Source organism: Acinetobacter sp. ANC 3781, from assembly GCF_004331285.1.
In the GTDB taxonomy this organism is placed as follows: Bacteria; Pseudomonadota; Gammaproteobacteria; order Pseudomonadales; family Moraxellaceae; genus Acinetobacter.
Genome location: NZ_SJOH01000003.1, coordinates 1 through 57671 on the forward strand (window position 1 = coordinate 1; position 57671 = coordinate 57671).

A 57671-nucleotide genomic window follows, 5' to 3' on the forward strand; every position below is an offset into this window, starting at 1 on the left:
CCTAAGCATTACTCACCCGTCCGCCGCTAGGTAATGTAGCAAGCTACATTTCCCCGCTCGACTTGCATGTGTTAAGCCTGCCGCCAGCGTTCAATCTGAGCCATGATCAAACTCTTCAGTTTAATATTGCTTAGTGCCTTAAAGGGCACCAATCTTGGCTCATCAATTTTCTGACAAATATTTCTCAAATAAACTTCGAGTAATTCTTACCATCAATCAATGAAAATAATTTCGATCAATCAACCAGTAAAAATCCACACAAGTTGTTCTTCATAATCTCTTAATGATCTATCTTGCTCTTCGTCAGAGACAAGTTTCAACGCAATAAAATAAACAACTTAACCAAATCAGCTCAGTTCGTTTGCTGTATCGCGTCGGGATGCTGCGTATTCTATACAGTTTCTCGAGGGGTGCAACCCCTATTTATCAAAATAACTTAAAAATAGAACCGACTGTTTATTTTTTAAACCAAAATGCAGTTTTTCTCACTTTTTAAATCTTTTTCTACCCATTCTCATCTAAAAAGGAGTAATTTCTAGCTCACAACTGTAGCTCTAAAAAGAAAAACTAGCATTAAGCTAGCTTTTCTTTTAAATGAATGAACCTATGCATTAGTTCGCTTGTTCAGCCAACCACCTCATAAATCTTTGACGTTCGGCTTTATTTGCATTTTTCCAAAGCTGAATCAGTTGTTGATCTGCTGTATTGCTAGAATTTAAATTAGCTAGTGAGGCAGCACCTGAAACAACTGCTGCCTGTGTATAAACTGGAGCTGGCTGATTGACTGGTGTTGATTTCTTTTGAGTTAAATCTGCGGCTTTTGCAAAGATACCCTTTCCTAACCAAGGTTTTTGTTCTGTATTTGCACCACTTTGTTGAACCAGCATTTGTTTATTTTTATTGAATAAAGCCACCACAGGTTGTTCAGCATATTTTTTTGCAGCTTCAAAACTGGTTGGTGCATTTACTAAATCTAATCGGTAATTTTCACCATCTGTTAAAAACGGCGTTTTTAAAGTCACCACACCCGACTTAACAATATCGTGTTCACCGTTTAAATGCTCAAAATACTGGGTGTAACGCACACTGATACTACTCTCGCCAGTATCGACTTTATATTGATTATTGTCCGAACGAAATAATCCTGTATTAACTTCCTGATCATTTACCGCAAGAATTTTAATTTCTTCAGGTGCTGTAATCGTGACTGCTGAAAATGCAGTACCACTGATTATCAATACAGCCGCAGCAAAAGTTAATCTAAAAGCCATTCTGCTTTCTCTTCTTTGATTGTTAAAATTCAGTTGCACTATGCAATGTATAAATGACGATTTTATGACAAAACTATTTTCAATATCCCGTATCTTCAAGACTTTGTTGAGATAAGCTTTTCAATTTCACAGATATGAAGTTAAGATTTTTTGTGGCATAAAAAAGAGCGTTCAATAACGCTCTTTTTGCCTTTAAGTAAAGAAATGCTTAGTTAAATGTCTTAAAGCGTAGCTTATCATCCATAAAGGTTTTCTCTCCGGCAGGTGCCTCAATTGAACCAAACACCAGCTGAGCACGTAATTTCCAGTTCTTAGGAATATCAAAAGTTTGGGCAACTTCTTCATCAATTACAGGATGATAGTGCTGTAATGAAGCCCCTATATGGTGTTCTGCCAATGCTGTCCATACCGCAAACTGTGCAATACCGGTGGAATGCTCTGACCATGCGGGGAAATGATCTGCATATAGTGCAAACTGCTCTTGCAACGACTTCACTACATCTTGATCTTCATAAAATAAAACGGTGCCATAACCTGCTGCAAAACTATTAATTTTTGTATCAGTTTTTTCAAAGGCGTCTTCTGGCACCATTTTACGGAGTGTTTCACGCACGATATTCCAAAACTTGGTATGTGATTCTCCATAAAGGGTAACAATACGTGAGGTTTGCGAATTAAAAGCAGATGGACTATTGCGTACCGCATCTTTAATAATTTCTTCGATTTTATCTTGTGCCAATGGAATATTTTTACCGATTGAGTAAATGCTGCGGCGTTGTTTCATTTGATCTAGAAATGACATGATTTAATTCCCTCTGATTTTTGTTAAACATTATTAGGATGAGTTTATCTTATGTTAATTCCATAATGAGTACATGACTAAAAAAGTGACATTGTGTTTTATTTATAGAACAATTTTATGAAATATTTCTGAATTTTATGCTGATGTAAAAAATATAAAAGCACCGATAGTAGGTGCTTTATTTGCTTATAGTATCGATTAGACCAGTATTCTAAATCGTTCGCCATCTTGTGGATGATGTTTAAAGTCAGCTTCCTGTTCAATTGAACCAAAAACCAGTTGTGCTCGAAGCAACCACGATGCGTCTATATTAAAATAGTCTGCAACTGCTGAATCTATACTCGGATTATAGTGCTGCAGGCAAGCTCCAATCCCCGAATCAGCCAAGGCCGTCCATACTGCATATTGCGCCATACCTGAAGTCTGTTCTGACCAAACTGGAAAATCACCCGCATTGAACGGGATTTTCTTTTGTAGTCGCTGAATGGTTTGCTGATCTTCATAAAAAAGTACCGTACCAAAACCTGCGGCACACTGCTCTATCTTCAATTCTGTACCGGCAAAAACATGCACTGCAACCAATTTGCGTTGTACTTCTTTAACAATGTCCCAAAACTTTTCATGAGACTCACCAAATAGCACCATAATTCGTGAACTTTGAGAATTTAAGGCCGATGGACAACTTCGTACCGCTTCCTGAATCAGTTCTGCCAAATAGGCTTGACTATAATGAACCTTCTTCCCAAGCACATAGATGCTGCGACGTTTTTTCAAATGATCAACAAAAGTTAATTGCTCTATTTCTTCAGCAGCTCTTTTTTTAAGCTTAAAATCTTTGGTGATATCTGACTTCAGGACATGCCCAATTTTTTCTAACAATGCCACAGCAGTACTCCCCAATAATACGAATGTCCAAGTTTTTAATATCTGTTGATGCTAATCGTTTCCAGAAGACTTCTTTGAATAATTTATTTTTAGATGTTGTTTTTTAAATCAAACAATTAGCTTAAAAACAACAAACTCCGCACTTGGCGGAGTTTATGTGAAACATCAAGCATTTTACTTTTCTGTTTCAAATAATGCTGCAACAAACGATTTTGCCGAGAATGGACGTAAATCGTCGATTTTTTCACCTACACCAATAAAACGAATCGGCACATGGGTACGACTGGCAATATTAAACAGCACACCACCCTTAGCCGTACCATCAAGTTTAGTAATGGTAAGTCCGGTTAGGCCAACAGCCTCATCAAACATTTCGACTTGACTAATCGCATTTTGACCTGTGCCGGCATCAACCACCAACATGATTTCATGCGGTGCAGTTGCATCAATTTTTTGCATTACGCGTTTAACTTTGGTGAGTTCTTGCATCAAGTGGCTTTTATTATGTAGACGCCCTGCAGTATCAGCAATAAGTACATCGATACCTTTAGCACGTGCACTTTCAAAGGCATCAAAAATGACCGAAGCACTATCTGCACCATGACCTTGCGATACCACTGCAATATTATTACGCTCACCCCAAATTTGAAGCTGTTCTGTCGCTGCAGCACGGAAAGTATCACCCGCTGCCAACATGACTTTCTTGCCTTCACCTTGTAATCGTTTTGCCAGTTTACCAATGGTCGTGGTTTTGCCAACACCATTGACACCCACCACTAAAATAACGAACGGCGCTTTATTTGGATCAATGTGTAAAGGCTTGACACGTGGAGCCAGAATCGCCACTAATTCTTCTTGCAAAGCTTTATACAATGAATGTGAATAGATCAAATCACCACGCGTAGTACGCTCGGTTAAATTCGCAATAATAGTTTTAGTCGCGTCAACACCGATATCTGCAACCAGTAGTTGCTCTTCCACTTCCTCTAATAATTCATCATCGATTTCTTTACCACCGATCAGAATATTCACCATGCCATCGGCAAGGTTTTTACGAGTTTTGGTTAAGCCGACTTTCATGCGGCTAAAAAAGCCACTCTTAGATGCATCATCTTGCTCAGTTTCTGTGGCTACAGGCGCAGAAACAGTTGTTTGTTCTTGTTTTGGAGTTTCAACAATAGGTACATTTACCGCAGGTAAATTCGGTAAAGTGACATCGTCATCCCCGATATCAGCATCAATCAAAAATTTATTTTGCCCATTAGATTGCTGTTGCATGCCGAATCCTTGAAAAGCATTGCGTTGAAAAACAAGGATTCTAGCATAGATTTCCTTTGCAATCCCCAGTAGACGTACAACACACCAAAAACGAACAACTTGACCTTGCTTTCAAAGCATAATTTCTTAAAAATAATCATAAATACAATTAATCACTTTGGTAAATCTTGTGCTGAAAAGTTATTACTCAATTTTCCCAAAGCGGTCTTTTCTAAAAAAACATATTTTATCCCTAAGCTTAGTTCTGCTTTCACTACAAAGTGGATGGCTTCATGCCGAGACCCGCAGTGAATTAGCGCGTACCACCTTTGAAACTACGCTTAAAAATGGCTTAAAAGTGATTATTCGTGAAGATCATCGCTCCCCCATGGTCATGACGCAAATTTGGTACGGCGTGGGAAGCAGCGATGAATCAGGGAATTTATTGGGAATTTCCCATGTTCTAGAACACATGATGTTTAAAGGAACCAATAAAGTTCCGAATGACGAGTTTACCCGTTTAAGTCGCATTTATGGTGGAAGCGTAAATGCCTCAACCTTTACCAATTACACCAACTATTATCAGCTTTATCCAAAAACCTATTTACCGATGGCTTTAGAGCTGGAAGCGGATCGTATGAGCAACCTGCTGTTACGGCAGCAAGACTATGATCCGGAAATTAAAGTAGTCATGGAAGAACGGCGCTTACGTACAGATGACAATCCCAGATCTCTCGCTTTCGAACGCTTCAAATGGATTGCTTATCCAACCAGTCATTACCGACAACCTGTCATTGGCTATATGAAGAATCTTCAAAATATTCAGCTTGAGGATGTGAAAAAATGGTATCGCGACTGGTATACCCCCAATAATGCAATATTGATTATTGTCGGTGATGTGGATTCTGAAAGCACTTTATTACAAGTACAAAAGTATTTTGGCGACATCCCGGGCAGAAAAATACCGCCAAGAAATGACGTATTGGAATTTGACCGAGTGGGTTATCGTCATATGGAACTCAGCCTACCAGTACAAGTACCGAATTTATATATGGCATGGAATGTCCGTTCACTGGTAACCGCCAAAAATCCGCAAGATGCTTATGCGCTGACGATTATTAAAAACCTGTTAGATAGTGGTATTTCCTCTCGACTGCAAGACCGATTGGTCCGCGACAAGAAAATTTTGACCGCAATCAGCGTTTCTTACGATCCTTATAGTCGCGGAGACAGCTTACTCAGTATTTCCGCATTGCCTGTGGAGGGTGTAAGTTTGCAAGAGGCTGAAAAAGCCATTCAAAGTGAAATTGATTTATTAAAGACTGAACTCATCAAACCCGAAGAAGTTGAACGGGTGACGGCTAGATTCGTGGCTAATCTAATCTACAGCCAAGACGATATTGCCGGACAAACCAAAATGATTGGCAACTTAGAAATCAATGGTTTAAGTTTTCGCTTAATGGATGAGCTTCCAAAGCATTTTGAAACCGTAAGCCCTCAAGATATTCAACGCGTGGCGAATATTTATTTTACCCGCGACAATCTCAGCACTTTATATCTTTCTCCCGAAAATAATGCACAATAACGGAATTTTACATGTTAAAGCTACACCCTATCGTTTTACTCGGCTCAATTATCTGTGCCCAATCAACAATTGCCGAGGTCAATTTAAATAACATGAACGATGATAATCCGAATTATTTAACCTCGATTCCCCTATTACAAAGCTTAAAAATTAATAATAAACAACTTCAATTTAATGCGCCTTACGTTCATGAACTAAAAAATCGCTATAAAGTTCGTAGCTTGTTTGTAGAGTCGAAAGCTTTACCTATAGTCGATATTCAGCTGACCTTTAATGCGGGTGCTGCACGGGATGAAGAGATCGCTCCAGGTTTGTATGGAGTTGCCAATATGGCAGCAAAGCTGATTGATGAAGGCACAGAAAAATATACTGCTAACGAAATTGCCAATGCTTTTGAACAAGTCGGTGCCCAATTTAGTGCCCAAGCTTATCGGGATATGTTCGTTATAAAACTAAGGGTGCTCTCAGATCCGAAAAAACTTGAGCCGGCATTAGGCATGATGATGGAAATTTTAAATCATTCCACTTTTAAAAAATCGAGTATTAATTTGGTGTTAAGTAATACTCAAGTTGGTCAAAAGCAGATTCAGGAAAGTCCGAGCCGGATGATGAATGTTCAGTTTTATCGTGCTTTGTATGGGAAACATCCCTACGCAGAACCGATTACCGGCACACAACGCAGCATCAGTAAAATCACTCCAGTACAACTGAAACAATTTAGTGATCAATTTCTGGTGGCACAAAATCTGAATATCGCCATTACCGGTCAGCTCAGCGCCAAAGAAGCCTTACAACTTTCTGAACGCATTGCAGGAAACCTAAAACAGGGGCAAAAAGCCAAGCCGCTGGCTCAACCACTCGACAAATCAAATTTTGATATTCGCCACCTTAATTTTAATTCTAGTCAAGCGCATGTGATTATGGGGCATTTGGGCACCACACGATTTGATCCAGATCGTTTAGCTTTAGAAGTTGCCAATCAAATGTTGGGTGGGAGCGGATTCAATTCCGTACTGATGAAAGAACTGCGGGTGAAACGTGGATACACTTATGGAGCTTATAGCTCATTTTCATTTAGCCAGGTTCCGGGCACTTTTAGTTTAAGTTACTCAACACGACAAGACCAACTACTCGACAGCATACAAGTTGCTCATCAAGCTTTGGTCAATTTTGTAAAGCAACCGATTGATCAAAAACAGCTGGAAGAAACCAAAGCAGGCATGTTACGAGCTTTTCCGAATAATTATAGTAGTAATGCCAATATTAATGCTCAGTTAGGCTCAATAGGTTTTTATAATCAGGCAGCTAGTTATCTAAATGATTATCCAAAATTATTAGAGAAAATTACCGCCCAAGATATCCAAGATGCAATCCGTAAGCATCTGCACCCCGAACGCTTGACCATCATTGTAGTCAATGAAAAACTCGATAAAGCAGCTCTGGAAGTAGCCCTTAATCAAAATCTGCTTCCAGATGTACCTAAGCTTTCAGCGCCTTCAATCGAACAGATTCCTAAAACAATTATTGTTCCGCCTGCAAAGGAGGTAATTGATGCGCCCGTTTCATTTCCAACTGATACGCCTGCATCAATTTAAAGTATTGAGCATAAGGAACCTGAGGCTGCTGCATCAGGTACAAAGCCATTTCTTGGGTATCAGGATAATTGGCTTGAGATGAAAGTTTCACAATATTTTCAAATTTTGAAACTGAAATTGGTCGGTGCAGGGCAACTAAAGCCAGCGTTAAAATAATGGCAATAATGGTAACAATGAGTACGTTATAAACATTTTCCAGCTTTATTTCAGATTTTAATTGAACAATTTTTTGTATAGCAATATGCATAACCTACCTCGAACTCAAGGTAGTGTAGGATGCGCTAAAAATAAGTACAAGCAGATTTGCTCAATTTCAAAGCACTTGTAGCAGAAATTGAGCAATCGTCAATTACTTATCCTATTACGTTTCTGATCACGGCAAAGTAAAGTACTAACGCAATAATCCCTAACACAAGCGCAATGGCAAAAACTCCGACCCCTCTTTCCGAATCAACTGGATGCAGTTCATCGTCATCCGCGACACGCTTTAACTCGCCATTATAAACATCATAAAATTCTTCACGCTGCTGAGGACTTAACTGGCGAGTAAAGTCGTAAACTCTTTTACGCTGAGCTAAACAAAAATCGCCTAAATGAATCTCCTGGTGAAAAACTGCTTCATCTAAATTTTTACGATGTTGATGAGCGAGTTCAACAATTTGAGTAGCTGTTGGAGGCAAATCAAAATTCAAACCATCTAATGTTTTTGTCATGTTATTCTCCTTATAGTTACGATTTTCCGTATATCCATATTAATAAAAAATCATTTTGTACATTGTTTAATCATGTAAACTTGAATTAACAGGAATGACCCACATATATTGTTTGACAATTAAGATGGATTGTAATATTACTTTAACAATAGCTAGTTAAATTAGTATCAAGACGAACTTAAAAGTCTTAGCTTTAGCAATCATAATTACAATAAGGAGTTTAATATGATTCAACAACTCTCTCACCAAGACTTAGAACATGCATATGCAGATGCAGTAAATACTATTCAATCACAAATGAATTTTGCAGATGCGGTTAAAAAATTGGAAGATGTCGCTCGTGCTGGGCATGGTAAAGCAGCATTGTTTCTGGCAGAACTTTATTATCAAGGTTTCCGTGTAGAACGAGACTCGCTAAAAGCCCAATATTGGCAGAATTTAGCCACTATGCAAGCTTAATAAAACGTCACCAAGGGGGCGTTTTTTAATGCCTATTGTTTTTAAATATATATTTCCTTACATAGTTTCTCAAAGCTTACACTGAACTTTAATCTAAATTTCCTACAATAGCACCTGAAGTCACTAGATGCTTTTGGTATGAATCGAATTAAATCTTTACACCCTGTTCCTAAAGACTTGTTTTTTAAAATCACAATTTTAAAGTCAATGATGTACTGTGGTGTACTCTGGGGTTTATATCACCAACAAGGTTGGGCAATGATGTCTGACCATGAAGACTATATTTTTCCATTTTGGCTGAACAGTGTTCAAGCACATAAGTATGCTGAATTACATTGGCCAGACTATACGCCGCGTAAAATCACCTCTCATGATTTTCAAGAATCATTGCTGCCGACATTAACGCGTTTAAAAGTCACTCCTGCATTATGTAATTCTTCAAGTCGAAAATTTAAATTGACCACTCAACAAATGCGTCATTTCTTTTTCTCTGAATCTTTGCAACCTGCTTAGGCAGTCGTGCAAACTGTTAGAGCGAAATAGAGAAAAATATAAAATTAAGTTTCTGACTTGAAAAGTATTTGCATTTTTCTCATTTCGCGCTAAGTTTAATGTCAAATAACAAACAATAAAGGATGACAGTAAATGACCAATGTAGCACAAGTTATTCAGGACAAAATTGAACAAACCATTTTTACGATCAGTCCGGAAGCAACTGTACTTGAAGCAATTTCACTTATGGCAGATAAAGGCATTGGTGCAGTTGTGGTCACTGACCAAGATAAAGTAGTCGGCATTCTTTCCGAGCGTGATTACACACGTAAGGTTATGTTGATGGAACGAACCTCTAAAGAAACTTCAGTCAGTGAAATTATGACTGCAAAAGTATTAACAGTTACCAAATCAACCAGTGTTGAAGATTGCTTGGGCCTCATGACAGATCGCCATTTACGTCATCTTCCTGTGGTTGAAAATGACAAACTTGTTGGCTTGATTTCTATTGGAGACCTGGTTAAAGCCGTCATGGATGATCAGCGTAAATTGATTGACCAGCTTCAACAATATATTGCCAGTTAATCTTTTAAAACTAATGAATGCCCATAAAAAAACCTCTCATTACGAGAGGTTTTTTATAACTCAATATACAGATTAAATTCTCTCTCAAAGGGAGAAGAAAATATCAACTAGTTTAAACCCAATTTTTCTGCAACATAATCTGAGTCTTTATCCCCACGACCGGATAAGTTCACGACAATTTTCACATCTTTGGTCATTTTTGGTGCTTCACGTATCGCCCATACCACCGCGTGTGAACTTTCTAGAGCAGGAACAATACCTTCTAAACATGACAATATCATAAAGGCATCCAGACATTCTTGATCTGTTGTAGTTGAGTATTCCACGCGTCCCAAGTCTTTCAAGAAGCTGTGCTGTGGACCTACACCCGGCTAATCCAGACCAGAAGCAATTGAATGGACCGGCAATGGCTCACCTTGTTCATCTTCAAGGAAATAACAGGCCATACCATGCAATTGACTCGGTTTGCCCAAAGTTAAAGTGGCTGAATGCATAGAAGTGTCCAGACCATGCCCTGCCGGCTCATTGAGTTTTATTATGCTTAACGAGCTAAATATTTTGTCATATCTTCCACGCCTTTCAAGGTCATTGGATACATATGGTTCTCAAAAATCTGCTTAACTTGACCAATGGTATGGGTGTAATGCCAATAACGGTCTTCTTCAGGATTGAGCCATGCGGTCTTTTCAAAATGTTGACGTAAGCGCTGCAACCAGACATTGCCCGCTTCATCGTTCATATATTCAACCGAACCACCGACCGAGCTTAGCTCATAAGGTGCCATACTGGCATCGCCCACCACAATGACCCGATAGTCCCGGCCATAGGTATTAAATAAATCCCAGGTGTTCATGCGTGTGTTAGTTCGGCGGATATTGTCCTTCCACACATAATCGTACAGACAATTATGGAAATAAAAATACTCTAAAGTCTTAAATTCTGTTTTGGCTGCGCTGAACAGTTTTTCACATTGCGCAATGTGTGAATCCATTGATCCGCCAACATCGAACAACATCAGAACTTTAATACGGTTACGTCGTTCTGGAACCAGTTGTACGTCTAAAATACCCTGCTTGGCCGTTTCACGAATGGTGCTATTAATATCTAGTTCTTCAGCAGCACCCTGACGGGCAAACTTACGTAAACGACGGAGTGCCATTTGCATTTGACGTGTACCTAAAATCTGTTCGTCATCGAGATTTTGGTATTTACGCTGTTCCCAGACTTTAACAGCAGAGCGTTTACGTCCCGGGCCGCCAATACGTACACCTTCAGGATGATCACCATAGGCACCGAATGGCGATATACCACCAGTACCAATCATCTTGTTGCCCCCCTGGTGCTTCTTGTGCTGTTCACGAAGACGCTCTTCCAGCATTTTCATCAGCTCTTCAAGGGAACCGGCTTTTTTCAGCTCTTCGCGTTGTTCTGGGGTGAGATGTTTTTCCAGCAGTTCCAGGTCGAACCAGTCTTTCGGCAGTTTATGGACTTGATTGAGCAAATCATCCAGATCAAACGTCGAGATGCCATCAAAGTAATCTTTCATGGCACGGTCAAACTTGTCAAAGAAACGCTCATCTTTGACCATGATGGTTTTTGCCAGTTGATAGAATTCGTCCTGATCTGCAAAAACCAGACCTGAAGCAACTGCTTCATTCAGATCAATCAGTTCACGTGTTGAAACGGGTACGCCGTAACGTCGCAAAGTATAAAACAATCGCACAAACATGCGTGTTTCTCCCTTAACGGCGTGACATAAAGGCTAAACGTTCAAGCAATTGCACATCTTGCTCGTTTTTAATCAGCGCACCATAAAGTGGTGGAATCGCTTTCGATTTATCATGATTACGCAGAACATCTTCAGGCATGTCATCTGCCATCAACAAGCTTAACCAGTCAATCAGTTCAGACGTTGACGGCGGTTTCTTTAATCCCGGAATTTGGCGCAGCTTGAAGAATACTTGCAATGCTTCATTAACTAAAGCCGTAGAGACTTGCGGAAAATGCACATCAATAATTTCACGCATGGTCGCTTCATCAGGAAATTCAATATAATGGAAGAAACAACGGCGCAAGAATGCATCCGGCAACTCCTTCTCATTGTTTGAAGTAATAATTACGATTGGACGTTGTGTCGCGGTAATCGTTTCCCCTGTTTCATAAACAAAGAACGACATTTTATCCAGTTCATGCAATAAATCGTTTGGAAACTCGATGTCTGCCTTGTCAATTTCATCAATTAACAATACACAGCGCTCTTCACTGGTGAATGCTTCCCACAATTTTCCAGGTTTAATATAGTTTTTAATATCATAAACACGATCATCGCCCAGTTGGCTATCACGCAAGCGTGAGACTGCATCGTATTCATATAATCCTTGCTGGGCTTTGGTGGTGGATTTAATGTGCCAGGTAAGCAATTTTAAACCCAAACTTTCAGCGACCTGTTCTGCAAGTAAAGTTTTACCTGTGCCCGGCTCACCTTTAACCAAAAGCGGTTTTTGCAGTGCGCGTGCAGCTTTTACAGCAAGTTTTAAACTATCAGTCGCAATGTACTGAGCTGTACCAGAAAATTGTTGAGTATCCACAGACATAATTTAACCTTATTGTTTTACTTAAAGCGGTGAACTATTTTTGTTGACTACAAATTTTGCTTTGTTGGCGGTGTATCTTGACCATAAATAGCCAACCACCAGACCCAGTCCCACAACAAATAAGATAAGGGAAGCATTTGACCAGACCAAAGCAGTTTCTTTGGTTAAAACGCCAAATAACAGCCCAAAAATTGCCGGGGCGATGGAAGCATTATTCCCTTCAGACACCGTAGGCGTAAGTAAAATCGCAAATCCAACGATCCATGTGATTCCACCCAAAGGTTGAGGTAAACGTTTTGCAATCGCATACCAAGCCCAAAGAATAATAATACTTCCCAATACATAAACCGTGACAGCGATGCTGTCTTCAGGAATTGAATCTAGTAGTGAAAGAAAACTATTCATCGTGCAACTCCTGAATCGACTTTAGGCACCACGTAACCCTTCTGGGGCAGCTTGATTAGGATTGATCAGACCTTCTGGCGGCACTTGAATAAAAAAGCCTTTGGTTTTAATTGAATCAATCACATGCAACACATTTACACGTGCCAATTTACGGTTCTCAGAGAGCTCTAAATCCATCACAAAGGTCGCACGACCGAATGCAACACGCATCGGTTCAGGCAATACCTCAAGCGGACTTGCTGCTTCAGCTTCGTTTTCAGTTGGCTCAGGACGGGCAATGTAAAGATACATTTCATCTTTTTTGCTAGATTTGAAAATTGAACAATGCATAGTTGAAACAGTACTCATAAAACTTGGCTTAAGCATACAGCAAAAAAAAGACCGATACATTAGTGATTATTAACGCATCAGTCTTGATTTTGTATAAACGATAATTCTTTAATCAATCTGTTTGAAAATTATTCTGTCACCTTCATTTGGGTAGATAGATATTGCTCGTCAGCATGCAGAACATCAATTAATGGCTTGGTTAACAGATCATAACGCCAACCCAAAAGATAGGCAGGCAAATCCTGTTCGTCATTATGAAAAACGACATGTTGATACAGTGCATTCAGCCATTTTTTACGCATCAGTACTTCTTTCGGTACGGTGGTTTCTTCTACTACAGTTTCAATGACTTTATCGACCTTTTCACCAATATCTTTGGATGAATGACGAATTGGACGTGCCATGCGAAGTGGCCATTCCGCCTGCTCAGGCAAGAATTTCAATAAATCCAGAATGGTCTTCCCGTGATCACGCACAATATTCTGACGAATATCTTTAATTCCTGATAACTGAAAATGATTACGTGGATTCTTTTCCACCAAATCAATCATGGTTGAATTCTTCAAAATAAAGCTACGCGGATAATTTAACGCTTTGACCATCTGTTCACGCCACACCGCCAGTTGCTGTAACTGCATCAGTTGACGGCGTGAGTGTCGATAATTGCCTACATCATGGTAAAGCAAATCTAATGGGGTTTCTTGCCCAATTTCATGGGTCAGATGACGGCAATCTTCGAGTGCAAACTCAAGTAAATTTTTCTCAGTTAATTTATGCTGAATTTTATTGGATAAATTCATTAAATAAAGTACATCATTGGCGGCATACGTCAACTGCTCCGGACTAAGCGGGCGCGCTAGCCAATCAGATCGCGTCTGATCTTTGTCAATATCGACATCAAGCATTTGTTTCAACGCATTTTGATAACTGACTTGAAGTCCATGCCCAAGAAAAGACAAGCCCACTTGGGTATCAAAAACATTGCTTAGGCTTTTTTGCTGTGCATAGTGGTAAATTAAATCAATATCTTCACTACAGGCATGGAAGACATTTTGCTGTGCTTGAAATAATTTTTCCCAAAATGCAGACAAATCCAAACTTGTCCCATCGAGCAAAAAGATTTGACCTGCAACATTAATTTGAAATACCCCTAATTTAGGCCACAGGGTATCGACTTTGATAAATTCTGTGTCTAATCCATAAATGGAGGTCTGACTCATCAAATGTAAAATATTTTCTAAGTCTTTTTGTTGCTGAATGAAGTGAAACATATTACCGAGTCTAAAAGCAGATTCTTTTAAAAAGTATATTAACCGATATATAACATTTAGATATAACAAAATTTGCGTTTATAAAATATATTGCTTTAATTTAGGTGTTTCTTTTAAATAACAATCTTTTTTTATATGTTTTTTATATAAGTTTAGATTTCAATCAAGCAAACGTGACTAAAGTCTCGGTTTACTCCTTAAATGATAAAATAAGCACCTAAGTACTTATTTCATCCGCATACGATTATGGACCGCCTGACTTAAGGTATGGCTATCTACATATTCAAGCTCACCCCCTTGCGGAACACCTTGAGCAATCCGGGTCATTTGTACAGGCAAATGTTTGGTGGCTTCTACCAAATAATGCGCAGTCGCCTGACCTTCCACGGTTGCATTGGTTGCCAGTATCACTTCAGAAACATTGCCTTTGCTCAAGCGCTGAATTAAATACGGAATTCCAATTTCTTCCGGACCGATCCCATCCAGCGGCGACAAATGCCCACCCAGTACATGGTACTTACCACGAAAACTGCCGCTTTGCTCAATCGCCATGACATCTGCAGGCGATTCCACTACACATAACAGCTGATCATCGCGCTCATTGGACAAGCAAATATCACAGACTTCATTTTCAGTCAGTGAATGACAAATGCTACATTCATGAATATAAGTGGTTGCTTCGTTTAACGCATGTGCCAAGCCGACTGCACCTTCCCTATTTTTCATGATGAGGTGCAATGCCATGCGCTGAGCCGATTTCGGCCCAACACTTGGCAAAATGCGTAATGCTTGTACCAGCTGATCAAATCGATCACTAAACACTAAATGTATTCCTTAGAATAAGCCAGCAAGGCCAGGTGGCAAGCCCATACCCGAGTTAGCCGCTTTCATGCGTTCTTCAGAAACCGCTTCAGCCTGACGTGCAGCATCATTCATTGCAGCCGCAATCAGGTCTTCAATCATATCTGCATCATCTTGCAAAAGCTCAGGACTGATTTCGATACGTTTTACCACGTTACGGCAAGTCATGGTGACTTTCACCAAACCGCCGCCTGATTCAGCATGAACTTCAGTTTGAGCAAGCTCTTCTTTAGCCTTTTTCACATTGTTTTCAACATCTTTCTGCATGCGCTGTGCTTGCTGCATCAACATATTAATGTTCATAAAATTCTCCGAACAATCAATTTCTAAATTAATATCTATAAAAAATTAGATTAAATCTAAACCACGACTAATGTCGCGAATAATATCATCAATATCTTCTAAACCAACAGATACGCGAATTAAACCCTCACGAATACCGGCAGCTTCTTTCGCTTCTGCTGAGAGTTTACCGTGAGTTGTGGTGGCTGGGTGAGTAATTGTCGATTTCGCATCACCTAAATTACCGGTAATCGAAATAAACTGGGTGTTGTCGATAACTTTCCAAGCCCCTTCACGACCACCTTTTACTTCAAACGAAACAATACCGCTAAAACCTGTTTGCTGTTTGGCTGCAAGATCATGACCAACATGTGAAGGTAAACCGGCATAATACACTTTTTCAACTTTTTCGTGGTTATTCAAGAATTCAGCCAGTTTTTGTGCATTTGCAGAATGTTCACGCATACGTAAACGTAAAGTTTCCAAGCCTTTCAAGAACACCCAAGCATTAAATGGACTCATTGATGGACCGGTGGTACGCACATAACCAAATACTTCTTCAAGCAGCTGATGATTACCCACCACAGCACCGCCAAGTGCACGACCTTGACCATCGAGATATTTAGTCGCTGAATAAACCACCAAGTCCGCACCAAATTTAATCGGTTGTTGCAATACTGGCGTACAGAAGCTGTTATCAATTGCAAGTAATGCACCATTCGCATGGGCAATATCTGCCAAGGCTTGAACATCGGCAACTTCAGCAAGCGGGTTGGATGGAGATTCGACAAACAATAATTTAGTTTCAGGTTTGATGGCATTTTTCCATGCTTGCAAATCTGTCAAATCAACAAAATCAACACTTACACCAAATTTAACCACATATTTTTCGAACAAAGATACAGTCGAACCAAATACTGCACGTGAACAGATCACATGATCGCCCATTTTCAAATATGACATTGCAACAGCCATAATTGCTGCCATACCCGAACTGGTTGCTACAGCACGTTCAGCACCTTCCAAGGCAGCTAAACGTTTTTCGAACATCGCTACAGTCGGATTGGTAAAACGCGAATAAATATTTCCCGGTTCCTGACCTGAAAATTTAGCGGCTGCTTCTGCTGCATCTTCATATACAAATGAAGAGGTCAGGAAAATTGGCTCGCCGTGCTCACCTTCAAAACTACGTGTATGACCTGTACGAATGGCTAAAGTATCTAATTGGTATTCAATGTCGTCTTGTTGGCTCATCTTCTCTACCTAGTCCTGGACTGCCGTTGCTAATAATTGCCAACATTTTGAGCGCCTATAGCATTTAAGGTCAAGGTATAATGCATAAATATCGCCTACACTTCGATCAATCCACCTAATGTTAGTAACCTCAGCAATGATTCAAGTTAAAAATAGAATTGCCAAACATAAAAGCAAACTCAAAAATCTGTCAACAAGTTTGTTCAATTCAAAATCGCTGGTTTTATCGCAAACTACACCCTATGAAATCATTGCAGAATATAAACACACTCGCCTACGTTATTACGCTTCACCAGATAAACAATATAAAGAACCGTTAGTCTTTGTGGCCCCGCTTGCAATTAACATGGCAATTTATGACTTATACCCTTATCGCTCATTGGTAAAGCACTTTCAGCATAGTGGTTTTGATGTCTATTTAATCGAATGGGGTCAATATAACTATAAAGATCGCTCACTCAATTTTATGTCATTTATTGACGATGCCATTCCTCATTGCATTACACAAATTCGTCAGCATTCTAGCAGCGATGAAATTTCCCTGCATGGCTGGAGTATGGCGGGTGTATTTGTGATGCTGTATACCGCATTACAACAACCAAATTTTGTCAAAAACCTGATTGTACTGGGTAGTCCGGTGGACAGTTATGCTTCCGGCCGTATTGGTAAACTATTTCAAAAGACCAATCAACTCATTGCTAAAAACAAAGTGCTACAAAACAAGATCTATTCTGAAACTTTACCCAAATCTCTGCTCCATACTCCGGGATTCCTGAATGCTTTCGGTTTTAAAATTATTGATCCTATAGGATGGGTACAAAGCCAAAAGCAGTTTTTAGCGAACCTTGATAACCCGCAAGCTTTATACGAACATGCCACTATGGGACATTTCCTGAACCGTATGATGGATTATCCTGGCGGGATCAATCAGGATATGATTTTTAATGTCTGGCTACAAAATCCGCTAAAAAATGGCGTTATACAATTGCAAGATAAGAATATCGAATTAAACAATATTGAGTGCTCCGTACTGGTGGGTGCGGGTCGTAGCGACCAAATCGTATCTGTAGAGGCGGTTAAGCCTTTAATTGAATTGACAAATAGCCAGGATGTCACGTTTACTCTTATTCCGGGTGGTCATTTAGGGTTGATGTCGAGTCAATCTAGTGCCAATGAATTCTGGCCATTTATGACCAACTGGCTAAAACACAGATCAAGTAAAATATAAAGGACATATCATGATTCAGTCAGTTGCATTTATCGGCTTAGGTGCTATGGGTTACCGTATGGCAGCACATTTACCTCAACATTTCGACACGGTCTATGTATGGAATCGTAATTTCGAAAAAGCCAACCAGCATGCAACTGAATTTGGCACTCAGGCTGTTGAACTTGAACAGGCAGTTCAGGCAGACATCATTTTTTCCTGCTTACCGACCAGCAATGAAGTGGAAGAACTTATTGCAACGGTACAGATTAAATCCGGTGCTGTATGGGTAGATTGCACCAGTGGTGTTCCTGAATCTGCAAAAAATCTGGCAAAGCTGCTTAAAACACAAAATGTCGATTTCCTTGATGCACCAGTCAGTGGTCAGACCATTGGTGCAGAAAATGCGACCTTAACGGTAATGATTGGCGGAGAAGCGAGTGCTTTCGAACAAGCTCTGCCTGCAATACAGGCCTTTGGTAAACTGATCAAACATGTCGGTGGCCCGGGTGCAGGATTTGCGGTTAAAGCCGTTAACAATATGTTATTGGCTGTAAATCTATGTTCAGTGGCAGAAGGTTTTACTGCGCTCAAAGCACATGGTGTAAACTTGAATGAAGCACTGGATTGTATTAATGCATCCAGTGGTAAAAGCGGTGTAACCAAAACTGTTTTACCACAGCGTATTTTAAATCGTAGTTTCCCTCTAACCTTTGCCCTACCATTGCTAGCCAAAGATACCGGTATTGCTTTAGACTTGATTCGTGAGGCTAAACTTTCTGCACCCGTGATTGCGCTTACTCAAAGCTTAATTCAAGCATCTAGTGATTTAGCAGAAAAAGACAGTGACTTTTCAAGCGCTGTAAAAATGTATGAATCATGGAGTAAAATTACACTTGAGTAATAACTCGCCATTGAATAATGATAACGAAACCTAATATTGTGATTATGTGTTATACACAATGTTCTTACAGAGGAAACTCTCATGACTAAGTTAAGTATTGCAATTTTTGCCAGTGTTGCAACTTTTATTGGGGCTAATGCTTTTGCAGCTACGCCAGAGCAAGAATGTCAAAAATTAAAGAATGACCATGATGTCATTTATGCATCTAAAGGTTTTTGCTTCAAAGACCCTGACGCCAAGGCGAAGTTTGGCAATGATAATTGCTATACAACTAAACCAAAATTTTCAGATAAAGAGCAACAACGACTTGACGCCATTAAAGATCGTCAGAAAGAATTGAACTGTAAATAATTACAGTACCCAATCACTTTCAAGGATTAGCCATGCTTTACGATGATCAAAATATTTTTGCACGAATTATCCGCAACGAAATTCCTGCAATTAAAGTGTATGAAGATGATCAAGTCCTCGCCTTTATGGACATCATGCCACAAGCTGAAGGTCATACATTGGTGATTCCTAAAACACCAGCGATCACATTGCTTGACCTTCCTCCTGAAGCGGCAGCTTATACTATTCAAATTGTGCAAAAGGTTGCACAAGCGATGGAAAGAGCCCTTGAGGTCAAAGGTATTGTACTGATGCAACTTTCAGGTGCCTCCGCAGGTCAAACTGTTCCACATGTACATTTCCACCTTATTCCAAGCTCGGTTCATGAATTAGGGAAACATGCTTTACATATGGGTGATCAAGAAAAAATCCACGCATTGGCTGAAAGAATTAAAGCTGCGCTTTGATTTAAAATGAATTCAAAAAAATGGAGCCTTGGCTCCATTTTTTTTATAAATACAGAATAAAAAACAAATATTTAGTTTAAAGATCAACTTAAATACGTCATCAAACTGTCATTTATCATTCACTTTTTTGTCACAAAGATTACAGATACTGCATAGCAAGTTGGTGAGCTTCTGTAACTTTTTGTACTCAAGCAAACTAAAAAGAAGTGTTAAGTAAGGCAAATGCCATTTAGAACCGTGTTTTGGAGAAATCTCAATGAAAAAATTGCTTCTCGCTGCTGTAGTAGCGGCTATGGGGACGAGTGCAGCACAAGCGGCACCAACTTTGTACGGTAAAGTGAATGTTAGTGTTGACAGTTATGATGATGGAAAAGATGACAAAATAGAACTTAACTCAAATGCTTCCCGTATTGGTGTTAAGGGTGAAGAGAAACTGACTGATAAACTCGCTGCTGTTTACCAAGCAGAATGGGAAATTGATGTCGATGGTGGAGATGATGTATTTAAAAAACGTAATATTTTCGCCGGTTTAAAATGGGCTGATATCGGTACTTTAAAAGCAGGTATTATGGATACCCCATTTAAAGACGCTGCTGGCGGCTATCGTGATGTATTTAATGACTATGCACACGCTGACATTAAAGAAATGATGTACGGCGAAGAGCGTGTAGAAAATGTTATTGGCATTGAAACCGATCCAAAACTGATGGGTGGATTAGTTTTCGCTCTTCAAGCGCAACAAGGTGAGTCCACCAGTGATACTGTAAACTATACAGATGGTGCTCGTGATAGCGTTGGTGATGGACTTTCTACTTCACTTTCATATGCCAATAAAGATTTAGGCTTTGAAGGTGTTATTGCAGGAAACTTCAAATCCATAGGTGACTTTGCTGCTGTCGGCATCTCAAATGCTCCTGCTGATGCAATCCGTATTGGTGGCTCTTTCGACCTAGGTAAAATTGGTGCGACTGGTTTATATTTAGGTGCAATGTGGCAAACTGCAGAAATCTCTGATTACTTAGGTACTGAAACCTACAAGAATGTAGAAGAAAAAGCTTGGTTAGTTTCGGCAACGTATAAGCTTGCAAATACCCCTTGGTCTTTTAAAGCTCAATATCAAAAAGCTGACACTGACTGGACTGTAGCTACAGGGACTGGCGATACTTCGGCAAAACAATGGGGTATTGGTGCAGATTACAAACTAAACAGCCAAACCAAATTATTTGCGAATGCAGTACAACGCGAGTGGGACAATAAGCGCACAAACGTTGGAGCTGCTGCAGCAATTCCAAATGCTGATGAAAATGTTTACGGCTTAGGTATGGAAATTAAATTCTAAGTTCACAACAGTTAATATGAGACTGCCTAAGGGCGGTCTTTTTTTATCTGAACTCAATATTCAGGACAGTTTTTATAAAGAGTCTCTTTAACTTTCACACCGCCTTATTCTATTTTTTTAAATACTCAAATTTTAATTAAAATACAACCCAATCTCATTTAATAAATATTATCCCGCGATAAAACAAAGTATTTTAGTCAACTTTAAAATATAAAAATACAACTGTTTTAGTCAACTTTAAATATAATATATGAGTATTTTAGTCGGGATTAAAAATATTAATACTAAGTGTTTTAGTCAACTTTAAAATAGTCAAATATTAGTTTATTTTTTAATAAACCATATTATTAACTTATTGTTTTAATTAATATAAATAATATATTTTTATTTTAAGTGTTTATTCTATTTATTTTTAGTTACTTTTTGTTTAATAATATAATTATATTTTAAAAATAGGCTTATTTGCATGAGCTTAATACCCAAAGATTTTAATCAAAGATTAGTTAGAGAGATTACAATCATATTAATAATTAAGATTGCTCTTTTGCTGCTGATTAAAAATATCTGGTTCGACGCGCCCACTATTCCCAAAAATTTTGACTCTCAAGTTGCCGAGCGTATTGCCGGCAGTCCTTCCCAAATCAAGGAGACACGTTGATGATTTCTGAAAGCGTGGTCGATCTTTCGCGGTTCCAATTTGCAATGACCGCGTTGTATCACTTTATATTTGTACCTCTTACTCTTGGGCTGGCTTTTATTCTTGCCATTATGGAAACCACTTATGTGATTTCCGGTAAGGAAATTTATAAAGACATGACCAAATTCTGGGGAAAACTTTTTGGTATTAATTTTGCCTTAGGGGTAACTACAGGCTTAACCATGGAGTTCCAGTTTGGTACAAACTGGGCGTACTATTCGCATTATGTCGGTGACATTTTCGGTGCGCCACTGGCTATTGAAGGATTAATGGCATTTTTCTTGGAATCGACCTTTATTGGTCTTTTCTTCTTCGGCTGGGATCGACTTTCCAAAGCTCAGCATTTAGGCGTGACCTGGCTGGTTGCACTCGGTTCCAACATGTCGGCACTGTGGATTTTAGTTGCCAATGGCTGGATGCAAAACCCTGTCGGTGCAGCGTTTAACTTTGAAACCATGCGGATGGAGTTGGTGGATTTCGGCGCGCTGATTTTCAACCCGGTGGCTCAGGTTAAATTTGTCCACACTGTATCTTCAGGTTATGTGACTGGTGCAGTTTTCGTTCTGGCAATTTCCAGCTATTACTTGCTCAAAAAACGTGATCTGCCCTTTGCACGCCGTTCTTTCGCGATTGCTGCAATCTTTGGTTTAGCCTCTACATTATCGGTTATTTTACTGGGCGATGAATCAGGTTATGAGCTGGGTGATGTACAAAAAACCAAATTAGCTGCAATTGAAGCAGAATGGGAAACTCACCCAGCTCCCGCTCCATTTACATTGTTTGGTATTCCAAATCAGGAAGAACAACGCACTGACTACGCTATTCGCATTCCATATGTGATGGGTATTATTGCGACGCGTTCCCTTGATAAAGAAGTGACTGGTTTGAAAGACTTGATGGTTCAACATGAGCTTCGTATCCGCAATGGTATGAATGCGTATGCCGAACTTGAAAAACTTCGTGCAGGCGATCGCTCTCCAGCACTTATGGCGTCTTTCCAAGAAAATCAGAAAGACCTGGGTTATGGCTTGCTTCTTAAAAAATACACACCAAATGTAGTGGATGCCTCTGAAGAGCAAATCAAGGCAGCAACCAAGGATACTATTCCTAACGTAACTGCCCTGTTCTTCTCGTTCCGTGCCATGGTTGCTTCTGGTTTCTTGATGCTGCTTCTGTTTATCCTGGCAACTTATGCAGTGGCTAAACGCAATGCAGAAAACAAACCGTGGCTGCTTAAATTTGCACTTTACGGACTTCCATTGCCTTGGATCGCTACACAGACTGGCTGGTATGTGGCTGAAGGTGGACGTCAACCGTGGACCATTGGTGAGGTTTTACCTACACATCTTTCTGCTTCAAGCTTAAGCACTGGTGATATTTGGGGTTCAATCTTAGCGCTTGCAGCGTTCTATACAGTACTTCTGATTATCGAGATGTACTTGATGATCAAATTTGCTCGCTTAGGTCCAAGTTCTTTACATACTGGTAAATACCATTTTGAAAAAGCTGATGCTCAAAACCACGCTGCTGCGGAGGCTCAATCATGATCGAATATGAATTACTCAAAATCATTTGGTGGGTTCTGGTGGGTGTACTGCTGATTGGCTTTGCCCTCACCGATGGCTTCGATATGGGTTCCATGGCAATTATGCCATTCGTGGGCAAAAACGATGACGAACGTCGTGCGGCAATCAATACCATTGCCCCACACTGGGACGGTAACCAGGTCTGGTTCATTACTGCTGGTGGTGCACTATTTGCTGCATGGCCTATGGTTTATGCCACAGCATTCTCCGGCATGTACTGGGCGCTCCTGCTTGTACTTTTCGCTTTATTCCTCAGACCTGTAGGCTTTGACTATCGTTCTAAACTTGAGAACAAAAAATGGCGTACGTCTTGGGACTGGGGTTTAGCTGTTGGGGGTGCAGTTCCTGCATTAGTGTTCGGTGTTGCCTTCGGTAATATGTTCTTAGGTGTACCATTCACCTTAGATGAAACAGTACGTTCAACTTATACCGGTAGCTTCTTTGCACTGCTTAATCCGTTCGCGATTGTTTGCGGTCTGGTCAGCCTATCTATGCTGTGCGCGCATGGCGGGGCCTGGTTAATGCTTCGTACAGATGGCGACTTACATGCACGTTCTGCGAAAGCAACTCAATTGATGGGTGTTATATTCCTGGTTTGCTTCTTGGGTGCAGGTGCGTGGTTATACTTCGGTAGTATTGAAGGTTATAGCCTAGCGCAGCCATTTGATACCAATGGTGTAGCAAATCCATTTGCCAAAGAAGTCATTACCAATGCCAACCATGGCTGGATGAATAACTATTCAACTTATCCAATCACCATGATTGCACCTGTAATGGCAATCTTGGGTAGCCTGATTGTGATTGCATCTGCTGCGAAAGCAAAAGCGGGGTTAAGCTTCCTGGGCACATCGTTCATGGTGATTGGTGCAATTTTAACTGCCGGTTTTGCATTGTTTCCATTCCTTATGCCTTCAAGCATCAATCCTGTTGCAAGCTTGACGATGTGGGATGCAGTATCAAGTAAAAATACACTAACTGTAATGACAGTTGCGGCCTGCATTTTTGTTCCAATTATTTTGTGCTACACCACTTGGTGTTATTACAAAATGTGGGGCGTTATTACCAACAAACACGTTCAAGAAAATTCACACAGCCTCTACTAAGGCTGTGTTAGAAAACTAGGAGTTATTCAATATGTGGTATTTTGCTTGGATTCTCGGGATTTTAATGGCGTGCTTTGCAGGCGTATTAAGTGCCCTTTATATCGAACATCATCAAGACTTAGATGAGGAATAAACCATGACAGAAATCGCAATGACAGCAGAAGAAAGCAAGCCAAATAAGTTCGTAATGGCCATTTCATTTTTGATGGCATTGCCGCTTGCTACAGTGCTATTGATTCACCCTGCCCTCATGCTAGATGCCAATGGTCACTACAACCATAGTGCATTGATGATGATCATGATCGGGATTTCAGGTGGATTTATTTACGGAGTAGGATTTCTGCCGAAGTTCTGGCTGTGGAAATGGCTGTTTAGCCCATATATTGCATGGCCGTTAATGATCTGGGGTTATTACACCTGGTTCCTCACCTAATATAATATCGAAGTAAAAAAGCCCTCAATCGAGGGCTTTGTTATATTTACGATCAATTTCAGCTTTTTATTCTGCGGTAATATCACATTGCATTTGAAAACAGCTTCTAAATTTTTCATTAATATGATGAATATATTTTTCTTTATCAGCATGCCTTAATAAAATTTGAGCTGCCATCATAATAAAGCCATTCACCTGCTTCACAATCACTAAACGCTGACTATCAGCTAAACCTATTCTTTTTTGAAGAAGTGAGTTTCTGCCCGAATGCACAATCGAGTGTAAATATTTAAGTGAATAAAACTTGAATTCTTTAAACATTTCAACAATATGATTTATTTCAGCAACGTTTTCTAATTCAGCAATCATTCCTGCAGCTGTAGGAAGTTTGACATTTTGGAGTAATTCATCCGCACTCTGGATTTCAAATTTCTGAATTTCCAAATTAGAGGCAACCATCAACAACCAATAAGCTCTTACAACAGATTCAAACTGAATTCGAAATAATGCGAGGGCAGATATATCTTGGTTTGTTTTTAATAATTGTAAAATAGCTACGCCATGTGCAATTGATAAATCACAGCATTCATATGCTAAATCAAGCCTCAATCCGCTATCCAAAAATATTGAATTGTTAAGTTCAGCATTTAACTCATCCAACATGGCTTCAGAATCACGAAAAATATTAGTTAAATTTACGTTCCATTTTTCTTTAACCCCTAAACTTACGATATAAAAAAGCTGGAATCAATCCAGCTTTTAAATATTCAACGATGGGTATGAATCGACATTACAATACCCATACTCGCCAATAAGGAGATAACCGCCGAACCACCATAACTCATCAGCGGCAATGGATCTCCTGTGACAGGTAAAATACCGCTTGCCATTCCTGAGTTTAAAAATACGAAGAAGAAGAACGTCAATCCAATCGTTCCGGCAAATAAACGACCAAAATTATGAAAGCTATTTAAGCCAATCATCAAGCAGCGAATAATAATGGCGGCAAAAAGACTGAATAATAAAAACACCCCAATAAAACCATATTCTTCAGCATAGGCTGACATAATAAAATCAGTATGGTGCTCAGGTAAGTATCCCAGATGCGACTGCGTTCCGGTCAAATATCCTTTCCCGGTTAAACCGCCCGAACCGATGGCAATTTTCGACTGGATAATATTCCAACCTGCTCCCAATGCATCTGACTCTGGATCAAAAAGAGTCAATACTCGTTTTTTCTGATAGGTCTGAAGCAGGAACATCCAGATAAGAGGCGCTGCTACCGCCAGTGCCGTCAATGCACCTAGAATTAGACGCCATGACATCCCGCAAAGAAATAAGGCAAAAATACCGGGAATAATGAGTCCAATATTCAGGTCAGGTTGTAAGGCCACTAACACAAAAGGAAATATCATTAACATCAGTCCAATCGCAATCTGCATGAAGGTGGGTGGAAAAGCACGACGAGAAAAAAACCAAGCCATCATTAATGGCATGGCAAATTTCATAATTTCACTGGGCTGCATACTGCCAATGCCTGGAATGGTCAGCCATCGCTTCGCCCCTAAACGTGTATCACCAATAATCAGCACCAGTACCAACAGCACCATGCCAAGTATATAGAAATACGGGCTTGCCGCCTGATACACTTTTGGAGGAACTTGCGCACAGAGAAACATAATAATGAAGCCGACGCCAAAACTTGTGGCTTGGCGGATCACCATACTGCTATCTTGCATAGTTGCGCTATATACCACCATCAATCCCAGAATTGAGTTCAATAAAAGAAAACAAAGTAGCCATGGATCTAAATGTAATCTAGCCCATCTGGATGAATCATGTTTTATGCTTCTACCATCACGTAAAGAGTGACGTAAAAAACGATACTGAGATGATGGTATCATTTGAAATATTGAGTGTTTAAAGGTGATGCCAGAGTATAAATTTAAAGCTGTAGAGATAATACATCTGAAGCCATCTTTTATTTTATTTTTGCGAGGATAAAATCAATTTGGCCAATTCTAAATCATCAGCATAGGTAATTTTAATATTATCTGATCGACTCTGTACCACTTTCACGGTTTCGCCTACATATTCTAATGCGCTGGCTTCATCCGTAATATTTACCCCATTCTGCAATGCTTGTTCAATCGCACTCTTCAATATGCCGAGTCTTGAAATTTGCGGAGTCTGTGCTTGCCATAAATAATCACGGCTCACGGTTTTATCAATATTATGGTCTTGTTCAACAAATTTTAAAGTATCACGGACGGGAATAGCTAGAATTGCGCTACAGTTTTCCTGTATGGCAGTATTCACTAAACGATTCAAACAATTTGAATTGACGCAAGGACGTGCAGCATCATGTACAAAGACCAAATCGTCAGGTGAAGCAATCTGGCTTAAATAAGTCAAAGCATTCAGGACAGAATTAACCCGTTCTGCCCCGCCCAGACAAAAATGAGCTTTATCTGGCTGAGTCAAATTTAATGTTCTTGCAACTGAGTCATCTTCACTGATCGCCAGCACATATCCCGACAGCGGCAAATCATTCAAACGGCTCACGGTATGTTGTAATACCGTTTGACCTTGAATCATTTGATACTGTTTAAGTTCAGTTTTAGAAAAACGACTGCCAGAACCTGCAGCAGGAATAACCGCCCAAACTTTATGGTGCATTTGCTGTTGAAGCTCCCGAACCGTCTTCATTTGTTCTTACATCAACTTTGGCATTTGGATCAATATAAATAGGTTTATAGTGTGTACCAATCGTACTCATTTGCACAAAAGTTTCACGTGGCTTGATCAAGCCCAGATCTAAACGTGCATGCTCTTCAATGGCTTCAATACCATTTTTTAAGTCATAAACTTCCGCAGCCAACACACGATTGCGTTCTTTTAATTCCGTATTTATTTCTGTTTGTTGTTGAATTTTTTGGGCTAATTTTTGATGGTCATGGTAACCACCTTCGCCAAACCAGAATAAGTACTGAAACCCCGCGATCAAAATGATCGCAAGGCCCAATAATACTTTACTCGCAGTGGAGTTAAATATACTTAACATAAATTGCATTAGTCGCTTAGTTCAAACCTTTGAATTCAGCTTTACCGCGATATGCGGCATTAGTCAATTCTTCGATACGAAGCAATTGGTTATATTTCGCAACACGGTCAGAACGGCAAAGTGAACCGGTCTTGATCTGACCCGCTGCTGTACCAACTGCAAGATCAGCAATGGTTGAATCTTCGGTTTCGCCTGAACGGTGTGAAATCACAGTAGAGTAACCATTTGCTTTCGCAAGGTAGATTGCATCTAGAGTTTCAGTCAAAGTACCGATTTGGTTATATTTGATGAGGATCGAGTTGCCGACTTTCTCATTAATACCACGTTGTAAAATCTTAGGATTCGTTACGAACAGGTCATCACCAACCAACTGGATTTTATCACCAAGAATAGAAGTCAGGTAAGACCAACCTTCCCAATCCGACTCGTCCAAACCATCTTCAATTGAGATAATTGGGTATTGGTTTACAAGGCCAGCTAAATAGTCAGAGAACTGGTTGCTGGTGAACGCTTTGTTGCCTTCGCCTGCAAGAATGTATTGACCATCTTTGTAGAATTCTGAAGATGCACAATCAAGTGCAAGCATGATGTCAGAACCAGCTTTGTAACCAGTTTGACCAATTGCTTCAAGAATAACCGTGATTGCTTCTTCGTTAGAACGTAAGTTCGGTGCAAAACCACCTTCATCACCAACAGCAGTATTTAAACCTTTTTTGTTTAACACTGATTTTAGAGAATGGAAGATTTCAGCACCCGCACGAAGCGCTTCAGCAAATGAAGTGAAGCCAACAGGCTCAATCATAAACTCTTGAATATCAACATTGTTATCTGCATGTGAACCACCATTGATGATGTTCATCATTGGTACAGGCATTGTTAAAATCGTTTGACCGCGTAAATCTGCGATATATTGGAAAAGAGGAGTTTTCTTTTCATCAGCAGCCGCACGCGCAGCAGCCAAAGACACCGCTAAAGTTGCGTTTGCGCCTAGTTTTTCTTTATTTTCAGTACCGTCCAAGGCGATCATCGTATTGTCGATGTCTTTTTGTTCGAATACTGATTTACCAACTAAAGCATCACGAATTAATGTATTTACATTATTAACAGCAGTGCGAACACCTTTGCCCAAGTAACGTGATTTATCACCGTCACGAAGTTCTAAAGCTTCACGAGAACCAGTTGAAGCACCAGATGGTGCACATGCACGGCCAACTACGCCAGATGCTAAGATTACGTCTGCTTCGATGGTTGGGTTACCACGGGAGTCCAAAATTTCACGTGCACGAATGTCAACGATTTGGCTCATGAACAATTCCTCAGTTAATTAAAAGAGCTGCTTTTCAAGGCAGCTCAAGGGATATAATCTTAGTGTGTGTCTAACTTTTTGAAACCTTTAACCAAGGTATCCAATTCTTTTAATTGCGCCAAGAACGGCTCAAGCTGCGACATGCGAAGTGCGCATGGACCATCACATTTTGCATTTTCTGGATCTGGATGTGCTTCCAGGAATAAGCCTGCCAAACCAGTTGCCATACCTGCACGCGCCAGCGTAGTGATTTGCGCACGACGACCGCCTGCTGAATCTGCACGACCGCCTGGAGTTTGAAGCGCATGCGTGACATCAAAAAATACAGGAACATTCATTTCTTTCATGATGTCGAAGCCAAGCATATCTACAACCAGATTGTTGTAACCAAATGCTGAACCGCGTTCACAAATAATCAGCTTGTCGTTCCCGGCTTCCAAACACTTATGCAAAATATGGCGCATTTCATGTGGAGCAAGGAATTGTGCTTTTTTGATGTTGATGATGGCATCGGTTTTTGCCATTGCTTCAACAAGATCAGTCTGACGGCTCAGGAAAGCTGGAAGTTGGATAATATCCGCAACTTCAGCAACAGGCGCAGCTTGGTAAGGCTCATGTACATCGGTAATAATAGGTACATTGAAATGTTTTTTAATGTCCGCTAACCACTCAAGACCTTTTTCCAGACCTGGGCCGCGAAAAGAGTTCAAGCTAGAGCGATTGGCTTTATCGAAACTTGCCTTAAATACATATGGGATATCTAAACGTGTACAGATATCGACATAAGTTTCAGCAATTTCAAAAGCTAAGTCTTTAGATTCAAGTACATTCATTCCGCCGAATAATACAAATGGCAAGTGGTTTGCCATTTGTATATCGCCTAAACGTACAATTTCTTGTGGTTTTAATTGCGACATTATTTAAACTTTCCTAGTGTATTCCTAGAGCAACATTATTTGGTTTTTTGATACTGTTTTTTAGCAGCGTCAATAAAGCTAGCAAATAATGGATGTCCATCACGTGGAGAACTTGTAAATTCCGGATGGAATTGTACAGCAATAAACCAAGGATGTTGAGGAATTTCAACAGTTTCGACCAAATGTTGTACTGGTGAATAACCTGAAATTTTCATGCCCTTTTCTTCAAGCACAGGAATATAACGGTTGTTCATTTCGTAACGGTGACGGTGACGTTCAATAATGTCCGCGCTACCATACACTTCACGAGTTTTAGTACCTTCAACCAATTCTGATTTTTGGGCACCCAAACGCATCGTTCCACCAAGATCAGATTCAACGCTACGTTGTTGAACTTCACCACGCTCATCTAACCATTCAGTAATTAAACCAATCAATGGAGATTTAGTTGAACGATTAAACTCAGTAGATGTTGCATCAGTAATACCGGCAACATTACGTGCATATTCAATTACTGCAAGTTGCATACCTAGGCAAATACCCAAGAATGGAACACCGTTTTCACGTGCAAATTGAATCGCATTCATTTTACCTTCAGTACCGCGTTCCCCGAAACCACCCGGCACAAGAATCGCGTCAGCATCTTTCAATACTTCGTTCACGTCCTGGCTTTCGAGTTCTTCAGCATTGACATAATCAATTTGGACTTTAACGCGGTTTTTAACCCCAGCATGTAAAAGTGCTTCATTTACAGATTTATAAGCATCTGGAAGTTCAACGTATTTACCAACCATCGCTACACGAACTGTATATTCAGGATTAAACAATGCTTCGACGACATTATCCCAATCTGAAAGATCAGCTTCTGGAAGATCGTTATAACCAAAACGTTCACAAATTAAATCATCAACATTTTGTTCATAGAAAGTACGTGGAATTTGATAAATTGAACGCGCATCTTTACAAACAACCACAGCACGCGCCTGAACGTTAGTGAACAAGGCAATTTTACGTGTCGTGTCTGCATCAACATCATATTCTGTACGGCAGATCAAAATGTCTGGCTGAATACCAATCGACAAAAGCTCTTTTACAGAGTGCTGCGTTGGTTTGGTTTTAAGTTCAGCAGCAGATTTAATATATGGCAACAATGTCAAATGCATCAGCATAGTACGGTTATGACCAAGCTCAACCATTAACTGACGAACAGATTCCATGAATGGGAGAGATTCAATGTCACCTACTGTACCGCCAATTTCAACGATTGCTACGTCATAGCCTTCACCTGCGCGAAGAACACGTTCTTTAATATTATCCGTAATATGTGGAATAACCTGGACAGTACCCCCAAGGTAGTCACCACGACGTTCTTTATTGAGTACGTCTTGATAAACACGTCCTGAAGTGAAGTTATTCAGTTTGGTCATTTTCGCACGACGCAAGAAACGTTCGTAATAACCCAAATCTAGGTCAGTTTCAGCACCGTCCTCTGTGACAAAAACTTCACCATGTTGGAAAGGACTCATTGTCCCCGGATCGACATTAATATATGGATCCATTTTGACCATGGTTACTTTTAAACCACGGGCTTCTAAAAGTGCAGCAACTGAAGCAGCTGAAATACCTTTACCTAGTGATGAAACTACACCACCAGTCACGAAAATAAAATGGGTCATTGGGTTTCTCGTACAATCGAGCCTAAATCGGCCTGCAATGTTGCGCAATTTTACTTTACTCTGTACCTATAAAGCAAAGTCATTCCGCATCAATTCAAAGAACAATAAACAATTGGTTATTCTATCAGCATTTCCGATAAAAAATTAGAGGGACTTTATAGGATTTTCATCTTGGTATTTGCTGTTATAATGGTTACATCCTATTAACGCTTTGTTTTGTGCAATTATGAATAAAAAATTTTTGATTTGTGGCGCTATTGCAGCAGCTCTATTATTAACGGCGTGTGTAAAAAAGGAAGCACCGAAGGAAGATGAACAAGAAAAAGTTGAGACCACTCAACCAACTGAGCAAGTAAATGAACCTGTTCAGTTACAGCCATTAGATTCAGCTGAAAACACACAAACTGAAACTCCTGCACAGGTTGAAATCGAACGTCAAGAAACTGAGAATACAACCACAGTCATTCGTCGTGAAGTAACTCAACCGGCTGCTACCGAAGCACCAAAGGCAGAAACGCCTAAAGCTGCGGCACCAAAGGCTGAAGCGCCTAAAGCGGAAGAAAAACCGGCTCAAGCAACACCATCAAAATCAAATTCAGCTAGTCAGTCTGAAGATGATGCTGTCGCGGCCGCAATTGCTGCTGCAACACCTGCGCTCGAAAATTAAGTTAAATTTTAGCTTAAAATGCAAAAACCCAGTCATTCCACTGGGTTTTTTATTAAATAATTAATCTATATTTGATAACTCAAAGTACCAATTTAATTTATCTAAAAAATTTAATTCTGCTAAAAATAAAAATCAAGCTATCCTTTCAAATGAAAAAATCAACTAGAACATTTAAAAATTAATATTCCCTACTTCACTGTCATCCACCCGAGCGCTGAGTGAGGTTTAAGTCAAAATAGAGATAACTTTTAGGGATTTTAATAATGTTAAAAAAATGTTGCGACCTACTCGAACAACATCAGTAAAAGATTGCTTTTATTGAAAGTGCCAGCTCTGGCTACCTTTCCAGTCAATTTTCTATTTGTAAAAATAGTGGTACAGATATCTTATTGGGTGGTTTGGTCAGTTATGATCCTTCTATTAAGGTCGATCTCCTCAAAATTAACCCTGCATTTATTGAACAGTACACGGCAGAATCAGCTGAAGTCACAGAGGCCATGGCAATCCATGGGAAAAAGTTATTTACTCAAGCAGATATTGTGGTTGCCTGTACCGGTCTACTCAAACCTTGGGGTAGCGTAACAAAAACAAAACCTGAAGGTACATTTTTCACCTCAATTTTATATTTAAATGAAACACACAACTTTCATTATTTTATTGATGGAACGCCTTTACACAGGCTCTCCGCCTTAACCCGGCATATTGCAACTGAAATTATCAAACTCATTGATGGAGTTTAGTTATGTTAAAATTCAAAACCTTTATATTCGGTTTAATACTGCTTCCATGCACCAGTTTTGCCACTGTGGGAGGACCTCACAATGTGGAATTTCTGGGTTATGACGCCAAAGACCAAAAAGTCTATCTACTGAAACACTATCAAGATGGTCGTGGTCGTTTGCCACAACTCTACTATTATCAATTCAAAAACAACAAGCAGCCTGAAAAACTCATCCAGGTGAATTCACTTTATATTAATCCTAAAACCAAGAAGATTGATTATGATCAAGACAGTACCCGGTTTGATCAAGACATTTTAAAAATTAAGAAAAGATTGACTCCCTTAATTTCTGTAAATAAGACCTTGACTAAAATTCAAATAGTGAAGAAAACACGGGTACAAAAATCTGCAAACTCCGGATTTGATGATTTAATCACTGAATATCAGTATCGTTATAAAGTCACCACTCCACAATTAAGCAGTCTGCAGCAGAAAGCCGTAGCTTATAAACCCAACTTAAATGTCTCTCAATCATTCAAAATTCCGCAACATAATACAATGGTTGTAGCGGTTAAATACTTAGGGATTCCTTTTGAAACAGGCTATACCATTGAAGATCCTGTTTTACTCAGAGTTAAAAAATAAAGAACAAAAAAATAAGGCCTCCGAAGAGGCTTTATTAGGACTTAATAAATTTATGCAGCTGTACGAGCTGAAATAGGCACCACTTTACGCAGTTCTGGGCCGGTATAATCCGCACTTGGACGAATAATACGGTTGTCCGCACGCTGTTCCATCACATGCGCGGCCCAACCTGTAACCCGGCTCATCACAAAGATTGGGGTAAACAGTTTGGTAGCAATATCCATAAAATGATATGCAGACGCATGGAAGAAGTCAGCATTACAGAATAATTTTTTCTCACGCCACATTACTTCTTCACAGCGTACTGATACTGGATAAAGTACTGTATCACCTACATCTTTCGCTAAACGCTCAGCCCAGATTTTGATGATACCATTACGTGGGTCATTATCTTTGTAGATTGCATGACCAAAGCCCATGATCTTTTCTTTACGCTCAAGCTTGCCAAGCATTTCACGTTCTGCTTCATCAGGCGATGTCCAGTTTTCAATCATTTCCATCGCAGCTTCATTGGCACCGCCGTGCAATGGACCACGTAATGAACCAATTGCACCCGTAATACATGAATGCATATCTGACAAAGTTGAAGCACAGACACGTGCAGTAAAAGTTGAAGCATTAAATTCATGCTCTGCATATAGAATCAGCGATACATTCATCACTTGCTCATGCAATTCATTTGGTTTTTCACCGCGAAGTAAATGCAGGAATTGCGCACCGATTGAATCATCATCGGTATTTTCTTCAATACGCACGCCATCATGGCTAAAACGATACCAGTAGCAAATGATTGCAGGCAAAGTCGCTAAAATACGGTCTGCAATATCTTGCTGTTCATCAAAAGATTTTTCTGTTTCCAGATTACCGAGCATAGAAACACCGGTACGCATCACATCCATCGGATGCGAATCCGCAGGGATACGTTCCAATACTTCTTTCAATGCTGGTGGAAGTGCACGTAAAGATTTCAATTTGGCTTTATAAGCTGCAAGCTGTTCTGCGGTTGGCAATTCACCAAAGAAAATCAGATAAGCCACTTCTTCAAACTGGCAGTTTTCGGCCAGGTCTTGCACATCATAACCACGATAGGTTAAGCCTGCGCCGCTCTTACCTACAGTAGATAACGCTGTTTTACCTGCCACTTGTCCGCGCAATCCCGCGCCTGTCAGTACTTTTCCTTCAGCCATTTTTAATTCTCCATTTTGAATTATTTATTTAAACAATTTATCCAAGGTGTTTTCAAAGGTATGATAATCAAGGAATTGGTAAAGTTCTTTACGTTGTTGCATGCTATCTAATACGTTGACTTGCGTACCATTTTCACGAATAGAACGCATCACTTCCAAGGCTGCTTTTTGCATTGCACGCGTAGCAGAAAGTGGATAAAGCACCATGCTGATCCCTTGTTCACCCAATTCATCTACGGTGTAATAAGGTGTATCACCAAATTCGGTAATGTTGGCTAGAACAGGTACACCGACAGCATCACACACAGTGCGATACATGGTGATATCAGTCATTGCTTCAGCAAAAATAGCATCTGCCCCTGCTTCAACACAGGCACAAGCACGGTCAATGACCGCCTGCAAACCTTCTTTCTGCAGGGCATCGGTACGCGCCATCACCACAAAGTTCGGATCGGTTTTTGCATCTACAGCAGCTTTAATACGATCGACCATTTCCTGTTGGGTCACGATTTCCTTATTTGGACGGTGACCACAACGTTTTTGCGCAACCTGATCTTCAATATGAACTGCGGCAGCTCCTGCAGCAATCATTTGTTTAACAGTACGGGCGATATTAAATGCCCCACCCCAGCCGGTATCAATATCCACTAACAATGGCGTATCTACCCGTTCAGTAATACGACGCACATCTTCAAGAACATTGTCTAAACTGGTCATACCCAAATCAGGTAAACCATAAGAATAATTGGCAACACCTGCACCAGATACATAAATGGCCTTATAACCCACCTCTTTCGCCATCATGGCTGCGTAGGCGTTGACTGTGCCAATAATTTGTAATGGCTTTTCCACTTCCAGTGCTTGTCTAAATCTTAAGCCTGCAGATATTTGTTGTGTCATATTCCTTTCCACAGTTTTCAGTTTACTTATTGAATTTCGAGTATAGCCATAAACACCTTCATATCTATGACTATTTAGAACTTATACTCTAAAACTTTAGTCAAATATTCACCAAAGCTATAGTGTTATTTCGATTCTTCATAATTGTGAGCAAATAAGACAAAACTGTTATTTTAAGAAAATGTGTACATATTTTTGCTATCATTGCAAATGATTTCATTTCTTTGATTATTGACGTTATAGACCATATGCAAGAACTCGCTCAACTAGAACCCCTCGCTCGTGATACTCCACAAACAAAACGTGGTCATGAACGATGTCTGGCGCTTTTACTCAGCGCAAATGAGCTATTTCTTAAACATGGATATGATGCTGTGTCTCTGGATGATATTGTCCAGCATGCGGGTGGTTCCAAAGCATCCATTTATAAATTTTTTGGCAATAAAGAAGGCCTATTTACGGCTATTTGTGATTATCGCCGTGAACAATTTTTTAAAGATATTTGTCTACCCTTTGAACAAGATAAAGATAATTTAAGATCTTATCTGATTAATACGCTGTTTAATTTTCATAATCATTTATTACAACCAGAAAATGCAGCATTTATGCGTTTAGTCCTAGAACGCACCCAACATAATTCAGAGCTTGCTGTATATATTCATGAACAAGGTCCAAAACATATTCAAAATGCTATTGCTTGTGCTTTAGAAAAGGCGCATAACAATGGTCTATTAAAATGTGATCACCCTATTTATTCTGCCCAATTCTATTTTGGTATTTTACGAAATTTAGAATGGCGCATTTTAATGGGTATTCCAATTCAGGAAAATGATCAGGAAACGATCAAATACATCAATTATTGTGTTGATCGCTTCTTGGAAGGCCATCAAAAAGTCTAGTTTTTTTGCAATTTCACCTGCTTATAGTATATTAATCGATTCCCTTTTTACTTAACCAACCAACAACTAATTGTTGTTTTGTTTTCTATTCAGCAATTATTGTGGAGTAACCATGGCTCTACGTCACTTTCTGACCTTACGCGATTTATCGACTTTAGAACTTAACCAAATTTTGCAGCGCGCGATTGAACTTAAACGCAAGCAACATAGCAATGAGGTGTTCCAACCTTTCGTCGGTAAAGTTATGGGCATGATTTTTGAAAAATCGAGTACCCGCACACGTGTTTCGTTCGAAGCAGGTATGAGTCAATTCGGTGGCAGTGCAATTTTCCTCTCTTCTCGCGATACCCAACTGGGTCGTGGCGAGCCGATTGAAGATTCTGCACGTGTGATTTCAAGCATGCTTGATATTATTATGATCCGTACTTTTGGTCATGACATCGTAGAACGCTTTGCCTCTTATTCAAAAGTCCCTATCATCAATGCTTTGACTGACGATCATCACCCTTGCCAGTTACTTGCCGACATGCAAACTTATTTAGAACAGCGTGGTTCTATTGAAGGCAAAACAGTTGCATGGATTGGTGATGGCAACAATATGTGTAACTCTTATATTGAAGCAGCACATATGTGGGGCTTTAAATTAAAAATTGCCGCACCTAAAGGCTATGAACCACACGAAAGATTCTTGTCTGAATTTGCACATTGTGTAGAACTTGTTGATTCAGCTGAAGATGCTGCTGTGAATGCCGACTTGATCGTGACCGACGTTTGGGCCAGTATGGGCCAAGAAGAAGAGCAAAAAATTCGTGAAAAAGCATTTACCGATTTTCAGGTCAATGAAAAACTCATGGATTTAGCGCATCCAGATTGCTTGTTCATGCACTGCTTGCCTGCTCACCGTGGTGAAGAAATTTCTGAAAATATGTTGGACCATAAAAATGCAGTGGTTTGGGATGAAGCAGAAAACCGTTTGCATGCTCAAAAAGCTTTAGTTGAATTTTTATTGAATGAAAATTTAAAGAAAGACTAATTGATTAGAAAAATTTTAAAAAAATTAAGCACCTTCGGGTGCTTTTTTTATACTCAAATGACTATAATAAATCCATAAATTTTATAAGTGATTATAACCATGTCTTTAAAAATAATCGTTTTATGCCTAAGCAGTTTAATTTTAATCAATACCGCACAAGCCAAAGCGACAGAACTTGACCAGTATTTGCTTAAAAAGAAAATTCTCGATCAAACTTATAAAATTAAAAACACTAAAGCACTGAATGAAATTTTAGATGTGATGAGTGACGAAGATTCTCGCACTATGCCCTATCAAGTCGATCAAAATACGGTGATTGAGCAATTACGTTTATATGCAGATCATATTGATATTCAAGGTATTATCACGACCCCAGACTTTACTCAGTTTGCTGAAGATATTGGGGATAAACAAGTAAAACACCTGATTAAACAGAATTTAATTCAAAATTGTCATTTATTCTTTGAGCACGAATTTCAACGCATTAATCCTTACCATGTCAACATTAAACTCAGTTCAGATGATAAGAGTTATAAAATGAAAATTAAAAACACCGAGTGTCAGTTTTAATTTGTCTAATTATTGATACGTTAGCCCTCTAACGTATAAAACCTTGCGGTTGCAAAATGATAATCATCGCACCCAATATCACGACCAATCCACCCAAAATATCCCAACGCGTTAAAATCACCTGATCAACATAGCGCAGCCACAACAAAGCAGTAAAAATATAAATTCCGCCATAGGCTGCGTAAATTCGACCCGAAGCTGCCGGATGCAATGTCAGTAACCACACAAATACAGCCAAGCTTAAGACAGTTGGAAGCCATAACCAATGTGATTTCCCGTGATTTAAAATTAAATATGGAAAATAACAACCTAAAATTTCTGCGATTGCGGTGACAAAAAAAAGGCAAAAAATAGTCATCACCTTGGCAATTTGAATATCCATAAATTTTTTAACTTACCTGATATCTTTTCTTTGTTTTAGACAAAGACGGAAATAAAGTTACAATAAAAAAATAACCCATGCGAACACGGGTTATTCTAACAATTCAGGTAATTATGCAGGTTCAGCAGTTTGATCTTCAAATACTTCCAGTTTTAAGCCAACCGCTTTACCATCTTCTTTCTTCACAGAAACAGCGACATTACCGCCGTGTTCAGCAAGCTCACCAAACAGAATCATTTCAGCAAGCGGTTTCTTCAAATGTTCTTGAATTAATCGTTGCATTGGACGCGCACCCATTAAACGGTCATAGCCATGTTCAGCCATCCATTCACGCGCACTTTGATCTACTTCAAGAACCACTTTCTTATCATCAAGTTGAGCTTGAAGTTCAGTCAGGAATTTATCTACCACGTTTTCAATAACCGTAGTTGGCAATGCATTGAATTGAATCACACCATCCAAACGGTTACGGAATTCAGGCGAGAATGCTTTTTTCATGGCATCTTTATTGTCATTACTATTATCTTGTTCCATAAACCCGATACTAGTACGAGAAATACTTTCTGCACCAATATTGGTGGTTAGAACAAGAATTACATTACGGAAGTCCGACTTACGACCATTGTTGTCGGTCAATGCGCCATGGTCCATAATTTGTAATAACAAATTAAACACATCAGGATGTGCTTTTTCAATTTCATCCAGCAACAATACGCAATGTGGACTTTTATGAATCGCATCAGTCAACAAACCGCCCTGATCGAAACCGACATAGCCTGGAGGTGCGCCAATTAAACGTGAAACCGCATGACGCTCCATATATTCCGACATATCGAAACGAACCAGTTCCACACCTAACAACTTAGCCAACTGTTTGGTGACTTCAGTTTTACCCACACCTGTTGGACCAGCAAAAACAAAGCTACCCACTGGTTTATCAGGTGATTTCAACCCTGCACGTGACAATTTAATTGCAGAACCAAGTGCTTCAATTGCATCATCTTGACCGAATACCACACGTTTAAGATCACGTTCAAGATTACTTAATACAGTCTTGTCATCTTTAGATACGGTTTTCGGTGGAATACGTGCAATTTTAGAGATGATATCTTCGATATTTTCAACCGTAATCAAGGTATCGTCTTGTTCTGCTTTCAAACGGCGCTGTGCACCCGCTTCATCAATTACATCAATGGCTTTATCCGGCAGGAAGCGGTCATTAATGAATTTCGCTGACAACTCCACTGCGGCAACCAAAGATTTATCGTCATATTGAACATGGTGAAAATCTTCAAATTTCGATTTTAAGCCACGTAAAATATCAATTGTTTCAGAAACAGAGGGTTCATTAACATCAATTTTTTGAAAACGACGAGATAAAGCATGATCTTTTTCAAAAACCTGGCGATATTCTTGAAAAGTCGTTGAACCGATGCAACGTAATGAACCATTCGACAAAGCAGGTTTGATTAAGTTGGATGCATCCATGGTGCTGCCCATACTGGAACCTGCACCAATAATCATGTGAATTTCATCAATGAATAGAATAGCTTCTGGTTTCTTTTTCAGCGCATTCAACAATTGTTTCAAGCGTTTTTCAAAGTCACCTCGGTATTTGGTTCCTGCTACCAGTGCGCCAATATCCAGGCTATATACTTCTGCATTAGCAAGTGGTTTAGGGGCTTTACCATTCACAATTAACCAAGCCAAACCTTCAGCAATCGAAGTTTTACCTACACCCGGGTCACCCACAAGCAAAGGATTGTTTTTACGACGGCGGCAAAGAATTTGTGCAGCACGTTCAATTTCTTTTTCACGGCCAATTAAAGGATCTGTTTTGCCTTTTTGAGCTTCGGTATTTAAATTGGTGGTATATAAATCGAGTGGTCCTGCATTTGAAGAACTCGAGGTTTCACCATCCAACTCTTCAACTTCTTCTTCGGCTTGCACTTCTTCTTTACGCGTACCGTGAGATAAATACTGAGTTAAAGTTAAACGGTTAATTTGATGGCGTTTAAGCAAGTAGACCGCAAAAGAATCACGTTCGGAGTACATCGCAACAAGAATATCTGCACCTTCAACAGTTCGATCACCACCGCTGGATTGCACATGGAAAATCGCCCGTTGCAGAATACGATCAAAACTTTCAGTCGGATGTGGCGCCTGATCGCTATGTTCGCCTAATTTAGGGGTATGTTGTTCAACGTATTCTTCTAGTTCTTTACGCAGAACGATAATGTCCGCCCCACACGCTTTAAGCGCATTTACAGCAGAGTCATTATCCAGTAGAGCCAACAATAAATGTTCAACCGTGAGAAACTCATGTCTCTTTTGACGAGCCATGCTTACAGCCAAACGTAAAGATACTTCTAATTGACGACTGAGCATGTAATCCCCTTAATCTTTTGGCTCAATCTGACAAAGCAATGGATGACCTTGTGACCGAGCGTAATTATTGACCTGGTTCGCTTTCGTTTCCGCAATGTCTCGTGGATAAACGCCTGCAACACCTTTCCCTTCATAATGTACAGTTAGCATTACTTGAGTGGCTTGGTCAAGATTCAAAGCAAAGTATTGTTGTAAAATTTCAATTACAAAGTCCATTGGGGTGTAATCGTCATTCATTAAAACGACAGCATACATGGGTGGACGTTTTAATTCGGGTAGCGCAGTCTGTACCGCAATCTCACCTTCAGATTCGTCTTGCGAGTCATTGCTTAAGCGTGGACTAATATGCCAATCGACATATCCTGATTGATGAAAAGAACTTTTGATGGCATTTAAACAATTTTGACGCTTATTGATTCGCATAGGATTTAAAATTCACATTTATTGTGCATTTGCTTCTGCTTGAGGAATTTCAGAAATAAATGCAGATTGACTCTCAATCGGTTTACCACGGCCCCAACTAAAACGTTTAATCACTGGAGTACTTGTACCACCTGTTAAACGGACTTCAATGAATTGCGGCGTAAAGCCTTTAGGCATGGTCCAGCGGCCTGTTAAACGCTCGTAATCTTGAAAATTAAAGTTCTTGTCTTCCATGGGAATAACCAGAACTTCTGTGCCCTGAATTAAGCGCAGTTCCACCGTTCCAGAAATATTACGTTTATTCGGGCTGACTTGTACTAAATCCAGCTCATATTCATAAGCATTATCCGGTAAAGGTTTGACCCCAATATTCTGAATCATCAAGCTTAGGCCACCCCGTTGCCCCAACACTTCACGGTAAATAGAACTCAAACCCTCAGCCTGAGCTTTATCTTCACGAGCTTGATTCAGAGCAGCAAATAAATCATTTGAATTACTTACGGCAACATCACGCTCTTGCACAGCCAGATTCAAATTTTTATTTAGTGTTTCCAGACTACTCTTTTGCTTTTGCACAACTTCAACCAGCTGTTCAGCATCAGCTTCAAAACCTACAGCAGTCAGACCTTGCCGATGCCCCACTGAATAGCCCAGCAGGCCACTACCTGCAATCAGAATTGCAGCGCCAATAGCCAAAGGCAAATTTCCTTTAACCAAAGGCTTTTTACTGAGTGGTGTCTGTTGTGACAGAGTATTTGATTCAGTGTTCGGCATCGTCATCTCTTATTTTGATTCATTCAAAACACACATTTAAATCCAAATCCAAATGTGTGTGAAGCTGAAAAACGTTTTTTATGGTAATAGACCAATACCTGTCAGACCTGCATTTTCAGCAAAATCAAACATCAGGTTCATATTTTGCACAGCTTGACCCGCGGCGCCTTTCACCAAATTGTCTTGTACAGATAAAACAACCAGCTTTTTCGGCTGTGGCTTGTATAATGCAATACGAAGCTGGTTTGCACCACGCACAGAACGTGTTTCAGGTGAGCTGTTTGCTGGCATCACATCAACAAACTCTTCATTGGTATAGAATTGTTCATACAAGCTTTGAAGGTCTGCTGCATCACCTGCATCAGTTAAATCGACATAAATGGTGCTGAGCATGCCACGAATCATCGGAACCAAATGCGGTACAAATAAAATGTGATTAAACACATCTTTAAGACCCGAGATATTTTCCAGTGCTTCCACAATTTCAGGATGATGACGGTGACCTGCTACGCCATAAGCCTTAAAATTGTCAGCATTTTCAGAATAAATCATGCCGAGGCTTGCTTTACGACCTGCACCAGAAACCCCTGATTTTGCATCAATAATAATGCTTTCAGGTTTTACTAAAGTTTCAGCTTGCTTAAATAATGGCGCAAGACCCAGTTGTACCGTGGTTGGATAGCAACCTGGGTTACCAATCACGTTGGCCTGTTTGATTTTGTCACGATTCAGTTCTGATAAACCGTAAACGGAATCTTTTAAAATATCTGGGCAGGCATGTTCAAGACCATACCACTTTTCGAATTGTTCCAAGTCCTGTAAGCGGAAATCTGCCGCTAAATCGATGACTTTAGTATTTGCTGCAACCAGTTCTGCCGCATGTTTCATTGCCACACCATGAGGGGTTGCAAAGAACACAACATCGCATTTTTTGAGTTCATCAATGTTCAGATCTGAGTATTGAAGATCGGTATGACCGCGTAAGCTTGGGAACATATCATCTACACGGCGACCTTTTTCGGTACGTGACGTCAGTATATTAACCTGCACATTTGGGTGTCGTAGTAAAAGACGCAACAATTCAACGCCTGTATAACCTGTACCACCGACAATACCAACAGTAATCACGATCCCTACCTCAAATTTAAAGTGTTCATTTCGTAACTGCGTAGTATGACAGGAAGTTTTGCTTTTCTGAACTGTTTTGAATGAGTTTGCTTGTTAAATTCACTGTCTGAAAGATTATTAGTATCTACATATTGACTCTTAGCACTAATAAATAACACAACCTAAAAATAAAAATCTCCTAATTAAAGACGATTCACTCTTCTTAAAGCACCTAAGCAGCAACTGCTTTATCCCAATACATATTTACTTAAACTGAACCGCTTTCACGACACATAAAACTTTTGTAGTGTGATGTGCTGTATGCCCCCTAAATAACTCCTCACACGCGATAGTCACGGGTGTTCCCTCTTTCTTAACCAACATGGAATAACGGCTGGCATTCATATCAACTAATTGGATCAACTTTGTTTTTACCAAGCCATCTCTACCATCGACTTTAATAATTTGGTCTAATGCTAGAGCAATCTGATTCCCACCAAACACTTCTTGATTTGGATGTAAGCTTTTTATTTTTAATAATTTTCCATGTAAAACAGCAGGCCTGTCGTAATAAAATGTCTGAGCTTGACTGAATATTGGTAGCAATAATGCTACCAATAAAATAAATACTCGCATATCAATTCCCGTAGCTTATTTTGATTAAGAATTTAATTTATTCTATATTTTTTGAATAACTTAATAAGAATTTTCAGCTTAAATAATAATTATAAAATTACAACCACCAATACGGCATTGGCGTAGTTTTTAAAATTTTCCGATGCTGTTGAAAATTCTCATCATGCTTATGAACTTCAGCCCAAAAATGCGGGCTATGATCAAAATGCCGTGTATGTGCCAGCTCATGTACGCAAACGTAACGGGTCACATGTTCAGGAAATAATACCAAACCACTATTCAACATAATGTCATGTTTCGCCGAGCAACTGCCCCAACGCGTTTTCGGTTGACGAATCGTACATTTCCCAAAACTTAAACTACTTTCTTGACTCACTTCCTCCAAATAAAGAGGAAGATGCTGCTTTGCATAAGTGATCACAAAAGCTTTTAAATATTGTTGGGGCTGACGATCACTAATTAAAAGTTGATTTTTTACTTCATCAAAAATAAATGACTGCTTTTGGGTTTGATAAACAATCTGTAAAGGCTGATCTACATTAAAAAGCTTTAATTCTGTGGGTAAAGTCTCTTGCTGTATATTCTGTGTTTGTTGTTGCCAGGTTTTGAGCAACCATTCTTCGGCTTGATCAATAAAATTTTGAATTTTTCGTTTGCTGCAAAGTACCGGTGCAGTTAAACGAATTTGAGTCGAGTCAACACGTAAGCGTAAACATTTCGCTCGCGCATGACGGACAATTTTGATTTCTGGTAATTCGTTTAGCGTCATTTTTCTTTTATTTAGAGTTGTCTAAATCTTCCCAACCCTGAGCAAATGTTAAAGTATTGCTTTAACATTTAGCGCAAGGAGAACAGCCCTCCTTTATAAAGAAGGCTCAGGAAGGACTAATTAAATTGCAGTACGTTCTTCAATACCCTTATCAGTTGCAACAACCGCAATATCCGCTTTGTTAATCGCGAAGATACCGTTACACACTACACCCGGAATATTATTAAGGGTTTTTTCAAGCTCAAGCGCATTCAAGATATTGAAGTTATGCACATCTAAAATCACGTTACCATTATCAGTCACTACGCCCTCACGATAAACTGGATCTCCACCAAGAGAAACAATTTTACGTGCTACCGCTGAACGCGCCATTGGAATCACTTCTACAGGCAACGGGAAATCATGACCCAATTGCTCCACCCATTTGGAATCATCTACGATACAGACGAATTTTTTCGCAATCGAAGCAACAATTTTTTCACGTGTTAATGCAGCACCACCACCTTTAATCATGTGCATATGACGATCAATTTCATCTGCGCCATCTACATAGGCATCCAAACCGCCTACAGAGTTCATATCAACCACTTCAATGCCTAATTTTTTAAGGCGCTGTGCTGTTGCTTCGGAGCTTGCAACCGCAGCTTCGAGTTGCAATTCTGGTAATAATTCAATGAGGAAGTTCACAGTACTTCCTGTACCTACACCCAAAATCCCGCCTTTTGGCAAGTGCTTTAAAGCTGCTTTTGCAGCAGCTTGTTTCTTTTCATCTTGGGTCGCATACAGACTCATAACTTGGCTCAACTATTTTTTGACATTTGTTGCTGATTAAACAGCCCAAATGTACAGGGGTTTGTTACAATAAAAGCCTATTTTAAACTGTTAGATGGAAAATTAACATGCTGTCTCGTTTGGTTCGACAAATATTACAAGCAACGGTGTATGACGTTGCAATCGAAACTCCACTCGAAGCAGCGCCACGAATTAGTGAAAAGCTAAACAATAACATTCGCTTTAAACGCGAAGATTTACAACCTGTCTTTTCCTTTAAACTACGCGGTGCCTATAACCGTATTAGTCAATTACCGAAATCTCAGTTGGAACGTGGCGTTATTACGGCTTCAGCAGGTAACCATGCACAAGGTGTGGCTCTCTCTGGTCAAAAACTGGGAATTCGCGCCATTATTGTGATGCCGAAAACCACGCCCGACATTAAAGTCCAAGCAGTAAAACGTCTTGGTGGTGAAGTGGTGTTACATGGCGATTCTTTTGATGTTGCCAATAAATATGCTATTCAGTGTGCGCAAGATGAAGGCATGACTTTTATTCCCCCTTATGACGATGAACTGGTCATGGCAGGTCAAGGCACCATTGCTAACGAAATTTTGCGTCAATGGCGTGATATTGAATATGTATTCGTTGCTGTAGGCGGTGGCGGTTTAATCGCTGGTGTTGCTGCTTACCTGGGCGATGTTGCGCCACATGTCAAAGTCATTCCTGTGGAATATGATGAATCTGCTTGCCTAAAAGCAGCCTTTGAAGCCAACCAGCGTGTGATTCTGCCATCTGTAGGTTTATTTGCAGATGGTACTGCGGTTGCACAGATTGGTGAAAAACCCTTTGATGTAATTCGCCTGCAAAAATCGGATAACTCGGGTCCAATTGTTGAACGTGATGTGGTTTTGGTCAACACCGATGAAATCTGTGCAGCTATTAAAGACACTTATGATGAATGCCGTAGTATTGTTGAACCTTCTGGTGCCATGGCACTTGCAGGAATCAAGAAATATGTGGCTGAACATGGCTTAGAAAATAAAAATATGGTGTCAATTGTTTGTGGTGCCAACATGAACTTTGACCGCCTGCGTTATATTGCTGAACGTACTGAACTGGGTGAACGCAAAGAAGCCATTTTTGCAGTCACCATTCCGGAAGAAAAAGGCTCATTCCTGAATTTCTGCCGCGCCCTTCAAGGCCGTAATATCACAGAATTCAACTACCGTGCCAGTACTTCTAGCGCTGCTCAAGTATTTGTCGGCATTAGCTTAAAAGGTGGTGAAAAGGAACGTCACGATATTTATGACATCTTGGCAATACAATATGATGTTGATGACTTGTCTGATGATGAAGTGGCAAAACTGCATATTCGTTATCTGGTTGGGGGGCATGCGGATATTGAAAATGAACGCTTATTTCGTGTCGAGTTTCCAGAACGTCCAGGGGCATTACTGACTTTCTTGGAACGCCTGGGTCCAACTCACAATATTACCCTGTTCCACTACCGTAACCACGGCGCTGCGGAAGGTCGAGTACTGGTTGGCTTAGAGGCAAGCGACGCGAAACAAAATCCGGACGGTTTAATTGAAACATTGGAAAGTATCACTTATCCATATGCAGAAATTACCAATAACCTGGGTTATCAACGTTTCCTGAAATAAGCCTTTAAAAACAGATTAAAAGAGCCCTTCAAGGGCTCTTTTTTTTAAATCCAAGATTTTTTAAGTCGACCTTAAACAATCCAGTTTTATATAGTGTTCTATACAGATTCCTTCATTTTTGAATTGTTTTAAAAATGCCCTACAGAATTTGTCGATTTTTATATCCTCATTCGGTACCGCTATCCAATAAGTCTTTTCTGCATAAATGATTATTAATTCTAATTTTTTTGACTTTAAAAGCTCATAGATCTCTTCAAGAACAATATCAAAAACCTGTGTATTGACATTGTAGTACTTACCAATAACCTGTTTATGCTTCGCATAATGCTCACATAAAGGTATGGTTCTGTTACGAATTTGCTGCTGTGCTAAGCGAATATCACTATTCATGAGCTGCAAAATAGCACATTGTTCTAACCCATTTTCATGAGGGTTTTCAGAATCAACAGACATTAAATAAGCTTGAGAATGCTTACCCAGTTTTTCAGCGGACATCCACGCCAGAAATTGCTGAAAGATAGGCCTGTATTTCTTCTTGGGGATTTCCCTCAGTTCCAGCACCGGAAACCATTCCTGTAAAAGCTTGAAAATCTTTTTATCATTCATTTTTAATTCCCTATAAAAATAGAAAATCACACAGCTAAATTATATACAGGCTTTTTTAAGGTTTTGTGACACCCTTTACGCCACCTATACTTCAAAAAATATTTAAACAGCAACGCGAATGCAATGATTTGCAAAATTCTACATCTCAATGTTTTAGTCGAAGGATGAAATACTCTTATAAATAAGCCTTTGTTATATATAATTTTGTAAGATTGATAGATGAAGAGATCATAAGATTATAAAATGAAGTCACATTTACATAAATTTTACCCATCAAAAGCACATAAATTCGGATAAGGAATACTCTGCATGGCACTATTTGCAGTCATCGGCTTAGGCAGTTTTGGAGCCACCGTTGCAACCCAACTGGTGAGCTTAAATCACGATGTGATTGGGATCGACAGCAATAAAAAATATGTTGAAAATATTTCTGATCAGCTTACCCATGCTGTTATTGCCGATGCAACCGATGAACATGTTCTTAGAGAACTGAATATTCAAAGCTGTGAAGCCGTTGTGGTGGCTATTGGTGAGGATATTGAGGCCAGTATTTTATGTGTCTTGCATCTGAAAAACCTGGGCATGAACAAGATTTGGGCCAAGGCAAAATCCAAAGCCCACCACATGATTCTGACCCATCTGGGCGTGAATAAAATCATTCATCCAGAAGAAGATATGGGTACCCGTATTGCCCAGTCTTTAAGCTATCCGATGGTCAGTCGTTATATGGGTTTAGAAGACAATCACTTTATTGTTAAAATTGAAATTAAGGCAAATCAAAAGGGGGAACGCTTTCATCATCTTATGGATCATGCCTCAGAGATTAAAACGCTTCTGCATAAACGCGGCAAGGAAATTTTATATAGCATTGATCCTGATTTAATTCTGCAAGAAGGTGATATCTTAGTGGTTGAAGGTGAACTTGAACCTCTACGAAAACTGTCTGCCCGGTTTAAATAAAATATGAATCAGCCGCAAAATATAAACCATCATACCGTCAATCTGAGTCCTCCCAGCTTACTTGCCTTAGGGTTCTTAAGTTTTATATTTGCAGGCACCCTATTACTTAAACTTCCCATTTCACATCATGGGGAATTAAGCTGGCTCAATGCCCTGTTTACTTCCACCTCTGCCGTGACTATTACCGGACTTTCTGTAGTCAATGTCGGAGAGGCCTATACAACTTTTGGCCAAATCGTGATCATGCTTTTACTACAGGTTGGCGGCTTGGGCTTTATGACATTTGCCATCCTTGCCGCACTCAGCCTGTCTTCCAATATCCGGTTAAAACAGCAAGTCATGGCACAGGAAACGATTGGGCAAACCAGTTTGGCCAAAGTCTCCTTCACGATTAAAGGCGTATTTTTATATTCCTTATTTTTTGAAGCCGTCGGTACGGTTATTCTTACCATTGCCTGGATGCAGGAATATGATTTTCCACGTGCCTTTTTTTATGCGGCTTTTTATAGTGTTTCTGCGTTTAATAATGGCGGTTTTTCGCTTTTTCCGAATAGTTTGATGAGTTTTGCAGACCATTACCTGATTACCTTTACCATTAGCATGCTTTATATTATTGGTGGAATTGGCTTTGTAGTACTCATGGATATTAAACGTGCCCATCGCTGGAAAAAATTAAGTACCAATAGCAAATTAATCCTCTCTACCATTGCAGGATTAAACTTGGCTGCCTTTATAGTGCTGTGGGCATTGGAAGCCAACAATCCGCTGACATTGTCCAGTATGAGCCTCGGCGATCAGGCCTTAAATGCCTGGTTCCATGCTACTGTTCCGCGCTCCTCGGGTTTTAATAGCCTAGATATGTCCAGTATGACCGATGCTTCTACTCTGGTAACCATCATATTGATGTTTATTGGGGGAGGTTCTTTAAGTACTGCAGGTGGCATTAAAGTCGGCACCTTTATTATTGTAGTTTTAAGTGTGATCACCTTCTTACGCCGTTCGGAAGAATTAAGGGTATTTAATCATTCTGTTTCAAAAGTAACTTCATTTAAGGCTTTTGCAGTCTTGTCTATCACGGCAATTTTGATATTTTTAGGATTATTTACGCTTCTTATTTTGGAGCCGACCAAAGATTTTCTGGATTTACTGTTCGAAGCGGTTTCAGCTGCCTGTACAGTCGGCTTATCGCGCGGTATCACCAGTGAACTGCAACCGGCAAGCTTGTTTGCCTTAATCTTACTCATGTTCGCGGGTCGTTTGGGACCACTGACGTTGGCTTACCTAATTGCTACCCCAAAGAAGAGTCGTTTAAAACATCCTCCAGCAGACATTCAAATTGGTTAACTGCTATTAATTTTCGATAAAAAAACCACTCAATTGAGTGGTTTTTTTATGATGCATTGATAAATTTTAATACCAATTCATTAAAGACACACCTAAACCGACATAAGTCGCGCGATGGTTATAATCAATCAGGCTTTCACCATAGCCGTCAAACAACTGGAAATGACCACGCAACTTACCACTGATCGGGAACGCCCAATCAAACTGCGCCGCTCCATGTGCATCATCGCCACCTTTCAGCGAGTGACGCAGCATCAGTGAAAAATCATGATCATTCCAGCGATAGAATGCGGTTAAATCACCACGACCCATATAGTTTTTAATATCAGGATTGTTATCATCATTGGCATTTTCTTCAATGCGATACCAAGGACGCACCATGAGTGCAAAGTTGTCGCGCTCAAAACCAAGATTCAGCATCACACGGTTCCAACTACGAGATAAAGGATCTGCACGGCCATTCGATTGATGGTTAAAAGTCAGACCGAGTAAGCGTGCATTTAAACCCAATATTTCATAATTAGTACGAAAAATCAGACTGGCTTCAGGTTCATAGTTGGTTTCACGGAAAGGACGTGAGGTATCGGCATTATAGACTTGCCAACGAGATGACTGAGTATAACCAAACCAGATGTCACCATTATCACCAAACAGGTTTTCGACCGCTTTGGTTTTTAACGACAACTGGAATTTCGCTTCCATCGATTTTAAATTTTGGTCATCACCTACCTGTACCGTATTATTTTCATTGGGACTGGAAGGACGTTCATTTTTGTCAGAAGTCCAAAATCCCGGCATCAGATATACTGGTTGATGCGCACGAATGTTCCAGGTTCCAAGTTTACTGTCTGGAGATAATTCCCAACGCTTATCCAGTAAAGATCGATTGGGGTCAATTTTTGGACCTTCAACAGAAAATACGCTACTTACGCCCTGACTGATTTTTTCTTTAATCGTTTCAGGTTCAGTCGGTTTGGGTGCCAGTTCAATTGCCGCTTGACGCTCAGAAAGCAGTGGGGTTTTTTCTGCCTCAGGTATCTTAAACAGGGTATCGTAACAAGCCAACCGATCTGCATTGGATTCCAAAGCTACACAGGCTTCAGGACTGGCCGGTGTAATTAAAGATCCTGGATTTACCGCATTTACATTCGTCACATACAATGAACTGAGCATAAGCATGCTCAGTTGCAAAGTAGTGCGTTCAAGTTTTTTGAACGCCATAGGGTGTTACCTCAGATTATTCTTTTAGTTTACTTGTTTGATCTCAAAACCAAGTTCAAGCAACGTGTCACGCTTAGCCACTGGTGCGACCACTGCTCTTACGGGTTTTTGCTGAACCAGATATTGTTCTGCAACGCGTTTTAAATCATCCAAAGTCACTGCAAGTAAACGTGCACGTAACTGCTTACGAACTGCCGGCGTACGTGCATGCAATAAAGCATAACAAGCACTAATGGCTTCACCCGCAGGAGAACCCGGTTTGTCCATGCTCGCAACTAATCCTAAAATTGCTTCTTCAAGTTGATGCGGTAAATGCCCGGTATTCACCAACCAGTCAATACTTGCTTCAAAATCTTTAAACGTTTCTGCCAAACGTGGATCACGATAGCTATAGAAACGGAACGAGCAGGCATTACCATCATAGCTGGCACCACCACCGTAAGCGCCACCTTTTTCACGAATTGCACTATGCAAGAAGCCATTACGCAAATATGCAGCCAACACCATTAAAGGTGCCGCATCCGGATGAGATACCTCTACAGCAGGATAAGCTGAAGCACAGAATTGAACATTGGCCTGAATTAACCATGCTTCGTCTTTATTGCTATTTTCCGTGAAAACTGTCGTTAATTCTAGCGGCGTTTGATCGATGGCCAACTTGTCCCAAACGTCCTGAATTTCTTCAATCAAACGATCTGATTGATGTTCTTCGCACACCAGCAAGAATTGCTTCGGTGCTTGTAAAAGTACACGATGAATGGCTTTCAATTCAGCAATTAAAGCATCATAGGCAGCTTCGTCATTTTCAATTTTAGTCACCAGCTCAGTTAACCAGTTTAGCGCACCCAAACCGGTATTTTGATAGTCACGTTGGGCCAAGGCGCTACAATTACGTGATGCAATTTGCATGGCATAACTATGACCAGAACCTGAAATGCGTGATTGCCAACGTGTTTTACGTTGCTGCAACAATTCAATAATGCGGTCTTTTTCATCAAAACGCAGTTGTTCAAATGCCAATTTTAATATACGAATCGCTTCAAAATTATTCACCAACGACTTAGTCGTTAGTGTTAACCATGCGCTGATTTTATTTTTATCATCGAATTTCGAACGTAAAGATGCGCCCATCCCTACACCACCGCTGACTGCTGTTTGTAGTTGCTGAAGCTCAAGATAATCGTATTCGCCGGCACCAACTTCGCCCAACAAAACAGCCAGCAAGTTGAAATATGGTGACTGTACCACCGCATCCGGAATTTTCACCAGCACCTGTTGATAATAGATACCATTGGTACCTGCATGGTACAGATTCAAAGGTGTATCGTGATTATTACTGATAATTTCACGCAATTGACCTTGTACAATATGCAGATCAGCAGGCACATCTTCCAGTCCAACTTTTGGCAACAAGTTCATATCATCTGGAGTATCCTGGCGAACTTTTAACGCTTCGGTTTGCTTGATGATTTCAGCTTTTTGCTCATCCGTAAGTTTGGCACCAATTTCAGCTAAACGTGCTTTCTCTGCTTCTGCTTCTTTCGCAGATTTAGTTGCATCCGGTACTAAAGTCATTTGCACACGATGGGTATTATCCAGTAAATGCTCTTTAATCAGATTCGACAACCACATTGGATCTTTGAGCTCTTCTTTGACTTGCTCAATTGCAGTATCCACATCCCAAACATGAAGCGGGTCATTGTGATGAATCACACTGCCTAAACCGTTTAAAATCAGGCTTAGCCCATAGGGCATACCGTCACCATTGATCTCACGCTGATGCAATTCAATCTGATGCAAAATCGCATCGACCATTTCAGCATCGACAGGTTTAGAGGCAACTTCTTCCAAAATTTTAAATACACCGTCTTTAAATTCTTGTGCATGTTCCGGGTTTGACCCTTGTACACCACAGAAGAAGGTCATTTCAAAGTTAGAATCATCCACACCCATAATTGGACCGGTAGATTGTGCATAATCACAGGTTTCCAGATAATGACGTAATGGCGAAGCAGAATCTTCCAGCAAAATCCCTTCAACCAGACGCATACCCAAACGCAACTTAATATCGCTTGCTTCAGGCAATAGCCATGAAATGATGTGATAGGTTTTATCTTTTAAGTCTTCAGCATCTAGTGCATAAGTTTCTGTCACTTCAACCGGTGCAGTCAAACGTGTTTCAGGCGTTGAATGCAGCGTTTGACCTTTCTCAAATTTAGACAAAGCTAAGGTTTCGAATTGTTCTTGTAAATGATAGGCAGATTCATTACCAAAAGTCATAAACACCGCATTACTTGGATGATAATGTGACTTATAGAAATCAACCAACTCTGGGTAAGTTAAATCTGGAATATCTCTAGGATCACCACCTGAATTGTAATGATAGGTGGTTTTCGGGAATAAATGATGCGCCAGTTGATGATACAGCTGATCGGAAGGAGAACTCATCGCCCCTTTCATCTCATTAAACACCACGCCTTTATAGACAGGTTCGCCATTTTCCAGTTCAATACGAATACCTTCTTGTGCAAAATCAAGTTCGTTTAAGTTTGCAGCAAAAGCAGCATCTAAATAGACTTCCAACAAGTTTTGAAAGTCTTTTTTGTTTTGTGTTGCAAATGGATAGGCCGTCCAGTCTGCTGAGGTAAAAGCATTCATAAAGGTGTTGAGTGAACGACGAATCATCAGGAAGAATGGGTCACGAACAGGGAATTTTTCAGAACCACATAATGCGGTATGTTCTAAAATGTGCGCCTCACCCTTTGAATCCATGGGTTGAGTACGGAAGGCCACCAAAAAGACATTCTCATCAAGTTCGCTTGCAAGGTGATAATGCGTTGCACCGGTTACTTTATGTTTATATTCAGACACAAAAACGTCTAAGGCCTCAACATGGTGTTGACGTATCAACTGAAACGCAGGATGAACAGTTTGAGTAATGGTTTCAGTGACATCTACAGTCATGTGATCTCCTAATGTATACATATTTATCAGATATTATGATTATACCTGAATCTTGAACTATATGGATTCGTACAGTTACGAATTTCCTAGCATTTCAGTCTAGTTTCAACCTTGTTCCTTTTTAAGCAGAATCAACACTATTTTCAAGCAAAAAAATAGCAACCGATTGCTATTTTCCAAATCAAATCCAAAAACATTTTTATTCCTCTTAAACAGGTTCTGAATTGACTTTATTGTTCAGATAAATACTTAATAAAATCGCCGTAAATATCATGGCAAAAGCGAATTAAGTCCGACTATCCGAAGCGATCGGTTTATCTAGAAAATTACCCATCCCTGTACCCACGGTTGTACTGGCAATAATCGCAGACTAGTATAAATGCGGTTGGTAAAGATGGAAAAATGAAGCTCCCGACATAAATATCCTAAAATGAGCAATATAGAAAGTACATCCCCCCTAGTTTCACCAAAAGTTATAATAAGAACTTTAGTGATCCAGAAAAGTGCCGTGATTTGAAAAAATTTAGAAATTTGAGCTTTAATATTTTGTTGTTGATTCAGCAGTCTGATTCATTAAAGATCTTTGCTGATATTTTCAAGCGATGTACTTAATTCAACATTAAGATATAGAGCATTTTTTTATTTTATAGCATTTACCGAAGCAATTAAAAACTCATCCTTGAAATTTAAAAGTGATTGTAATCATAATGCTGATAAGCAAACTTACACTTCTCAGCATCATAACCATGTGATAAAACTAGAGCAGATATTTGAAATAGCTATAATTCGGATGATTTTCAACAAAAACATAATTTTGTTTCTGATAAAAATTTGCTGCAGATTTTGTGTCTATACTTAGACAAAGTGCAGAAAAATTTGCACGGGCATTTTTTTCTAAATGCTGTAAAAGCTGTTTGCCTACGCCATGTTTACGATATTTTGGTAACACATAAAAACGACGCACCCGACCAATACGCGCATCAATTTCATTTTCATTCCATTGCTGGTTTAAACCGCCACAGGCAATCAGTTTCTCATCATCATAAACAAAAAGAAGAAATTCCCCTGGTTGATCAAACCTGTTTTTTCCACTTTCATATTCTTCAATCAGTTGATCAACCAATTTAAATCCTTCTTTATGAGCTTGCTTGGCTAATTCCGTGATTTGTGCAGGTAACTGTTCAGCTTTAGCAATCGTGATATTCATCTAATCTTCCTAATTCTTGCCTATTGTGTATTTTGTACGAATAAATCAGCCATATATTGAATTTTATTCATCAATCTACAGCAATCATGAGCATTGGTGTAAACTTAGTGCTTTAATTTGAAATGTGAATGAAAGACATGACAACTGTTGATCTTTTTGCAATTGGTAATGCATTAATCGACCAAGAATTTAAAGTCTCTGACGATTTCCTTATTCAACAAAATTTGCAAAAAGGCACTATGCAGTTGACTGATGGTGAAACACAAGCAAATTTATATAATAATTTAAAAGAAACGCAAGTATATAAAGGGCAAGCATCAGGCGGATCTGCTGCAAATACCACCGTTGCGTTTAGTGCTTTAGGAAGTAAAGCATTTTATGGATGCCGTGTCGGCAATGATGAACTCGGTCGAACTTACTTAAAAGGTTTAAATGAAGCAGGTATTCAAACCACTGAAAAGTCAGTGAGTGAAGGTGTGACAGGTACTTGCATGGTTCTTGTCAGCCCGGACTCGGAACGTACCATGCACACTTTTTTAGGTATTACTGCAGAACTGAGCGCAGAACAAATCAATTTTAAACCCTTAAAAACTGCAAAATGGCTATATATTGAAGGTTATTTGTCCACCAGTGATACTGCACGCCAAGCGGTTAAACACGCACGTGAAATTGCAAAAGCACATGGGGTAAAAATTGCCCTTACACTTTCTGACCCAGCCATGGTGCAATATGCACGTCAAGGTTTGGATGAATTGATTGATGATGGCGTAGATTTATTGCTTTGCAATTATCATGAAGCCTTAATGTATACAGAAACTGATTCTATTGAAGCTGCATTGGCTAAACTACAGCAAAAGAGCAAATACACTGTCATTACATTATCTGCAGAAGGTGCTTTAATTTCTGATTCAGAGCAAACTCTTAAAGTTCCAGGTCGTGCGGTTACAGCGGTTGATGCCAATGGTGCCGGGGATGCCTTTGCAGGTGCTTTCCTTTATGCATTAAATGCAGGTTTAAGCCTTAAAGTTGCTGCTGAATTGGCAATCCTGATTTCAAGTGAAGTCGTTTCACAATTTGGGCCACGCCTAAGTGTAGAAAATTACAAAGAATTATTAAACAACTTCCAAAAGGAATGTGCATAATGATTAAAATTGCGATGACGGAAGAAATTCCTGAACGTGAAGCGAGATCTTATGAAACGCCAAATGGTGATACCATTTTCATTACACAGCGTGATGGGTCATTTTATGCTTATCAGAATCTCTGCCCGCACTTACAGGTCGAACTGGAGTTTTTAGAAAACCAGTTCTTAGACCGCGATCAGGAATTGATTGAATGTTCTACACATGGAGCACTGTTTCTGGTTGAAACGGGTGAGTGTATTTCTGGACCTTGCCAGGGACAATCACTTGAAAAAGTAGCAATCAATGTGCATTCTGACGGTGGAATTTACCTGAACGAAGAATAAATATAGAGTACAGCCCATTGGAATCTTGCCATGCTTGAGTTTTTACAGAACCATGACTTAATCCCGTTTCATTTAAGTTTATTTGCTTTAGTTTTACTCAGCATGGCAGAAACCATTGGCTATTATTTTAATATTCGTCCTACTCAATATCTAAAGAAACTGTCTCCAAAGAAGCTCTCTGAATCTCCCTTACTGAATGTGAATTTCTCCAAAACACTAATAGTGGTGTTCTTACTGATGAACTTCAGTTTTTCAGGCTATTTTCTTCAACTTTGTGTGTATACCCAACAACAGGAATTTTTACCCGCTTTTTACTTAATCATTCCTGCCCTCATCATTGCAATTTTCTTCACCGTGTTTATGATCCATTGTCTTGATCAAGTCATTAAGCCGACCTTTACCAGACAACAAGTCAGTTTGCTTGGGCGCCTGGCAACCATATCAAGTGGTAATGCCCGTCCTGGCTTTTCTGCACAAGCACGGGTTAGAGATAGCTTTGGTCAGCTGCATTATGTTCAAGTTGAGCCGGAATTTGGTGAACTCGAATTTCAGTCGCAGATTATTTTAATTCGACTAAAAAAGTCACACTATATTGCTAAAAAAATATCTAAGTCCAACTCGCTTTTTAGCATGGAAAATCACCATTAACATTCAGGTAGCAAGCCATAAAATTTAATTTTAGAATATAAAAA

General features: G+C 39.7%; 62 protein-coding genes, 1 rRNA gene and 1 pseudogene. 27 read left to right on the forward strand and 37 right to left on the reverse strand.

All coding sequences use genetic code 11. From position 1 onward, the window contains the following. The 5 genes from E0H89_RS02825 to ftsY form a co-directional block, all read right to left on the reverse strand. Positions 1-122 (reverse strand): 16S ribosomal RNA (locus E0H89_RS02825); the annotation flags it as partial. A 489-nt stretch (positions 123-611) separates the two neighbouring features. Further along, a complete protein-coding gene (locus E0H89_RS02830) occupies positions 612-1271 on the reverse strand; it encodes a DUF2057 domain-containing protein (RefSeq protein ID WP_131214335.1) in 660 nt (219 codons plus the stop codon). 208 nt (positions 1272-1479) lie between these two features. Beyond that, on the reverse strand, positions 1480-2073 hold the full coding sequence (locus E0H89_RS02835; RefSeq protein WP_131214336.1) for a nitroreductase family protein: 594 nt from the start codon (positions 2071-2073) through the stop codon (positions 1480-1482). A 198-nt stretch (positions 2074-2271) separates the two neighbouring features. Next, positions 2272-2958 carry a nitroreductase family protein gene (locus tag E0H89_RS02840; protein ID WP_131214337.1) on the reverse strand — a complete coding sequence of 229 codons (687 nt, stop codon included), beginning with the start codon at positions 2956-2958 and terminating at the stop codon, positions 2272-2274. Between the two features lie 174 nt (positions 2959-3132). After that, positions 3133-4236: a signal recognition particle-docking protein FtsY gene (gene ftsY / locus E0H89_RS02845; protein WP_131214338.1), complete on the reverse strand. Its 1104-nt coding sequence runs from the start codon at positions 4234-4236 to the stop codon at positions 3133-3135. 223 nt (positions 4237-4459) lie between these two features. On the opposite strand from ftsY, the gene E0H89_RS02850 reads away from it, so the two are divergent. Continuing rightward, positions 4460-5800 (forward strand): M16 family metallopeptidase, encoded by a 1341-nt coding sequence (locus E0H89_RS02850; RefSeq protein ID WP_131214656.1) that lies wholly within the window; start codon positions 4460-4462, stop codon positions 5798-5800. An 11-nt stretch (positions 5801-5811) separates the two neighbouring features. Next, the gene (locus tag E0H89_RS02855; protein ID WP_131214339.1) at positions 5812-7395 is read left to right on the forward strand and encodes an insulinase family protein; all 1584 of its coding nucleotides are present in this window, start codon (positions 5812-5814) and stop codon (positions 7393-7395) included. Here the strand turns inward: E0H89_RS02855 and E0H89_RS02860 are convergent. After that, positions 7322-7642 (reverse strand): hypothetical protein, encoded by a 321-nt coding sequence (locus E0H89_RS02860; RefSeq protein ID WP_131214340.1) that lies wholly within the window; start codon positions 7640-7642, stop codon positions 7322-7324. The two genes, E0H89_RS02855 and E0H89_RS02860, sit on opposite strands and share 74 nt — an antisense overlap. Before the next feature lie 106 nt (positions 7643-7748). Next, the gene (locus tag E0H89_RS02865; protein ID WP_131214341.1) at positions 7749-8108 is read right to left on the reverse strand and encodes a hypothetical protein; all 360 of its coding nucleotides are present in this window, start codon (positions 8106-8108) and stop codon (positions 7749-7751) included. A gap of 225 nt (positions 8109-8333) precedes the next feature. On the opposite strand from E0H89_RS02865, the gene E0H89_RS02870 reads away from it, so the two are divergent. The 3 genes from E0H89_RS02870 to E0H89_RS02880 all read left to right on the forward strand — a co-directional run bounded on the left by E0H89_RS02870 (position 8334) and on the right by E0H89_RS02880 (position 9644). After that, positions 8334-8567, forward strand: a complete 234-nt coding sequence (locus E0H89_RS02870; protein WP_131214342.1) for an SEL1-like repeat protein — start codon at positions 8334-8336, stop codon at positions 8565-8567. Between the two features lie 138 nt (positions 8568-8705). Continuing rightward, complete coding sequence (locus tag E0H89_RS02875; RefSeq protein ID WP_131214343.1) at positions 8706-9080, forward strand: DUF2750 domain-containing protein; 375 nt, start codon at positions 8706-8708, stop codon at positions 9078-9080. Between the two features lie 132 nt (positions 9081-9212). After that, complete coding sequence (locus E0H89_RS02880) at positions 9213-9644, forward strand: CBS domain-containing protein (protein ID WP_131214344.1); 432 nt, start codon at positions 9213-9215, stop codon at positions 9642-9644. A 107-nt stretch (positions 9645-9751) separates the two neighbouring features. Here the strand turns inward: E0H89_RS02880 and E0H89_RS02885 are convergent. The 9 genes and pseudogenes from E0H89_RS02885 to E0H89_RS02925 form a co-directional block, all read right to left on the reverse strand. Continuing rightward, positions 9752-10168 (reverse strand): annotated as a pseudogene (locus tag E0H89_RS02885) (tryptophan synthase subunit beta); the annotation flags it as partial. A gap of 17 nt (positions 10169-10185) precedes the next feature. After that, positions 10186-11373, reverse strand: coding sequence for a vWA domain-containing protein (locus E0H89_RS02890; RefSeq protein ID WP_131214345.1), 1188 nt, complete (start codon positions 11371-11373; stop codon positions 10186-10188). 13 nt (positions 11374-11386) lie between these two features. After that, positions 11387-12238 carry an AAA family ATPase gene (locus E0H89_RS02895; protein WP_131214346.1) on the reverse strand — a complete coding sequence of 284 codons (852 nt, stop codon included), beginning with the start codon at positions 12236-12238 and terminating at the stop codon, positions 11387-11389. A 21-nt stretch (positions 12239-12259) separates the two neighbouring features. Continuing rightward, complete coding sequence (locus tag E0H89_RS02900) at positions 12260-12643, reverse strand: hypothetical protein (protein WP_131214347.1); 384 nt, start codon at positions 12641-12643, stop codon at positions 12260-12262. Between the two features lie 21 nt (positions 12644-12664). Next, complete coding sequence (locus tag E0H89_RS02905) at positions 12665-12973, reverse strand: YcgL domain-containing protein (protein WP_131214658.1); 309 nt, start codon at positions 12971-12973, stop codon at positions 12665-12667. 128 nt (positions 12974-13101) lie between these two features. Continuing rightward, entirely contained in the window at positions 13102-14244 is a 1143-nt protein-coding gene (locus E0H89_RS02910) for a ribonuclease D (protein ID WP_131214348.1), read from the reverse strand. A 225-nt stretch (positions 14245-14469) separates the two neighbouring features. Then, the gene (recR, locus tag E0H89_RS02915) at positions 14470-15066 is read right to left on the reverse strand and encodes a recombination mediator RecR (RefSeq protein WP_131214349.1); all 597 of its coding nucleotides are present in this window, start codon (positions 15064-15066) and stop codon (positions 14470-14472) included. A gap of 12 nt (positions 15067-15078) precedes the next feature. Beyond that, entirely contained in the window at positions 15079-15408 is a 330-nt protein-coding gene (locus E0H89_RS02920) for a YbaB/EbfC family nucleoid-associated protein (RefSeq protein WP_131214350.1), read from the reverse strand. Positions 15409-15453: 45 nt separating this feature from the next. Next, a complete protein-coding gene (locus E0H89_RS02925) occupies positions 15454-16641 on the reverse strand; it encodes an O-succinylhomoserine sulfhydrylase (protein WP_131214351.1) in 1188 nt (395 codons plus the stop codon). Between the two features lie 136 nt (positions 16642-16777). Between E0H89_RS02925 and E0H89_RS02930 the strand changes: the two genes are divergently transcribed. The 10 genes from E0H89_RS02930 to E0H89_RS02975 all read left to right on the forward strand — a co-directional run bounded on the left by E0H89_RS02930 (position 16778) and on the right by E0H89_RS02975 (position 24707). Beyond that, positions 16778-17869, forward strand: a complete 1092-nt coding sequence (locus E0H89_RS02930) for an alpha/beta fold hydrolase (protein ID WP_131214660.1) — start codon at positions 16778-16780, stop codon at positions 17867-17869. Positions 17870-17879: 10 nt separating this feature from the next. Beyond that, positions 17880-18752, forward strand: a complete 873-nt coding sequence (locus E0H89_RS02935) for an NAD(P)-dependent oxidoreductase (protein WP_131214352.1) — start codon at positions 17880-17882, stop codon at positions 18750-18752. An 81-nt stretch (positions 18753-18833) separates the two neighbouring features. After that, positions 18834-19103 carry a YARHG domain-containing protein gene (locus E0H89_RS02940; protein WP_131214353.1) on the forward strand — a complete coding sequence of 90 codons (270 nt, stop codon included), beginning with the start codon at positions 18834-18836 and terminating at the stop codon, positions 19101-19103. Positions 19104-19135: 32 nt separating this feature from the next. Further along, complete coding sequence (locus E0H89_RS02945; RefSeq protein ID WP_131214354.1) at positions 19136-19549, forward strand: HIT family protein; 414 nt, start codon at positions 19136-19138, stop codon at positions 19547-19549. A 256-nt stretch (positions 19550-19805) separates the two neighbouring features. Then, complete coding sequence (locus E0H89_RS02950) at positions 19806-20888, forward strand: porin (RefSeq protein WP_131214355.1); 1083 nt, start codon at positions 19806-19808, stop codon at positions 20886-20888. Between the two features lie 466 nt (positions 20889-21354). After that, positions 21355-21546: a cytochrome oxidase putative small subunit CydP gene (gene cydP, locus E0H89_RS02955; RefSeq protein WP_131214356.1), complete on the forward strand. Its 192-nt coding sequence runs from the start codon at positions 21355-21357 to the stop codon at positions 21544-21546. After that, positions 21546-23132: a cytochrome ubiquinol oxidase subunit I gene (locus E0H89_RS02960; protein ID WP_131214357.1), complete on the forward strand. Its 1587-nt coding sequence runs from the start codon at positions 21546-21548 to the stop codon at positions 23130-23132. The genes cydP and E0H89_RS02960 overlap by 1 nt, the downstream gene beginning before the upstream one ends. Further along, the gene (gene cydB, locus E0H89_RS02965) at positions 23129-24274 is read left to right on the forward strand and encodes a cytochrome d ubiquinol oxidase subunit II (RefSeq protein WP_131214358.1); all 1146 of its coding nucleotides are present in this window, start codon (positions 23129-23131) and stop codon (positions 24272-24274) included. The genes E0H89_RS02960 and cydB overlap by 4 nt, the downstream gene beginning before the upstream one ends. A 31-nt stretch (positions 24275-24305) precedes the next feature. After that, positions 24306-24407, forward strand: coding sequence for a cytochrome bd-I oxidase subunit CydX (gene cydX, locus E0H89_RS02970; protein ID WP_002120988.1), 102 nt, complete (start codon positions 24306-24308; stop codon positions 24405-24407). A 3-nt stretch (positions 24408-24410) separates the two neighbouring features. Next, positions 24411-24707, forward strand: coding sequence for a cyd operon YbgE family protein (locus tag E0H89_RS02975; protein ID WP_131214359.1), 297 nt, complete (start codon positions 24411-24413; stop codon positions 24705-24707). A gap of 66 nt (positions 24708-24773) precedes the next feature. On the opposite strand, the gene E0H89_RS02980 is transcribed toward E0H89_RS02975, so the two are convergent. The 7 genes from E0H89_RS02980 to pyrG form a co-directional block, all read right to left on the reverse strand. Then, entirely contained in the window at positions 24774-25370 is a 597-nt protein-coding gene (locus E0H89_RS02980; protein WP_131214360.1) for a DUF6988 family protein, read from the reverse strand. 104 nt (positions 25371-25474) lie between these two features. After that, the gene (gene rodA, locus E0H89_RS02985) at positions 25475-26611 is read right to left on the reverse strand and encodes a rod shape-determining protein RodA (RefSeq protein ID WP_131214361.1); all 1137 of its coding nucleotides are present in this window, start codon (positions 26609-26611) and stop codon (positions 25475-25477) included. Positions 26612-26693: 82 nt separating this feature from the next. Further along, on the reverse strand, positions 26694-27416 hold the full coding sequence (gene ispD, locus E0H89_RS02990; RefSeq protein WP_131214362.1) for a 2-C-methyl-D-erythritol 4-phosphate cytidylyltransferase: 723 nt from the start codon (positions 27414-27416) through the stop codon (positions 26694-26696). Beyond that, the gene (locus E0H89_RS02995; RefSeq protein ID WP_131214661.1) at positions 27376-27771 is read right to left on the reverse strand and encodes a septum formation initiator family protein; all 396 of its coding nucleotides are present in this window, start codon (positions 27769-27771) and stop codon (positions 27376-27378) included. Before E0H89_RS02995 ends, ispD begins: the two co-directional genes overlap by 41 nt. A 16-nt stretch (positions 27772-27787) precedes the next feature. Further along, positions 27788-29077, reverse strand: coding sequence for a phosphopyruvate hydratase (gene eno, locus E0H89_RS03000; protein WP_131214363.1), 1290 nt, complete (start codon positions 29075-29077; stop codon positions 27788-27790). Positions 29078-29136: 59 nt separating this feature from the next. Next, positions 29137-29994 carry a 3-deoxy-8-phosphooctulonate synthase gene (gene kdsA / locus E0H89_RS03005; RefSeq protein ID WP_131214364.1) on the reverse strand — a complete coding sequence of 286 codons (858 nt, stop codon included), beginning with the start codon at positions 29992-29994 and terminating at the stop codon, positions 29137-29139. A 35-nt stretch (positions 29995-30029) separates the two neighbouring features. Beyond that, positions 30030-31670: a CTP synthase gene (pyrG, locus tag E0H89_RS03010; protein WP_131214365.1), complete on the reverse strand. Its 1641-nt coding sequence runs from the start codon at positions 31668-31670 to the stop codon at positions 30030-30032. 226 nt (positions 31671-31896) lie between these two features. On the opposite strand from pyrG, the gene E0H89_RS03015 reads away from it, so the two are divergent. The 3 genes from E0H89_RS03015 (at position 31897) to E0H89_RS03025 (ending at position 33703) form a co-directional block, all read left to right on the forward strand. Beyond that, a complete protein-coding gene (locus E0H89_RS03015; RefSeq protein ID WP_131214366.1) occupies positions 31897-32337 on the forward strand; it encodes an internalin in 441 nt (146 codons plus the stop codon). Between the two features lie 308 nt (positions 32338-32645). Beyond that, positions 32646-33077 (forward strand): CinA family protein, encoded by a 432-nt coding sequence (locus E0H89_RS03020; protein ID WP_250697829.1) that lies wholly within the window; start codon positions 32646-32648, stop codon positions 33075-33077. A 2-nt stretch (positions 33078-33079) separates the two neighbouring features. Continuing rightward, positions 33080-33703, forward strand: a complete 624-nt coding sequence (locus tag E0H89_RS03025; protein WP_131214367.1) for an aminotransferase — start codon at positions 33080-33082, stop codon at positions 33701-33703. A gap of 50 nt (positions 33704-33753) precedes the next feature. Here E0H89_RS03025 and prpC read toward each other — a convergent pair whose 3' ends face one another. Together prpC and prpB are read right to left on the reverse strand one after the other, a co-directional pair. Continuing rightward, on the reverse strand, positions 33754-34890 hold the full coding sequence (gene prpC, locus E0H89_RS03030; RefSeq protein ID WP_131214368.1) for a bifunctional 2-methylcitrate synthase/citrate synthase: 1137 nt from the start codon (positions 34888-34890) through the stop codon (positions 33754-33756). A 24-nt stretch (positions 34891-34914) separates the two neighbouring features. Continuing rightward, a complete protein-coding gene (gene prpB, locus E0H89_RS03035) occupies positions 34915-35790 on the reverse strand; it encodes a methylisocitrate lyase (RefSeq protein ID WP_131214369.1) in 876 nt (291 codons plus the stop codon). 248 nt (positions 35791-36038) lie between these two features. Between prpB and E0H89_RS03040 the strand changes: the two genes are divergently transcribed. The 3 genes from E0H89_RS03040 (at position 36039) to E0H89_RS03050 (ending at position 38292) form a co-directional block, all read left to right on the forward strand. Then, complete coding sequence (locus tag E0H89_RS03040) at positions 36039-36689, forward strand: TetR/AcrR family transcriptional regulator (RefSeq protein WP_131214663.1); 651 nt, start codon at positions 36039-36041, stop codon at positions 36687-36689. 112 nt (positions 36690-36801) lie between these two features. Continuing rightward, positions 36802-37722, forward strand: coding sequence for an ornithine carbamoyltransferase (gene argF, locus E0H89_RS03045; RefSeq protein WP_131214370.1), 921 nt, complete (start codon positions 36802-36804; stop codon positions 37720-37722). Between the two features lie 99 nt (positions 37723-37821). Beyond that, positions 37822-38292, forward strand: a complete 471-nt coding sequence (locus tag E0H89_RS03050; protein WP_131214371.1) for a hypothetical protein — start codon at positions 37822-37824, stop codon at positions 38290-38292. 28 nt (positions 38293-38320) lie between these two features. Here the strand turns inward: E0H89_RS03050 and E0H89_RS03055 are convergent, their stop codons facing one another. The 8 genes from E0H89_RS03055 to rpiA form a co-directional block, all read right to left on the reverse strand. Continuing rightward, entirely contained in the window at positions 38321-38674 is a 354-nt protein-coding gene (locus E0H89_RS03055) for a YnfA family protein (RefSeq protein WP_131214372.1), read from the reverse strand. Positions 38675-38785: 111 nt separating this feature from the next. Continuing rightward, positions 38786-41062: an ATP-dependent Clp protease ATP-binding subunit ClpA gene (gene clpA / locus E0H89_RS03060; RefSeq protein ID WP_131214373.1), complete on the reverse strand. Its 2277-nt coding sequence runs from the start codon at positions 41060-41062 to the stop codon at positions 38786-38788. Between the two features lie 9 nt (positions 41063-41071). After that, complete coding sequence (gene clpS / locus E0H89_RS03065) at positions 41072-41485, reverse strand: ATP-dependent Clp protease adapter ClpS (RefSeq protein ID WP_131214374.1); 414 nt, start codon at positions 41483-41485, stop codon at positions 41072-41074. Positions 41486-41503: 18 nt separating this feature from the next. Further along, complete coding sequence (locus E0H89_RS03070; protein ID WP_131214375.1) at positions 41504-42259, reverse strand: DUF6776 family protein; 756 nt, start codon at positions 42257-42259, stop codon at positions 41504-41506. A 78-nt stretch (positions 42260-42337) separates the two neighbouring features. Continuing rightward, a complete protein-coding gene (gene argC / locus E0H89_RS03075; protein WP_131214376.1) occupies positions 42338-43387 on the reverse strand; it encodes an N-acetyl-gamma-glutamyl-phosphate reductase in 1050 nt (349 codons plus the stop codon). A gap of 243 nt (positions 43388-43630) precedes the next feature. Then, complete coding sequence (locus E0H89_RS03080) at positions 43631-44002, reverse strand: DUF4431 domain-containing protein (RefSeq protein WP_131214377.1); 372 nt, start codon at positions 44000-44002, stop codon at positions 43631-43633. A gap of 97 nt (positions 44003-44099) precedes the next feature. Then, the gene (locus E0H89_RS03085; RefSeq protein ID WP_131214378.1) at positions 44100-44771 is read right to left on the reverse strand and encodes a M48 family metallopeptidase; all 672 of its coding nucleotides are present in this window, start codon (positions 44769-44771) and stop codon (positions 44100-44102) included. 120 nt (positions 44772-44891) lie between these two features. Continuing rightward, entirely contained in the window at positions 44892-45563 is a 672-nt protein-coding gene (gene rpiA / locus E0H89_RS03090; protein ID WP_131214379.1) for a ribose-5-phosphate isomerase RpiA, read from the reverse strand. Between the two features lie 107 nt (positions 45564-45670). Between rpiA and ilvA the strand changes: the two genes are divergently transcribed. Beyond that, a complete protein-coding gene (gene ilvA / locus E0H89_RS03095; RefSeq protein ID WP_131214380.1) occupies positions 45671-47209 on the forward strand; it encodes a threonine ammonia-lyase, biosynthetic in 1539 nt (512 codons plus the stop codon). A gap of 60 nt (positions 47210-47269) precedes the next feature. Here ilvA and E0H89_RS03100 read toward each other — a convergent pair whose 3' ends face one another. Then, complete coding sequence (locus E0H89_RS03100; protein ID WP_131214381.1) at positions 47270-47815, reverse strand: hypothetical protein; 546 nt, start codon at positions 47813-47815, stop codon at positions 47270-47272. Positions 47816-48124: 309 nt separating this feature from the next. On the opposite strand from E0H89_RS03100, the gene E0H89_RS03105 reads away from it, so the two are divergent. Continuing rightward, the gene (locus E0H89_RS03105; RefSeq protein WP_131214382.1) at positions 48125-48775 is read left to right on the forward strand and encodes a potassium channel family protein; all 651 of its coding nucleotides are present in this window, start codon (positions 48125-48127) and stop codon (positions 48773-48775) included. Between the two features lie 3 nt (positions 48776-48778). Then, positions 48779-50119 (forward strand): TrkH family potassium uptake protein, encoded by a 1341-nt coding sequence (locus tag E0H89_RS03110; RefSeq protein WP_131214383.1) that lies wholly within the window; start codon positions 48779-48781, stop codon positions 50117-50119. Between the two features lie 66 nt (positions 50120-50185). Here E0H89_RS03110 and E0H89_RS03115 read toward each other — a convergent pair whose 3' ends face one another. The 3 genes from E0H89_RS03115 to E0H89_RS03125 form a co-directional block, all read right to left on the reverse strand. Beyond that, positions 50186-51340 carry a phospholipase A gene (locus tag E0H89_RS03115; RefSeq protein WP_131214384.1) on the reverse strand — a complete coding sequence of 385 codons (1155 nt, stop codon included), beginning with the start codon at positions 51338-51340 and terminating at the stop codon, positions 50186-50188. A 24-nt stretch (positions 51341-51364) separates the two neighbouring features. Then, entirely contained in the window at positions 51365-54304 is a 2940-nt protein-coding gene (locus E0H89_RS03120) for an insulinase family protein (protein WP_131214385.1), read from the reverse strand. Between the two features lie 757 nt (positions 54305-55061). Further along, positions 55062-55511: a GNAT family N-acetyltransferase gene (locus E0H89_RS03125; protein ID WP_131214386.1), complete on the reverse strand. Its 450-nt coding sequence runs from the start codon at positions 55509-55511 to the stop codon at positions 55062-55064. A 137-nt stretch (positions 55512-55648) separates the two neighbouring features. Between E0H89_RS03125 and E0H89_RS03130 the strand changes: the two genes are divergently transcribed. Genes E0H89_RS03130 through E0H89_RS03140 form a run of 3 tightly spaced genes read left to right on the forward strand, consistent with a single transcriptional unit; the run spans position 55649 to position 57627 of the window. Further along, complete coding sequence (locus tag E0H89_RS03130; RefSeq protein ID WP_131214665.1) at positions 55649-56653, forward strand: adenosine kinase; 1005 nt, start codon at positions 55649-55651, stop codon at positions 56651-56653. 14 nt (positions 56654-56667) lie between these two features. Beyond that, positions 56668-56979 carry a Rieske (2Fe-2S) protein gene (locus tag E0H89_RS03135; RefSeq protein ID WP_171255367.1) on the forward strand — a complete coding sequence of 104 codons (312 nt, stop codon included), beginning with the start codon at positions 56668-56670 and terminating at the stop codon, positions 56977-56979. Between the two features lie 30 nt (positions 56980-57009). Then, positions 57010-57627, forward strand: coding sequence for an OB-fold-containig protein (locus tag E0H89_RS03140; RefSeq protein WP_131214387.1), 618 nt, complete (start codon positions 57010-57012; stop codon positions 57625-57627). Positions 57628-57671: the final 44 nt, after the last annotated feature.

What these genes read in the sequence shown, in the direction of transcription:
- rodA (WP_131214361.1), bottom strand. Translation starts at nt 26,611, where the DNA reads ATGATACCATCATCTCAGTATCGTTTTTTACGTCACTCTTTACGTGAT.
- E0H89_RS02925 (WP_131214351.1), bottom strand. Translation starts at nt 16,641, where the DNA reads ATGAGCCAACAAGACGACATTGAATACCAATTAGATACTTTAGCCATT.
- E0H89_RS02855 (WP_131214339.1), top strand. Translation starts at nt 5,812, where the DNA reads ATGTTAAAGCTACACCCTATCGTTTTACTCGGCTCAATTATCTGTGCC.
- rpiA (WP_131214379.1), bottom strand. Translation starts at nt 45,563, where the DNA reads ATGAGTCTGTATGCGACCCAAGATGAAAAGAAACAAGCTGCTGCAAAA.
- E0H89_RS03055 (WP_131214372.1), bottom strand. Translation starts at nt 38,674, where the DNA reads ATGGATATTCAAATTGCCAAGGTGATGACTATTTTTTGCCTTTTTTTT.
- prpC (WP_131214368.1), bottom strand. Translation starts at nt 34,890, where the DNA reads ATGGCTGAAGGAAAAGTACTGACAGGCGCGGGATTGCGCGGACAAGTG.
- E0H89_RS03100 (WP_131214381.1), bottom strand. Translation starts at nt 47,815, where the DNA reads ATGAATGATAAAAAGATTTTCAAGCTTTTACAGGAATGGTTTCCGGTG.
- ftsY (WP_131214338.1), bottom strand. Translation starts at nt 4,236, where the DNA reads ATGCAACAGCAATCTAATGGGCAAAATAAATTTTTGATTGATGCTGAT.
- E0H89_RS03120 (WP_131214385.1), bottom strand. Translation starts at nt 54,304, where the DNA reads ATGACTGTAGATGTCACTGAAACCATTACTCAAACTGTTCATCCTGCG.
- E0H89_RS03070 (WP_131214375.1), bottom strand. Translation starts at nt 42,259, where the DNA reads ATGCCGAACACTGAATCAAATACTCTGTCACAACAGACACCACTCAGT.
- E0H89_RS02870 (WP_131214342.1), top strand. Translation starts at nt 8,334, where the DNA reads ATGATTCAACAACTCTCTCACCAAGACTTAGAACATGCATATGCAGAT.
- E0H89_RS03040 (WP_131214663.1), top strand. Translation starts at nt 36,039, where the DNA reads ATGCAAGAACTCGCTCAACTAGAACCCCTCGCTCGTGATACTCCACAA.
- E0H89_RS03135 (WP_171255367.1), top strand. Translation starts at nt 56,668, where the DNA reads ATGACGGAAGAAATTCCTGAACGTGAAGCGAGATCTTATGAAACGCCA.
- E0H89_RS02895 (WP_131214346.1), bottom strand. Translation starts at nt 12,238, where the DNA reads ATGTCTGTGGATACTCAACAATTTTCTGGTACAGCTCAGTACATTGCG.
- E0H89_RS02905 (WP_131214658.1), bottom strand. Translation starts at nt 12,973, where the DNA reads ATGCATTGTTCAATTTTCAAATCTAGCAAAAAAGATGAAATGTATCTT.
- prpB (WP_131214369.1), bottom strand. Translation starts at nt 35,790, where the DNA reads ATGACACAACAAATATCTGCAGGCTTAAGATTTAGACAAGCACTGGAA.
- E0H89_RS02975 (WP_131214359.1), top strand. Translation starts at nt 24,411, where the DNA reads ATGACAGAAATCGCAATGACAGCAGAAGAAAGCAAGCCAAATAAGTTC.
- E0H89_RS02930 (WP_131214660.1), top strand. Translation starts at nt 16,778, where the DNA reads ATGATTCAAGTTAAAAATAGAATTGCCAAACATAAAAGCAAACTCAAA.
- E0H89_RS02980 (WP_131214360.1), bottom strand. Translation starts at nt 25,370, where the DNA reads ATGTTGGATGAGTTAAATGCTGAACTTAACAATTCAATATTTTTGGAT.
- E0H89_RS02860 (WP_131214340.1), bottom strand. Translation starts at nt 7,642, where the DNA reads ATGCATATTGCTATACAAAAAATTGTTCAATTAAAATCTGAAATAAAG.
- E0H89_RS02830 (WP_131214335.1), bottom strand. Translation starts at nt 1,271, where the DNA reads ATGGCTTTTAGATTAACTTTTGCTGCGGCTGTATTGATAATCAGTGGT.
- E0H89_RS03080 (WP_131214377.1), bottom strand. Translation starts at nt 44,002, where the DNA reads ATGCGAGTATTTATTTTATTGGTAGCATTATTGCTACCAATATTCAGT.
- E0H89_RS02890 (WP_131214345.1), bottom strand. Translation starts at nt 11,373, where the DNA reads ATGTTTGTGCGATTGTTTTATACTTTGCGACGTTACGGCGTACCCGTT.
- E0H89_RS02960 (WP_131214357.1), top strand. Translation starts at nt 21,546, where the DNA reads ATGATTTCTGAAAGCGTGGTCGATCTTTCGCGGTTCCAATTTGCAATG.
- E0H89_RS02940 (WP_131214353.1), top strand. Translation starts at nt 18,834, where the DNA reads ATGACTAAGTTAAGTATTGCAATTTTTGCCAGTGTTGCAACTTTTATT.
- E0H89_RS02910 (WP_131214348.1), bottom strand. Translation starts at nt 14,244, where the DNA reads ATGTTTCACTTCATTCAGCAACAAAAAGACTTAGAAAATATTTTACAT.
- E0H89_RS03140 (WP_131214387.1), top strand. Translation starts at nt 57,010, where the DNA reads ATGCTTGAGTTTTTACAGAACCATGACTTAATCCCGTTTCATTTAAGT.
- argF (WP_131214370.1), top strand. Translation starts at nt 36,802, where the DNA reads ATGGCTCTACGTCACTTTCTGACCTTACGCGATTTATCGACTTTAGAA.
- clpS (WP_131214374.1), bottom strand. Translation starts at nt 41,485, where the DNA reads ATGCGAATCAATAAGCGTCAAAATTGTTTAAATGCCATCAAAAGTTCT.
- E0H89_RS03050 (WP_131214371.1), top strand. Translation starts at nt 37,822, where the DNA reads ATGTCTTTAAAAATAATCGTTTTATGCCTAAGCAGTTTAATTTTAATC.
- E0H89_RS03025 (WP_131214367.1), top strand. Translation starts at nt 33,080, where the DNA reads ATGTTAAAATTCAAAACCTTTATATTCGGTTTAATACTGCTTCCATGC.
- kdsA (WP_131214364.1), bottom strand. Translation starts at nt 29,994, where the DNA reads ATGTCGCAATTAAAACCACAAGAAATTGTACGTTTAGGCGATATACAA.
- E0H89_RS02995 (WP_131214661.1), bottom strand. Translation starts at nt 27,771, where the DNA reads ATGTTAAGTATATTTAACTCCACTGCGAGTAAAGTATTATTGGGCCTT.
- cydP (WP_131214356.1), top strand. Translation starts at nt 21,355, where the DNA reads ATGAGCTTAATACCCAAAGATTTTAATCAAAGATTAGTTAGAGAGATT.
- E0H89_RS03125 (WP_131214386.1), bottom strand. Translation starts at nt 55,511, where the DNA reads ATGAATATCACGATTGCTAAAGCTGAACAGTTACCTGCACAAATCACG.
- ilvA (WP_131214380.1), top strand. Translation starts at nt 45,671, where the DNA reads ATGCTGTCTCGTTTGGTTCGACAAATATTACAAGCAACGGTGTATGAC.
- E0H89_RS02920 (WP_131214350.1), bottom strand. Translation starts at nt 15,408, where the DNA reads ATGAACATTAATATGTTGATGCAGCAAGCACAGCGCATGCAGAAAGAT.
- ispD (WP_131214362.1), bottom strand. Translation starts at nt 27,416, where the DNA reads ATGAAGACGGTTCGGGAGCTTCAACAGCAAATGCACCATAAAGTTTGG.
- E0H89_RS02950 (WP_131214355.1), top strand. Translation starts at nt 19,806, where the DNA reads ATGAAAAAATTGCTTCTCGCTGCTGTAGTAGCGGCTATGGGGACGAGT.
- E0H89_RS02935 (WP_131214352.1), top strand. Translation starts at nt 17,880, where the DNA reads ATGATTCAGTCAGTTGCATTTATCGGCTTAGGTGCTATGGGTTACCGT.
- clpA (WP_131214373.1), bottom strand. Translation starts at nt 41,062, where the DNA reads ATGCTCAGTCGTCAATTAGAAGTATCTTTACGTTTGGCTGTAAGCATG.
- E0H89_RS02900 (WP_131214347.1), bottom strand. Translation starts at nt 12,643, where the DNA reads ATGAATAGTTTTCTTTCACTACTAGATTCAATTCCTGAAGACAGCATC.
- E0H89_RS03110 (WP_131214383.1), top strand. Translation starts at nt 48,779, where the DNA reads ATGAATCAGCCGCAAAATATAAACCATCATACCGTCAATCTGAGTCCT.
- E0H89_RS03130 (WP_131214665.1), top strand. Translation starts at nt 55,649, where the DNA reads ATGACAACTGTTGATCTTTTTGCAATTGGTAATGCATTAATCGACCAA.
- E0H89_RS03085 (WP_131214378.1), bottom strand. Translation starts at nt 44,771, where the DNA reads ATGACGCTAAACGAATTACCAGAAATCAAAATTGTCCGTCATGCGCGA.
- E0H89_RS03115 (WP_131214384.1), bottom strand. Translation starts at nt 51,340, where the DNA reads ATGGCGTTCAAAAAACTTGAACGCACTACTTTGCAACTGAGCATGCTT.
- eno (WP_131214363.1), bottom strand. Translation starts at nt 29,077, where the DNA reads ATGAGCCAAATCGTTGACATTCGTGCACGTGAAATTTTGGACTCCCGT.
- E0H89_RS03015 (WP_131214366.1), top strand. Translation starts at nt 31,897, where the DNA reads ATGAATAAAAAATTTTTGATTTGTGGCGCTATTGCAGCAGCTCTATTA.
- E0H89_RS02945 (WP_131214354.1), top strand. Translation starts at nt 19,136, where the DNA reads ATGCTTTACGATGATCAAAATATTTTTGCACGAATTATCCGCAACGAA.
- E0H89_RS02875 (WP_131214343.1), top strand. Translation starts at nt 8,706, where the DNA reads ATGAATCGAATTAAATCTTTACACCCTGTTCCTAAAGACTTGTTTTTT.
- cydX (WP_002120988.1), top strand. Translation starts at nt 24,306, where the DNA reads ATGTGGTATTTTGCTTGGATTCTCGGGATTTTAATGGCGTGCTTTGCA.
- E0H89_RS03105 (WP_131214382.1), top strand. Translation starts at nt 48,125, where the DNA reads ATGGCACTATTTGCAGTCATCGGCTTAGGCAGTTTTGGAGCCACCGTT.
- pyrG (WP_131214365.1), bottom strand. Translation starts at nt 31,670, where the DNA reads ATGACCCATTTTATTTTCGTGACTGGTGGTGTAGTTTCATCACTAGGT.
- E0H89_RS02880 (WP_131214344.1), top strand. Translation starts at nt 9,213, where the DNA reads ATGACCAATGTAGCACAAGTTATTCAGGACAAAATTGAACAAACCATT.
- cydB (WP_131214358.1), top strand. Translation starts at nt 23,129, where the DNA reads ATGATCGAATATGAATTACTCAAAATCATTTGGTGGGTTCTGGTGGGT.
- E0H89_RS02835 (WP_131214336.1), bottom strand. Translation starts at nt 2,073, where the DNA reads ATGTCATTTCTAGATCAAATGAAACAACGCCGCAGCATTTACTCAATC.
- E0H89_RS02865 (WP_131214341.1), bottom strand. Translation starts at nt 8,108, where the DNA reads ATGACAAAAACATTAGATGGTTTGAATTTTGATTTGCCTCCAACAGCT.